Source organism: Acinetobacter sp. WCHAc060006, from assembly GCF_004209135.1.
GTDB lineage: Bacteria > Pseudomonadota > Gammaproteobacteria > Pseudomonadales > Moraxellaceae > Acinetobacter > Acinetobacter cumulans.
On sequence record NZ_SGSS01000004.1, the window covers coordinates 115,344 to 157,608 of the forward strand.

At 39.6% G+C, this 42,265-nt stretch carries 46 protein-coding genes and 1 pseudogene (1 of these 47 running past the window's edge); 25 read left to right on the top strand and 22 right to left on the bottom strand.

Annotation, left to right across the window (positions count from 1 at the left end; genetic code table 11):
* Positions 1–504 carry the 5' portion of a PadR family transcriptional regulator gene (locus EXE29_RS04085; protein WP_120363951.1) on the bottom strand. It extends 63 nt beyond the left edge of the window, so only the first 504 of its 567 coding nucleotides appear in the window; the start codon lies at positions 502–504; its stop codon lies off the left edge, out of view.
* Positions 505–686: 182 nt separating this feature from the next.
* Here EXE29_RS04085 and EXE29_RS04090 point away from each other — a divergent pair, with 182 nt between their 5' ends.
* The 3 genes and pseudogenes from EXE29_RS04090 to EXE29_RS04100 all read left to right on the top strand — a co-directional run bounded on the left by EXE29_RS04090 (position 687) and on the right by EXE29_RS04100 (position 4,533).
* Positions 687–2,711 carry an NADPH-dependent 2,4-dienoyl-CoA reductase gene (locus tag EXE29_RS04090; RefSeq protein ID WP_120363950.1) on the top strand — a complete coding sequence of 675 codons (2,025 nt, stop codon included), beginning with the start codon at positions 687–689 and terminating at the stop codon, positions 2,709–2,711.
* A gap of 122 nt (positions 2,712–2,833) precedes the next feature.
* Positions 2,834–3,238: a nuclear transport factor 2 family protein gene (locus EXE29_RS04095; RefSeq protein ID WP_117006765.1), complete on the top strand. Its 405-nt coding sequence runs from the start codon at positions 2,834–2,836 to the stop codon at positions 3,236–3,238.
* A gap of 203 nt (positions 3,239–3,441) precedes the next feature.
* Positions 3,442–4,533, top strand: a pseudogene (locus tag EXE29_RS04100) (YheT family hydrolase).
* Between the two features lie 42 nt (positions 4,534–4,575).
* On the opposite strand, the gene EXE29_RS04105 reads toward EXE29_RS04100, so the two are convergent.
* A complete protein-coding gene (locus EXE29_RS04105) occupies positions 4,576–5,751 on the bottom strand; it encodes an MFS transporter (protein ID WP_120363949.1) in 1,176 nt (391 codons plus the stop codon).
* A gap of 1 nt (position 5,752) precedes the next feature.
* Positions 5,753–6,559: a 2,5-didehydrogluconate reductase DkgB gene (gene dkgB / locus EXE29_RS04110; protein ID WP_213072625.1), complete on the bottom strand. Its 807-nt coding sequence runs from the start codon at positions 6,557–6,559 to the stop codon at positions 5,753–5,755.
* Positions 6,560–6,669: 110 nt separating this feature from the next.
* Between dkgB and EXE29_RS04115 the strand changes: the two genes are divergently transcribed.
* Positions 6,670–7,560, top strand: a complete 891-nt coding sequence (locus EXE29_RS04115; protein ID WP_117006766.1) for a LysR family transcriptional regulator — start codon at positions 6,670–6,672, stop codon at positions 7,558–7,560.
* Positions 7,561–7,660: 100 nt separating this feature from the next.
* Here the strand turns inward: EXE29_RS04115 and EXE29_RS04120 are convergent, their stop codons facing one another.
* Entirely contained in the window at positions 7,661–8,083 is a 423-nt protein-coding gene (locus tag EXE29_RS04120) for an internalin (RefSeq protein ID WP_117006746.1), read from the bottom strand.
* A gap of 225 nt (positions 8,084–8,308) precedes the next feature.
* On the opposite strand from EXE29_RS04120, the gene pyrG reads away from it, so the two are divergent.
* The 6 genes from pyrG to rodA all read left to right on the top strand — a co-directional run bounded on the left by pyrG (position 8,309) and on the right by rodA (position 14,522).
* Positions 8,309–9,949, top strand: coding sequence for a CTP synthase (gene pyrG / locus EXE29_RS04125; protein ID WP_106985007.1), 1,641 nt, complete (start codon positions 8,309–8,311; stop codon positions 9,947–9,949).
* Positions 9,950–9,980: 31 nt separating this feature from the next.
* Positions 9,981–10,838 (top strand): 3-deoxy-8-phosphooctulonate synthase, encoded by an 858-nt coding sequence (gene kdsA / locus EXE29_RS04130; protein WP_117006747.1) that lies wholly within the window; start codon positions 9,981–9,983, stop codon positions 10,836–10,838.
* A 65-nt stretch (positions 10,839–10,903) separates the two neighbouring features.
* Complete coding sequence (eno, locus tag EXE29_RS04135) at positions 10,904–12,193, top strand: phosphopyruvate hydratase (RefSeq protein WP_106985009.1); 1,290 nt, start codon at positions 10,904–10,906, stop codon at positions 12,191–12,193.
* Positions 12,194–12,208: 15 nt separating this feature from the next.
* Positions 12,209–12,604 (top strand): septum formation initiator family protein, encoded by a 396-nt coding sequence (locus tag EXE29_RS04140; RefSeq protein ID WP_106985010.1) that lies wholly within the window; start codon positions 12,209–12,211, stop codon positions 12,602–12,604.
* On the top strand, positions 12,564–13,298 hold the full coding sequence (gene ispD, locus EXE29_RS04145) for a 2-C-methyl-D-erythritol 4-phosphate cytidylyltransferase (RefSeq protein ID WP_120363947.1): 735 nt from the start codon (positions 12,564–12,566) through the stop codon (positions 13,296–13,298). Before EXE29_RS04140 ends, ispD begins: the two co-directional genes overlap by 41 nt.
* A gap of 87 nt (positions 13,299–13,385) precedes the next feature.
* Positions 13,386–14,522, top strand: a complete 1,137-nt coding sequence (gene rodA, locus EXE29_RS04150) for a rod shape-determining protein RodA (RefSeq protein WP_106985012.1) — start codon at positions 13,386–13,388, stop codon at positions 14,520–14,522.
* 306 nt (positions 14,523–14,828) lie between these two features.
* On the opposite strand, the gene EXE29_RS04155 is transcribed toward rodA, so the two are convergent.
* From EXE29_RS04155 to EXE29_RS04210, 12 genes are all read right to left on the bottom strand, one after another.
* Positions 14,829–15,680 carry a hypothetical protein gene (locus tag EXE29_RS04155; protein ID WP_120363946.1) on the bottom strand — a complete coding sequence of 284 codons (852 nt, stop codon included), beginning with the start codon at positions 15,678–15,680 and terminating at the stop codon, positions 14,829–14,831.
* 26 nt (positions 15,681–15,706) lie between these two features.
* Positions 15,707–16,195: a hypothetical protein gene (locus tag EXE29_RS04160; protein ID WP_106985014.1), complete on the bottom strand. Its 489-nt coding sequence runs from the start codon at positions 16,193–16,195 to the stop codon at positions 15,707–15,709.
* Between the two features lie 205 nt (positions 16,196–16,400).
* The gene (locus EXE29_RS04165; RefSeq protein WP_106985015.1) at positions 16,401–16,703 is read right to left on the bottom strand and encodes a cyd operon YbgE family protein; all 303 of its coding nucleotides are present in this window, start codon (positions 16,701–16,703) and stop codon (positions 16,401–16,403) included.
* Between the two features lie 3 nt (positions 16,704–16,706).
* On the bottom strand, positions 16,707–16,808 hold the full coding sequence (cydX, locus tag EXE29_RS04170; RefSeq protein ID WP_004653762.1) for a cytochrome bd-I oxidase subunit CydX: 102 nt from the start codon (positions 16,806–16,808) through the stop codon (positions 16,707–16,709).
* Between the two features lie 23 nt (positions 16,809–16,831).
* Positions 16,832–17,977, bottom strand: a complete 1,146-nt coding sequence (gene cydB, locus EXE29_RS04175) for a cytochrome d ubiquinol oxidase subunit II (protein WP_106985016.1) — start codon at positions 17,975–17,977, stop codon at positions 16,832–16,834.
* On the bottom strand, positions 17,974–19,560 hold the full coding sequence (locus EXE29_RS04180; RefSeq protein WP_120363945.1) for a cytochrome ubiquinol oxidase subunit I: 1,587 nt from the start codon (positions 19,558–19,560) through the stop codon (positions 17,974–17,976). Before EXE29_RS04180 ends, cydB begins: the two co-directional genes overlap by 4 nt.
* Positions 19,560–19,751, bottom strand: a complete 192-nt coding sequence (gene cydP / locus EXE29_RS04185) for a cytochrome oxidase putative small subunit CydP (protein ID WP_120363944.1) — start codon at positions 19,749–19,751, stop codon at positions 19,560–19,562. Before cydP ends, EXE29_RS04180 begins: the two co-directional genes overlap by 1 nt.
* A gap of 413 nt (positions 19,752–20,164) precedes the next feature.
* Positions 20,165–21,244, bottom strand: coding sequence for a porin (locus tag EXE29_RS04190; protein ID WP_120363943.1), 1,080 nt, complete (start codon positions 21,242–21,244; stop codon positions 20,165–20,167).
* Positions 21,245–21,568: 324 nt separating this feature from the next.
* Positions 21,569–21,982, bottom strand: coding sequence for an HIT family protein (locus EXE29_RS04195; protein ID WP_117006750.1), 414 nt, complete (start codon positions 21,980–21,982; stop codon positions 21,569–21,571).
* 33 nt (positions 21,983–22,015) lie between these two features.
* Complete coding sequence (locus EXE29_RS04200) at positions 22,016–22,285, bottom strand: YARHG domain-containing protein (protein ID WP_106985021.1); 270 nt, start codon at positions 22,283–22,285, stop codon at positions 22,016–22,018.
* Positions 22,286–22,370: 85 nt separating this feature from the next.
* The gene (locus EXE29_RS04205) at positions 22,371–23,243 is read right to left on the bottom strand and encodes an NAD(P)-dependent oxidoreductase (protein WP_120363942.1); all 873 of its coding nucleotides are present in this window, start codon (positions 23,241–23,243) and stop codon (positions 22,371–22,373) included.
* 14 nt (positions 23,244–23,257) lie between these two features.
* Entirely contained in the window at positions 23,258–24,355 is a 1,098-nt protein-coding gene (locus EXE29_RS04210) for an alpha/beta fold hydrolase (RefSeq protein ID WP_120363941.1), read from the bottom strand.
* Positions 24,356–24,496: 141 nt separating this feature from the next.
* Here EXE29_RS04210 and EXE29_RS04215 point away from each other — a divergent pair, with 141 nt between their 5' ends.
* The 9 genes from EXE29_RS04215 (at position 24,497) to trpB (ending at position 32,510) form a co-directional block, all read left to right on the top strand.
* Positions 24,497–25,684 carry an O-succinylhomoserine sulfhydrylase gene (locus tag EXE29_RS04215; protein WP_106985033.1) on the top strand — a complete coding sequence of 396 codons (1,188 nt, stop codon included), beginning with the start codon at positions 24,497–24,499 and terminating at the stop codon, positions 25,682–25,684.
* A 33-nt stretch (positions 25,685–25,717) separates the two neighbouring features.
* Positions 25,718–26,047 carry a YbaB/EbfC family nucleoid-associated protein gene (locus EXE29_RS04220; protein WP_106985024.1) on the top strand — a complete coding sequence of 110 codons (330 nt, stop codon included), beginning with the start codon at positions 25,718–25,720 and terminating at the stop codon, positions 26,045–26,047.
* A gap of 13 nt (positions 26,048–26,060) precedes the next feature.
* Positions 26,061–26,657 (top strand): recombination mediator RecR, encoded by a 597-nt coding sequence (gene recR, locus EXE29_RS04225; RefSeq protein ID WP_106985025.1) that lies wholly within the window; start codon positions 26,061–26,063, stop codon positions 26,655–26,657.
* A 192-nt stretch (positions 26,658–26,849) separates the two neighbouring features.
* The gene (locus EXE29_RS04230) at positions 26,850–27,992 is read left to right on the top strand and encodes a ribonuclease D (protein ID WP_117006753.1); all 1,143 of its coding nucleotides are present in this window, start codon (positions 26,850–26,852) and stop codon (positions 27,990–27,992) included.
* 128 nt (positions 27,993–28,120) lie between these two features.
* Complete coding sequence (locus EXE29_RS04235) at positions 28,121–28,426, top strand: YcgL domain-containing protein (RefSeq protein WP_106986676.1); 306 nt, start codon at positions 28,121–28,123, stop codon at positions 28,424–28,426.
* A gap of 21 nt (positions 28,427–28,447) precedes the next feature.
* Positions 28,448–28,831: a hypothetical protein gene (locus EXE29_RS04240; protein WP_106986677.1), complete on the top strand. Its 384-nt coding sequence runs from the start codon at positions 28,448–28,450 to the stop codon at positions 28,829–28,831.
* A gap of 23 nt (positions 28,832–28,854) precedes the next feature.
* A complete protein-coding gene (locus EXE29_RS04245) occupies positions 28,855–29,706 on the top strand; it encodes an AAA family ATPase (protein ID WP_106986678.1) in 852 nt (283 codons plus the stop codon).
* Between the two features lie 263 nt (positions 29,707–29,969).
* Positions 29,970–31,157 carry a vWA domain-containing protein gene (locus tag EXE29_RS04250; protein ID WP_120363940.1) on the top strand — a complete coding sequence of 396 codons (1,188 nt, stop codon included), beginning with the start codon at positions 29,970–29,972 and terminating at the stop codon, positions 31,155–31,157.
* A gap of 144 nt (positions 31,158–31,301) precedes the next feature.
* Positions 31,302–32,510, top strand: coding sequence for a tryptophan synthase subunit beta (trpB, locus tag EXE29_RS04255; protein ID WP_120363939.1), 1,209 nt, complete (start codon positions 31,302–31,304; stop codon positions 32,508–32,510).
* Here the strand turns inward: trpB and EXE29_RS04260 are convergent.
* The 4 genes from EXE29_RS04260 to EXE29_RS04275 form a co-directional block, all read right to left on the bottom strand.
* Entirely contained in the window at positions 32,507–32,866 is a 360-nt protein-coding gene (locus EXE29_RS04260) for a hypothetical protein (RefSeq protein ID WP_120363938.1), read from the bottom strand. The genes trpB and EXE29_RS04260 overlap by 4 nt on opposite strands.
* A gap of 122 nt (positions 32,867–32,988) precedes the next feature.
* On the bottom strand, positions 32,989–33,423 hold the full coding sequence (locus EXE29_RS04265; protein WP_106986682.1) for a CBS domain-containing protein: 435 nt from the start codon (positions 33,421–33,423) through the stop codon (positions 32,989–32,991).
* Positions 33,424–33,531: 108 nt separating this feature from the next.
* Entirely contained in the window at positions 33,532–33,894 is a 363-nt protein-coding gene (locus tag EXE29_RS04270) for a DUF2750 domain-containing protein (RefSeq protein WP_106986683.1), read from the bottom strand.
* Positions 33,895–34,041: 147 nt separating this feature from the next.
* The gene (locus EXE29_RS04275; RefSeq protein WP_106986684.1) at positions 34,042–34,275 is read right to left on the bottom strand and encodes a hypothetical protein; all 234 of its coding nucleotides are present in this window, start codon (positions 34,273–34,275) and stop codon (positions 34,042–34,044) included.
* A gap of 233 nt (positions 34,276–34,508) precedes the next feature.
* On the opposite strand from EXE29_RS04275, the gene EXE29_RS04280 reads away from it, so the two are divergent.
* Together EXE29_RS04280 and EXE29_RS04285 are read left to right on the top strand one after the other, a co-directional pair.
* Positions 34,509–34,865: a hypothetical protein gene (locus tag EXE29_RS04280; protein ID WP_106986685.1), complete on the top strand. Its 357-nt coding sequence runs from the start codon at positions 34,509–34,511 to the stop codon at positions 34,863–34,865.
* 121 nt (positions 34,866–34,986) lie between these two features.
* On the top strand, positions 34,987–35,319 hold the full coding sequence (locus tag EXE29_RS04285) for a hypothetical protein (RefSeq protein ID WP_106986686.1): 333 nt from the start codon (positions 34,987–34,989) through the stop codon (positions 35,317–35,319).
* Here the strand turns inward: EXE29_RS04285 and EXE29_RS04290 are convergent.
* Positions 35,316–36,839: a M16 family metallopeptidase gene (locus EXE29_RS04290; RefSeq protein WP_120363937.1), complete on the bottom strand. Its 1,524-nt coding sequence runs from the start codon at positions 36,837–36,839 to the stop codon at positions 35,316–35,318. The genes EXE29_RS04285 and EXE29_RS04290 overlap by 4 nt on opposite strands.
* Positions 36,840–36,850: 11 nt before the next feature.
* The gene (locus EXE29_RS04295) at positions 36,851–38,158 is read right to left on the bottom strand and encodes a M16 family metallopeptidase (RefSeq protein ID WP_106986692.1); all 1,308 of its coding nucleotides are present in this window, start codon (positions 38,156–38,158) and stop codon (positions 36,851–36,853) included.
* Positions 38,159–38,418: 260 nt separating this feature from the next.
* Here EXE29_RS04295 and ftsY point away from each other — a divergent pair, with 260 nt between their 5' ends.
* The 4 genes from ftsY to EXE29_RS04315 all read left to right on the top strand — a co-directional run bounded on the left by ftsY (position 38,419) and on the right by EXE29_RS04315 (position 41,953).
* A complete protein-coding gene (ftsY, locus tag EXE29_RS04300; RefSeq protein WP_120363936.1) occupies positions 38,419–39,525 on the top strand; it encodes a signal recognition particle-docking protein FtsY in 1,107 nt (368 codons plus the stop codon).
* Positions 39,526–39,743: 218 nt separating this feature from the next.
* Positions 39,744–40,322, top strand: a complete 579-nt coding sequence (locus EXE29_RS04305) for a nitroreductase family protein (protein WP_120363935.1) — start codon at positions 39,744–39,746, stop codon at positions 40,320–40,322.
* A 215-nt stretch (positions 40,323–40,537) separates the two neighbouring features.
* Positions 40,538–41,131: a nitroreductase family protein gene (locus EXE29_RS04310; protein ID WP_106986690.1), complete on the top strand. Its 594-nt coding sequence runs from the start codon at positions 40,538–40,540 to the stop codon at positions 41,129–41,131.
* A 189-nt stretch (positions 41,132–41,320) separates the two neighbouring features.
* Positions 41,321–41,953, top strand: coding sequence for a DUF2057 family protein (locus EXE29_RS04315; RefSeq protein ID WP_120363934.1), 633 nt, complete (start codon positions 41,321–41,323; stop codon positions 41,951–41,953).
* The last annotated feature ends 312 nt before the right edge of the window (positions 41,954–42,265 follow it).

Here is a 42,265-nt window from a genome sequence, read left to right on the forward strand (position 1 = left end):
ATCTTCCAGCCAACGAATCCAGCCTCGCTCTAAATCAATACCGAGCTGTAAAATCATCTTATGAATAAATAATTTACGGTCATGAGGCACTGTGTTTGGAAAATCCTTCGCAAAGATACTTTCGTATAATTTTAAATTTTCTTGATGTAACTGCAAGTGACGTTCTAATTCGGGCAACATGGTATTGCAACCAAATTGTGCTTCGGCACGTAAGCGTACCATAAGGTCTTCTCGCAATTGGCCTGGTGGGCTTTGTTTGACCATCCAGTCAGCCAACTCAGCACGACCAAGTAGTTCAACTTGATAGGTTTTTTTACGACTGTGGTCGTCATCTTCTAAAGTCGAGATCCAGCCTTTTTGCATCATGACATTTAATTCACGATATATCTGCTGATGGGTCGAATTCCAAAAGAATCCCATAGAACGGTCAAAGCGACGTGCCAAATTTATCCCCGTACTTGGTTTTTCAATCAGACTGGTTAGCAAAACATGAGCTAAAGACATAGTTGGGACCGCATTAAAATTTTTAACAACTTTATTATGCAACAAGTTGCATAAAAAACAAATCTCGAATATAAATATATGCAATAAGTTGCATAAACCACAGATTCGGGCAGCTAACTACATGCTCAATCTGGAGTTTAAATAAAAATAGCCAGCACAAATAAGCACGCTAAGGAGAGATTATGTCTAACTACCCACATTTATTGGCACCATTGGATTTGGGCTTTACTACATTAAAAAACCGAGTCCTCATGGGATCTATGCATGTTGGTTTGGAGGAAGCCCCAGGTGGCTATGAGCGTATGGCTGCATTTTATGCAGAACGTGCACAAGGTGGTGTTGGGTTGATTGTCACTGGTGGTATTGCACCCAATGAAGCAGGTCTAACTTTTGCTGGTGGAAATAAGCTCGATAGCAAAGAAGAAGCAGATAAGCATAAAGTTGTAACTCAAGCCGTTCATGAGGCTGGTGGTAAAATTGCTTTACAAATATTACATACAGGCCGTTATTCATATCAGGCAGACAATGTTGCGCCATCGGCTATTCAAGCCCCAATCAATCCAGTAAAACCACATGCGCTTAGTTCTGCGGAAGTTAGTCAAACGATTGCGGACTTTGTAAACTGCGCGAGCCTTGCACAATATGCTGGCTATGACGGCGTAGAGATTATGGGCTCTGAGGGGTATTTGATTAACGAATTTATTGCTAAACGTACCAACCATCGTGATGATGAATGGGGTGGTAGCTATGAAAACCGTATTCGTTTTCCTTTAGAAATTGTACGCCGTACACGTGAAGCGGTTGGTGAAAACTTTATCATCATCTATCGTTTATCAATGCTGGATTTGGTTGAGGGTGGCTCGACATTTGAAGAAGTTGTGCAACTGGCTAAAGCAATCGAGCAAGCTGGCGCGACGATTATTAACACAGGCATTGGTTGGCATGAGGCTCGCATTCCTACAATTGCCACCAAAGTACCACGCGCTGCTTTTACTTGGGTCACTGAAAAATTAAAAGGCCAAGTCAAAGTCCCATTAATAACGTCTAACCGTATTAATACCCCAGAAATGGCTGAGCATGTATTGGCTTCTGGTCATGCAGATATGATTTCTATGGCACGTCCAATGTTGGCAGATGCATTTTTTGTAGAAAAAGCATCTGAGGGTCGTAGTGATGAAATCAATACCTGTATTGGTTGTAACCAAGCCTGCCTAGATCATATTTTCTCAATGAAAATTGCATCGTGTTTAGTGAATCCACGTGCATGCCATGAAACAGAATTGCTGTTTAAGTCGACTTCACAAGTGAAAAAGCTTGCCGTCGTTGGTGCAGGCCCTGCTGGTTTAAGCTTTGCAACCTATGCGGCAGAACGAGGTCATCAAGTAACCGTATTTGAGGCGGCGAATCAAATTGGTGGTCAGTTTAATATTGCTAAAACCATTCCAGGTAAAGAAGAGTTTTACGAAACACTACGTTATTTCAAACGTAAAATTGAACTCGCACCCAACATAGAATTAAAACTTAATCACAAAGCGACATTTGAAGAGCTTGAAGCAGGTGATTTTGATGACATCGTAATTGCTACGGGGGTTACACCACGTGAACTGCAGATTGATGGTATTGAGCATGCAAAAGTACTGAGTTATTTAGATGTATTAAAAGACCGTAAAGCTGTAGGACAACGCGTTGCAATTATTGGTGCAGGTGGTATTGGTTTTGATACGGCTGAATTTTTAAGTCATGAAGGGGAAAGCGGTAGCCTTAACCCAGAAAAATTTTACGATGAGTGGGGTATTGATACGACCTATGCGCATGTAGGTGGTTTAAAAGCACCGCAAGTAGAGCAACCTAAACGTGAAATTTACCTATTACAACGTAAGGCAAGTTCAGTGGGCGGCGGTCTAGGTAAAACGACCGGCTGGATTCATCGTACAGGCTTAAAGCACCGCAATGTAAAAATGATCGGTGGCGCAAGCTATGAAAAAATTGATGATCAAGGATTACATATTGTAGTCAATGATCAGCCTGCTGTACTTGATGTTGACAATGTCATTATTTGTGCAGGTCAAGAGCCTTTTACAGCAATGTATGAGCAATTAAAAACTGCGGGTAAATCTGTACATTTAATTGGTGGTGCGAAAGAAGCAGGAGAGCTAGATGCTAAACGTGCAATTCGTCAAGGTGCTGACTTGGCAGCGGTGATTTAATCAACCTCATACTAAACCATGATGACTATATTCAAGTAGATGTGCAGTTGTGGGACGTCCTCTCCCTTTGGGGGAGGATTGAGGAGAGGGAAATGATTCATCAACAAAAAAAGGACACAAAAATGGCCATTGAAACAACAAAAAAATCTGTTGCACGTTGGCACGAAATGCTCGACACACGGGATATGAATATTTTAAATGAACTCTTGGCAGACGATGTAGTGTTTCGTTCACCTGTCGCGTTTAACCCATATCCGGGTAAGCCTGTGGTGACTTTTATTTTGACCAATGTGATTCAAATTTTTGAAAATTTCACTTATCACCGTGAGTTTTACTCAGAAGATGGTTTAAATGTGGTGCTTGAGTTTTCTGCCAATGTTGGCGAGAAAAAATTAAAAGGGATCGACATGATTCAGTTTAATGAACAAGGACAGATGATTGATTTTGAAGTCATGCTCCGTCCGAAAAGTGGATTGGAAGCTTTGGCTGCACAAATGGGTGAGCGCATTGCGCAATATAAGCCTTAAATCTACTGATTTTTAAATACTCATCTCAGAATAATAAAAAGCATGATGGGTATCGTCATGCTTTTTGCTTATGTGGCTTTAGTAAACAAATATTGCTAGCGAGATACGGTCTTGTAGATGCATTTTTTTAATGGGCATTGTTTGCCAAAGTGAAAAGATTGAAATGATTTGCTGTAATTCGAAGCGAGGTGAAGGTCGGGTCAATGAATAATTTAATTCATAAAGGGCGTCAGGCCCTTTTAAACTTTGTAGATCATGCAATTGGTGCAGAATTACCGCAACTTTATTATCATCCTGCAGGGCAAATGAAGCATGTGTTGCCGAAGTTAAAGCAACTACATGAAAAATATCGTCCTACGCCTTGGCTGTCGAATACCCACGCACATTTACTATATTTTGATGTCATTAAAAAGCGTCAAGTGAAGCTTAAATATGATGCCATAGAGTAGCTGACAATGGCTGATGGTGGAATCACAGCCATTGCATGGTTGGGCTTAGATTTGCCTGCAGATGTACCAACCGTGGTGCTCATGCATACGATTACGGGAACGCCTGAAAGTATGCGAGAAGTGGTGAGAGATCTTAATCTATATACTGGTTGGCGAATTGCACTGTGTTTAAGGCGCGGTCATGCCAATTTACCGATGCCTGTTGCCAAAATAAACTTATTTGGTTCAACAGATGACTTACGTGAACAGATTGCCTTTATTCAGCAGAAATTTCCAGAATCGAATTTGTTTGGCGTAGGTTCATCTGCAGGAACTGGATTATTGGTTCGCTATTTAGGCGAACAAGGGGAGGAAACACCATTTAAAGCTGCATTTGCTTTATGTCCGGGCTATGACACTGAGCTTGGCTTTAAAAATGTTCATCCTTTTTACAGTAAAATGATGACCAAGAAGCTCTTTCAGAAGTTTGTAGAACCCTATTCTGCAACATGGTCAGCAACACCCTCTTTAATTGATGTATTGAAAAGTAAAAATCTGGCACAGTTTGAACGTGCATATTTTCAAATGGCGGGTTTTGCCGATTATGAAAGTTATGCCAAATCCACCAACCCAATTTATGTATTTGATAATGTCAAAATTCCATTGATGATTTTGAACGCAGAAGACGACCCTGTCTGCCACATTAAGAATTTAGAACCCTATAAGGCAGTGATTGAAAATATGCCGAATGTTGTGGTGGTGACCACCAAAAAAGGCAGTCACTGTGGTTATTATGAGGGTTTAGTCGACACCCATTCATGGGCAACCAAATTGATGGCTGATTTTTTAAAGTTATATGCGCGCTAAAACAAAATATAGCCTACTTTTAGTAGGCTATATTTTGTGAAGTTATTCAGCTTGTGCGCAACATGCAGTTGTTTGAGGTTTAAGCTTCATCTGTATCAATACTAAAATCAACGCTATAGCACTTAGGGTGGCGCCTGCATAAGACACTGCAGCATAGCTTAGGTTTAGATTTAGCACTGCGGCACCAGCAACAGCGCCCAAAGCATTTCCAAGATTAAATGCACCAATATTCACTGAAGAAGCGAGGCCTGGTGCATCGTGAGCGACTGTCATAACACGCATTTGTAAAGGTGGCACAACTGCAAAGGCGGCTGCTCCCCAAATAATTAATGCAATCGCCGCGCCAATGGTGGTTGTAGCTAAAATTGGAAATAACAGCATCATCAGCATCAGTAAGACTAAAAAGCCAATCAAGGTTTTATCTAAGGATTGATCTGCAAACTTACCACCGAAATGGTTACCGATTGAAAATCCGATCCCGATTAAAACCAACATGAAAGTGATAAGCTCAGGACTTGCGTGGGTAAAGACTTTTAAACTCGGTGCGATATAGGTATAGAGCGCGAACATAGCTCCAGCACTCATGACCGTGGTTAGCAGTGCTAAAACAACAGGCATGCGTGTTAATACTTTTAATTCTGCTCGCACATCAGGTTTTTCGGTTTGTTGCTGATGGGGTAGCGCTTTCCATAATGCTAACATGGTAATGATCCCCAGTAAGGTAATGGCCGCAAAAGACATACGCCAACCAATATTTTGACCCACCCAGGTTGCGAGGGGCACACCGCCAATATTAGCAATGGTCAAGCCCATAAACATCATAGCAACCGCACTGGCTTGTTTATCTTTCGGCACAACACTTGCTGCAACTACAGAACCTAAGCCAAAAAATGCACCATGATTTAAGCTGGTGACTAAGCGTGCAGCCATTAAACCGAGATAGTTAGGTGCGATCGTTGCCAAAATATTGCCGACCGTAAAGATTACCATCAATAAAATGAGGGCAGTACGTTTTGGAAAACGTGCTAACCATAATGTCATTAATGGAGCACCAATCATGACACCAACGGCATAGGCACTAATCAGTAAGCCCGCTTGAGGAATAGACACCGATAAATCTGCTGCGATTTCAGGCAAAAAACCCATGGGTGAAAATTCTGTTGTGCCAATTGCAAAAGCACCCACAGCTAAGGCAATTAATGGAAAATTGAATTTCATATTAAATATCCCAAACTGGAGCAAGTTCAGGTGGATTCACTTCACGTGAATTTCTGTCCAGTGTTGCAATGGCTTGCATCTGTGCTGGTGTTAAATGAATGTCTTGAGCTTTTAAATTACTGATTAAATGTTCAGGTTTGGTTGATGATGGAATAACGGCATAGCCTTTTTGTAATGCCCAAGCCAGCGCAATTTGAGCTGAAGTAGCTTGGTGTTCGGCTGCGATATTTAAAAGGATTGGATCTTGCAAAACTTTGCCATAGGCCAAAGTCATATAGGATGTGACATCTATATTGTTGGCTTGTAGATAATTAGCCAAGTTTTGATTTTGCAAATATGGACTCAGTTCAATTTGATTGGTTGCAATGTTTTCCAGCCCGATATGATCGATTGTTTGTTGAGTGAGCTCAATATTAAAATTGGATATACCAATATGCTCAGTCAATCCTTGTTTTTTCGCCTCAAGTAAATGTTCCATTAATTCAGGAATATCAACCCCCAGTGCAGGTGCTGGCCAATGAATAAGTGTGAGATTGACTGCATCAGTTCGCAATTTAATTAAACTTTCTTTTAAGCTGGGTATCAGTCTATCTGCAGCATAATTTTCAGTCCAAATTTTCGTGGTTAAGAAAATATCCGCGCTATTCACATGACTTTCATGGATTGCTTGCCCAACTTCTGCTTCATTGTTGTAAATCTGCGCCGTATCAATTGCTCGATATCCTGCATTTAGTGCATTTTTAATCGAGTCTATAACGGTTTGACCGCCTAGGCGGAATGTGCCAACACCCATTTGAGGAACAATCATCAGAAATTCTCTTTTTTTAAATTGTTGGTATTGTGCTGCCTATTTTAGTGAAGAAAAATGCATGAGTTTGGAATATATTATTGATTAAAAATCACGAATTCGAATATGCAATGAAATCAACTATTGAGGAGCTACAGGTTTTTACTGTTATTGTAGATAGTGGCTCTATTGTGAAAGCAGCAGAAAGGCTGGATCAAACAGCATCTGGCATAAGCCGTGCATTACAGCGTTTGGAATCTAAATTAAATGTAACACTGTTGGAACGAACAACCCGCAAAATTAAACTGACGCAAGAAGGGCAATTATTTTTAGCTAAAACCCGACGAATACTGAATGATTTGACCGAGGCGGAAGATTCCCTGCTGAAATTAGATGCCGACACTTCTGGTCTTGTACGAGTCGATTCAGCGATTTCTTTTATTCTGCATGTCATTGTGCCTTTAATTCCTGAATTTAATGCACGTTATCCGCATATACAGATTGAATTGGTGAATCATGATCAAGTGATTGACTTATTAGAGCATAAAGCGGATGTCGCGATTCGCTTTGGTAAATTAAACGACTCAAGTTTGCATGCAAAATTTATATATAAGAGTCGATTGTGTTTGGTGGCGAGTCCTGACTATCTTCAGCAGCATGGGCATCCGAAAAATGCGGAGGAGCTTTTAGCACATGCTTTACTTGGATTTAGTCAAATTACACACATGAATACGTGGCCGATCCAAGTCGGTGGAAAACCACTGACGATACGACCAAATATCAAGGCATCAAACGGTGAAACGATACGCGAGCTTGCAATTCATGGCATGGGTATCGCCTGTCTTTCGATTTTTATGTTAGAAAAAGATATTGCTGAAGGGCGCTTGGTACAACTTTTAGATGATCAAATCGAACCGCATGAACAGCTGATTCATGCCGTATATTATCAACAAGAGCATTTACCCAAACGTGTTCGTTTATTTATTGAGTATTTAGCTGAAAAACTACAAGAGCGATTGTGAGCAAAAGTAAGTCATTTGCTACAGATATATATTTATGTACAAGCAATAAAAAGCCCAGTCAAAACTGGGCTTTTTATTGAATTGTTTAGAGAATAAACAATTAGTTGTCTAAAGCTGGAGTTGCAGCGGCAATTGCAGCAGCGACAGCATCATCTTCAGATTGGCTTGCACTTGTGTTTTTAGGTGTAACAGCTTGTGTTGGCTTGTCTTCTGCACGTGGCGCTTCAGCTTTTTGAACTGGAGCTGGCGCTGGTTTTGGCGCCTCAGCAGCTGGTGCTACTTCACGACGAACTTCAGTAACGGTGTTAGGCGTTTCTTCACGAATAACTTCAGTATGTGGAGGCGTTGGTGGAATTTCTTGTTCGTCAGTTGCGTCTAACTTTTGAAATTCTGCTGGCGCTGCTTCAGATGCTGCAGTTTCAACGTGTTCTTGCTCATCTTCCTTTGGTGCTTCTTTTTTCACACATGCAGTTAAGAGTAGGCCAGCTGCAAGTGCACCACAGATCAAAAATTTTTTATTCATAATGCAAAAAATAGGGTGTGAAAGGGATGTTGTCATTATAACAGCAATTCACAAGATAGAAATCCTATGAACTTACACTAATTTTTTATCGGAAATGCTGATACAATAGCCAATTGTTTATTCTTCTAATAATTGATGCGGATTGACTTTGCTTTATAGGTACAGAGTAAAGTAAAATTGCGCAACATTGCAGGCCGATTTAGGCTCGATTGTACGAGAAACCCAATGACCCATTTTATTTTCGTTACTGGTGGTGTAGTTTCATCACTAGGTAAAGGTATTTCAGCTGCTTCTGTTGCTGCACTTTTAGAAGCTCGTGGTTTAAAAGTGACCATGGTAAAAATGGATCCATACATTAATGTCGATCCAGGGACAATGAGCCCATTCCAACATGGTGAAGTTTTCGTAACTGAAGACGGTGCTGAAACTGACTTAGACTTGGGTTACTACGAACGTTTCCTACGTCGTGCGAAAATGACCAAACTGAATAACTTCACTTCAGGTCGTGTTTACCAAGATGTTCTTAACAAAGAACGCCGTGGTGATTACCTAGGTGGTACAGTTCAAGTTATTCCACACATTACTGATAATATTAAAGAACGTGTACTTCGCGCAGGCGAAGGCTATGACGTTGCGATCGTTGAGATCGGCGGTACAGTAGGTGACATCGAATCTCTCCCATTCATGGAATCTGTACGTCAGTTAATGGTTGAGCTTGGTCATAAACGCACGATGCTTATGCACTTAACGTTACTCCCATACATTAAGTCAGCAGCAGAGTTAAAGACTAAACCGACACAACACTCTGTAAAAGAGTTGTTATCAATTGGTATTCAACCAGACATCTTAATTTGTCGTACTGAACACGATGTTGATGCAGATACAACACGCAAAATTGCACTGTTCACAAACGTAGAAGCACGTGCAGTTGTTGTATGTAAAGATGCACGCAGCATTTACCAAATTCCACGTACGTTCTATGAACAAAATGTTGATGATTTAATCTGTGAACGTTTTGGTTATAACGATCTTCCTGAAGCTGACTTAACAGATTGGGACAATGTGGTAGAAGCATTGCTTAACCCAGAATACACAGTACGTGTTGCTATGGTTGGTAAGTATGTTGAACTTCCAGATGCGTATAAATCTGTAAACGAAGCACTTTTACATGCGGGTATTCAAAACCGTGTGAAAGTTCAGATTGATTATGTCAATGCTGAAGAGCTTGAAAGCCAAGATGTCGCAGAAGTATTAAAAGATGCTGATGCAATCTTAGTGCCAGGTGGTTTTGGTGAGCGCGGTACTGAAGGTAAAATGCAAGCGATTAAATTCGCTCGTGAAAATGGCGTGCCATTCCTAGGTATTTGTTTGGGTATGCAGTTGGCTGTAATCGAATATGCGCGCAATGTTGCGGGTATTCCAGATGCAACTTCAACTGAATTTAACCGTTCTACTAAATCACCATTAATTGGCTTGATTACAGAATGGTTAGACGAACGTGGTGAAGTACAACAGCGTAATGCTGATTCTGATCTTGGTGGCACAATGCGTCTTGGTGCTCAAAAATCAGAGTTAGTTGCAGGTACTAAAACAGCTCAAGTGTATGGTTCTGAAGAAATCATCGAACGTCACCGTCACCGTTATGAAATGAACAACCGTTATATCCCAGTGCTTGAAGAAAAAGGCATGAAGATTTCTGGTTATTCACCAGTACAACGTTTAGTAGAAACTGTTGAAATTCCTGCACATCCTTGGTTTGTTGCGGTACAATTCCACCCAGAATTTACCAGCTCACCACGTGATGGTCACCCATTATTTGCTGGCTTTATTGATGCTGCTAAAAAACAGTATCAAAAAACCAAGTAATGGCATTGTAGGACTAAACTAGGAAGTTTAAATGTCACAATTAAAACCACAAGAAATTGTACGTTTAGGCGATATACAAATGGCAAATCATTTGCCATTTGTACTATTCGGCGGCATGAACGTACTTGAGTCAAAAGACCTTGCTTTTGAAATTGCTGAAACATACGTAGATATCTGTAAGCGTTTAGATATTCCATACGTATTTAAGGCAAGTTTTGATAAAGCAAACCGTTCAAGCTTAAATTCTTTCCGTGGCCCAGGCCTAGAGAAAGGCATCGAGTGGTTGGCTGACATTAAAAAACATTTCAATGTGCCTATCATCACTGATGTGCATGAGCCATACCAAGCAGCACCTGTTGCAGAGGTTGCAGACATTATCCAATTGCCGGCTTTCTTAAGCCGTCAAACGGATCTTGTTGAAGCAATGGCAAAAACAGATGCCATTATCAACATCAAAAAAGCTCAATTCCTTGCACCACATGAAATGCGTCATATCATGAATAAGTGCTTGGAAGCAGGTAACGATAAACTGATTCTATGTGAGCGCGGTTCTGCATTTGGCTACAACAACCTAGTTGTAGATATGCTGGGCTTTGACACGATGAAGCAGATGAACGTTCCAGTGTTCTTTGATGTAACACATGCGTTGCAAACGCCGGGTGGACGTGAATATTCTGCAGGCGGACGTCGCGCGCAGATTACGACCCTAGCACGTGCGGGTATGGCAACAGGATTGGCAGGCTTGTTCTTAGAAGGTCACCCAGATCCTGATAAAGCCAAATGTGATGGTCCGTGCGCATTGCGTATGTCTCAACTTGAGCCATTCTTAGCACAGTTAAAAGAGCTCGATACCTTGGTAAAAGGTTTTCAGAAGCTTGATACACACTAATAATTTTCAACATTGATGCGTCATTAATTGGCGCATCGTTTTATTAATCAACTGAGGAATTGTTCATGAGTCAAATCGTTGACATTCGTGCACGTGAAATCTTGGACTCTCGTGGTAACCCAACCATCGAAGCAGACGTTATCTTAGCATCTGGCGTAGTTGGCCGTGCATGTGCACCATCTGGTGCTTCAACTGGTTCTCGTGAAGCTTTAGAACTTCGTGACGGCGACAAAGCTCGTTACTTAGGTAAAGGCGTTAAAACTGCGGTTAACAACGTTAACACAGTAATTCGTGATGCATTGTTGGGTAAATCAGTATTCGAACAAAAAGACATTGATAACACAATGATCGCGCTTGACGGTACTGAAAACAAAGAAAAATTAGGCGCTAACGCAACTTTGGCAGTTTCTCTTGCTGCTGCGCGTGCTGCTGCTGACGAAAAGAAAATCCCACTTTTCCAATACATCGCAGACCTTCGTAATAACAGCATTTTAACAATGCCTGTTCCAATGATGAACATCCTAAACGGTGGTTCACATGCAGACAACAACGTAGACATTCAAGAATTTATGATTGAGCCAGTAGGCTTCACTTCATTCTCTGAAGCTTTACGTGCTGGTGCAGAAATTTTCCATTCTTTAAAATCAGTTTTAAAGAAACAAGGTTTAAATACTGCAGTGGGTGATGAGGGTGGTTTCGCACCTAACCTTCGTTCTAACGAAGAAGCAATTACAGTTATTCTAGAAGCGATTGAAAAAACTGGCTACAAAGCTGGTTCTGACATTATGCTTGCGCTTGACTGTGCATCTTCAGAATTCTACAAAGATGGTCAATACATCCTTGCAGGTGAAGGCAATAAAGCATTCACAAGCAACCAATTTGCTGACTACCTTGCAGGTTTTGCTAAACAATACCCAATCATCTCAATTGAAGATGGTTTGGACGAGTCTGATTGGGAAGGTTGGTCTTACCTAACTTCGATCCTTGGCGACAAAATCCAATTGGTTGGTGATGACTTGTTCGTTACGAATCCTAAGATTCTTCAACGTGGTATCAACGAAAAAGTTGGTAACTCAATTCTGATCAAGTACAACCAAATCGGTACATTGACTGAAACTTTAGATGCGATCTATCTTGCAAAAGCAAATGGTTACTCTACTGTAATTTCACACCGTTCTGGTGAAACTGAAGATTCTACAATTGCGGATCTTGCAGTTGGTACAGCAGCGGGCCAAATCAAAACTGGTTCACTTTGCCGTTCTGACCGTGTAGCAAAATATAACCAATTACTTCGTATTGAAGAATTGACTAAAGCTGCATATCGCGGTAAAGCTGAGTTCAAAGGTTTGAACTAAGCGCTCATGCTCTCTATGTTAAATGTATTCGACTCCAAAGCGAGTAAAGTACTATTGGGCCTTGCGATCATTTTGATCGCGGGGTTTCAGTATTTATACTGGTTTGGTGAAGGTGGTTATAAAGACCATCAAGAACTCACCCAAAAAATTCAGCAACAAGTTGAGCTGAATGATGAACTCAAAGAACGCAATCGTGTTTTGGCTGCAGAAGTCTTCGATTTAAAAAATGGTGTTGAAGCCATTGAAGAGCATGCACGCTTAGACTTGGGCTTGGTTAAGCCACACGAAACGTTTGTTCAAATGAGTACAATTAGTACTCAATATAAACCGATTTATATCGATCCAAATGAAAAAGTAGATTTACGTACCAATGAATCAGACGTCGCTGAGCTCCCGCCTACAGAACCTTAAGTTGTGGGCTGTTATACCTGCTGCGGGTTCGGGTAGTCGATTTTCTAAAACAGAATTAAAGCAATACCAAGTTATTCAAAATCAAACCGTATTAGAACATACTGTTCAGCGCTTAAATCAACTGCCTTTACAAGGTTATGTGCTGGCTGTAGGTGAGCAAGATGATTTTGTGCAGACACTTTCTTTTGCGCATGCCGAGCGCGCACACTTTTGTTTGGGTGGTGCTGAGCGAGTAAACTCGGTACTGAATGCCTTACAATATTTATCTACAATTGCCTCAGATGAAGACTGGGTGTTTGTACATGATGCAGCGCGTCCGTGTGTATCTGTTGCATGTTTGGACAAATTAGTGACAACTGCAATTGAGCAAAACAGTAGTGCAATTTTAGCTGTGCCTGTGCGTGATACACTCAAACATGTTGAGCAGGGCGTGCAGATTAATAAAACAGTTGATCGTGCAAATTTGTGGCAAGCCCAAACACCGCAAATTGCGCCATTGGGGTTATTAAAAAAAGCCATTGAGCAAGCATTGCAAGATCATGTGCAAATTACAGATGAAGCCAGTGCGCTTGAATATGTTGGTGTGGCAGTGAAAGTTGTACAGGGCCGTGCGGATAACATTAAAATTACCTATCCAGATGATTTAGAGTTGGCGAAGTTAATTTTGGCTTCACAGTCAGCGCTGAATACTTAATATCTTAAAATTATTTTAGCTGCAGCGGTATATTCGCTGTGGCTTTCACTTATAATTTCTGAATTCTACTTAACGCTTAATCCTAAAATGATCCCTTCACAGCAGTATCGTTTTTTGCGTCATTCCGCTCGAGATGGAATGAGCATAAAGCACGATTCTTCGCGTTGGGCTAAATTACATTTAGACCCGTGGTTATTATGTTTTTTAGTTCTAAATGCCATACTTGGATTGATGGTTGTCTATAGTGCAACTGCTGAAAATACTGGCATGGTACTACGTCAAGCAACAAGTTTTGCCGTTGGTTTTACTTTAATGTTTTTGTGTGCACAAGTGCCACCGAAAGTTTATCAAGCCATTAGTCCGTATTTTTATATTTTTGGCATAATTATGCTGATGCTAGTGTTTGTTATAGGTGAAACTCGGCTTGGTGCTAAACGTTGGATTACCATTCCTGGAATAGGTAGTATGCAACCCAGCGAAGTGATGAAATTTGCGATGCCGCTGATGATGGCATGGTATTTTTCCAATCGCGCATTTCCACCTAAATTTGTACATATCATCATCGCGCTGATTATTATGATGGTGCCTTTTGTGCTTGTGGCTTTACAGCCAGACTTAAATATTGGTCTGATTATCCCGGGTATTTTTATTTTATTTTTAAGTGGGATGTCTTGGAAATTAATTGTAGGGGCAATGGGGGCTTTGGCTATTGCCGCACCACTGCTGTGGATGTTTCTGCTACAGGAATATCAAAAGAAACGTATTTTAACGCTTTTTGACCCAGAATCAGACGCTTTAGGTGCGGGTTGGAATATTATCCAGTCTAAAATTGCGATTGGTTCAGGTGGTATGACAGGTAAGGGTTTTACTGAAGGGACGCAGTCACATTTAGGTTATTTGCCTGAACATCATACTGACTTTATTATGTCGACTTATGCAGAAGAGTTTGGCTTTATTGGTGTTTTCTTATTATTTAGTCTGTTTTTTGCCATTATTATTCGTTGCTTAATGATTGGGATGAACAGCTTTCATAATTTTGGGCGTTTATATGCCAGTGCAACAGGACTTACTTTCTTTTTCTTTGTATTTTTAAACTCTGGTATGGTGAGTGGTATTTTGCCTGTTACAGGTGACCCTTTACCACTCATGAGTTATGGTGGTACGGCTGTTATTGCAATGCTTGCGGGAATGGGGATTGTGATGTCGATTCACACGCATCGCTAAGCATTATTGTAAATGGAATGATAAAGCCGGACATTGTGTCCGGTTTTTTTATGTGTTGGAAGTGCTATAGCTGAATGTATGGAGAGATTCGTCAGTCCTTAAATCAAATTTTTCTGTGCAGATGCAAAAGCTAATCTAATGTCTTGGGTATAGAGATTTAAAACAGCTGTTCAGTAGCTATTTCTGCTGTTTAGGCTAAGGGGCATGTCCAGCCAGCGCTTATAAGCGCCAGTAAGATAATCTGTTGGTATCTATGCTGGCGCTGGGGAAGCGGATAAAATAACCAGTATGATGCTGGCTTTTGGGTTAGTTAAACAGCTGATTGATTTTTCTCGTTATTTCTTTGTTGTATATTCGATAGTCACTGATAGCATAGGGGCTGAACAGGGCATATTTGCAGCTGGTGCTGGAACCATTTTTTGTAGCAGCGGTGCGACAGTTTAGGATGGAAAAGACCTTTGCGTCAGCGGATTTAAGCTCAAATGAACTTAAGTAAATTTTTTCATTGGCAATATCCTGAGTGGTAATAGTATAGCCATTTTTTACTAGAACATTGCGGAGACTGGAAATCGTACGTTTGCTGCTGACAGTCAGCGCATCTTCATAGCCGAATGTTTTAATTAAGGTTGCAGTGTTCAGTTGCTCGGCATTTTTAAATAATTCTGGTGCTGCATTTTTTATAAAGAAGCCGAAGTCTTCTGTACTGATATCGGCCGTAATAGGCTTGAAAGTCAGGCGCACGCCATCACTCAACTTGTCGTATGCGACGCGCATTTGTATATCTGCACAGGAGCTGGAGTCGTTGGCACTACGCCGATGATCAGCACTAACTGTATTGCAGACTTTAATTTTTACTCGGTCTTGCGCTAGGCGACGGAATTGCGCGTCATAAATATGATGTACACTCCAGTAACGGTCTTGTTTTAACTGGTTAAAGAAAGGAGCATTGCTGATTAGCCCTTTGTTTAAATCCAATTCATTATAAGCCGAGAGTGGTACTGTCAGAGAAAAACTGTTCAGTTCTGGATTGAGTTGGATATGCTGAGTTTTAGGCCCGAAGCCACCCAGTACATTTTGGTAGAGGCTGCCGCGTTCCCCTGTAACTTGGCAACCAGATAGTCCGGCTGCCGCGGCAAGAAACAATAATGTTTTTTGCATATTTTGATTTTTTCTATATATAACAATTATTCGAAATTGAAGCTCACGTCAGAAGCAGTGTTTGGAGACGGGTGCTGGAAAATACGTTCGTTCTGATGGTCAAAGTAAACTTTCCAGCTATTTTTGATATTTTTACACTGGAATAAGCCGTAGTATTTTTGCAGATTCGGCGTAGATAGCACCTCAGAGCCTTTATAGGGAATTAGTGGTGATGGATGGCTTTTAATTTGAACAAATTCACCGCCATCACGTGCGCAATAGGTATTTGCGCGTTCCCACATAATAGTACCTGCACCGTAAGATACGTTATTCATGGTGATGGTGCGCGGATTTTTATACTTGGCTTGGAAAAACTCTTGCACCGTCGGATACTGTTCAAAATCCTTATCTGTTAGTTGCCCCAAGGTATTCCATTTATCAATGGCTTTTGACAGCCATCCTTTTTTTGTTTCTTCAGCAGATGCGCAAGTACTGGCAATAATGCATGCTACGGCTAAAAAGGTTTTAATTTTCATTATATAACTCCAATTCAGGTGCAGAGCATGCTAAAGGCCATGCAGCGGAGATGCAACTTTGCGGGTACTAAAATTTATAATTAAATGTTAGAAAATATTTAATTTTTAATAAAAATTTATAATGCTTTATTTTATTAATCTGAATTTAAAAATCAGAATTTTAAGACAAACATAAAAAAAGCCCTTCAATCAGGGCTTTTTTTAATCAGGCAAGGAACCAGGTATAGTATCCCCAGAGCATTAGTGGCCAAGCAATGTACGGACTAAATAACCATTTCCAAAACCAATGCTTTGGAACAAAGCCTACGCCATGAACAAAACCACCTGAAATGCCAATCATCACCATCATAAGGGCACGATGACTATATCCACCATTGTCATCCAGCATAGCTGCTGGATGAACAAGGAGGACTGCTGCCAAAGGAAAAGCCAAAAGGCAGGAAATTAGCATTGCAAATTTATTCGGCTTTTTTTCTACGACTGGTTTTTCTATAGCAACATCGGTCATGTGTTATTCCTCATCTAAATCTTGATGATGTTCAATGTACAGGGCACTAAGTACACCTGCAAAACATGCCATCAACACACCGAGAATCCAAGCAAAGTACCACATCATTTTTCTCCCATACATAGCTTTTAGTAAAGGCTATGTGAATTCTCTTGAATATGTTTCTTAGTAATCACGCCCCACATTTTGTAGTAACACCAAGTGGTATAACACAAGATGATTGGAACGAAGATGCAGGCAGCAACAGTCATAACAGTTAAAGTATTTTTACTTGATACGGCATCCCACATTGTAAGACTTACTGTTGGGTTGATGCTTGAAGGCATAAGGAACGGGAATAATGCAAATCCAGCAGTTAAGATTGCACCAATCACCGCTAAGCTTGAACCTAGGAAGCTCACACCTGCTTTATTTTTACCTGCTGCTAATACAACAATCAAGCCACCAAGTAGACCCATAATTGGAGCAATCATGGTAATTGGGTAAGTTGAGTAGTTGTTCATCCAACCTGGGTTAGCATTGGTAATCACTTCTTTTGCTAGTGGGTTTGCTACGCCATTAGTGTCAAATGGTTGCGCAAGTGTATAACCTTGAATACCGCCAAAGTATAGCCATGCGCCAGCAGCCAAGAAAGTCACTAAATATACAATACCCATGATTTGAGTTGCTTTCGCAGAGCGTTGACGTAAATCACCATCTGTACGGATCATGAGCCAAGCACCACCGTGCGCTGCTAGCATAGAAAGGCTGACTAAACCACAAACCAATGCAAATGGATTGAGTAGTGCAAAGAAGCTACCCGTGTAAGTAGAACGTACAGTTTCATCTAAAGTAAACGGCACACCTAAGAACATGTTGCCAAAAGCTACACCAAATACTAAAGCAGGTACGGCGCCACCAATACATAAGCCCCAGTCCCAAGATGTACGCCATTTTGTGTTCTCAAGTTTTGAGCGGTAGTCGAAGCCGACAGGTCGCAAAAATAGTGCAAAGAGAACCAGGAGCAGTGCCCAGTACATGCCTGAGAATGCAGTTGCATATACCATTGGCCAGGCAGCAAATAGTGCACCACCAGCCGTAATAAACCAAACTTGGTTGCCGTCCCAGTGCGGTGCAATCGTATTGATTGCAGCGCGACGTTCGTCATCTGTTTTACCTACAAATGGCATGAGTGCCATGGAACCCATATCGAAGCCATCGGTGAGGGCAAAGCCAATGAGTAGTACGCCTACAAGTACCCACCAAATGATTTTGAGCAGTTCATATTCGATCATGCTTTAGACTCCTCATTTGCTTTATTCGCCGCTTCAAGTTTTTCAAAGTGGTATTTACCAGTATGAAGTGAGCTTGGGCCAAGACGTGAGAATTTGATCATGAGATACATTTCGATAATCAAAAGTACGGTATAGAACGATGCAAGTGCGATGATAGATCCCCATACATCACCTGTACTTAAGCTAGAAGCTGAAAGGTGTGTTGGTAAAACTTCACCGATAGTCCAAGGTTGACGGCCAACTTCGGCAACATACCAACCAGTTTGCGCAGCAATCCAAGGAAGTGGTAAGCCAAACAAGGCAAATTTTAGTAACCAAGGTTTATTTTCTGCATTACGTTTTGCAACAGCAAAGGCAGCAAGAGCAAACAATAGAAGCATAAGGAAACCAGATGCAACCATTAAACGGAATGCCCAGAATAAGCTTGGTACGTGTGGAATTGTGTCTTTAGCAGCAGCTTTAATTTGTGCTTCAGATGCATCAACTACGTTTGGAGTGTATTTTTTCAAAAGTAAGCCATAGCCCAAGTCTTTTTGAGACTCAGCAAAAGCTGCTTTTAATTCTGCAGATTGGTCGCCTGCACGTAGTTTTTCAAGTTGTGAATAAGCCACCATACCATTACGAATACGTTCTTCGTGTTGGATGACTAAATCTTTAATGCCTGTCACTTCTTTTGTAGTTGAGCGTGTTGCGATAATCCCCATTACATACGGAATTTTAATAGCGTAGTCCGTAGTCATGGTTTCTTTATTTGGGATACCAAATAAAGTAAACGGTGCTGGCGCTGGGTGAGTATCCCACTCGGCCTCAATTGCAGCCAATTTAGTTTTTTGCACATCGCCAATTTCGTAACCAGATTCATCACCCAGTAAAATCACTGAAAGTGTAGAAGCTAAACCAAAGATGGCAGCAATGGCAAAAGAACGGCGCGCAAATGGCAAGTCACGTTTTTTCAACATGTAGTAGCTAGAAATAGCCAATACGAAAATTGCACCAGTAACATAGCCTGCAGATACAGTATGTACGAATTTCACCTGTGCAACAGGGTTGAAGATGAGTGCGCCAAAATCGACCATTTCCATACGCATGGTTTCATAGTTAAATGCTGAACCGACTGGGTTTTGCATCCAGCCGTTGGCCACTAAAATCCACAGTGCAGACATATTAGAGCCAAGTGCAACTAACCATGTAACAGCTAAGTGCTGTACTTTTGAGAGGCGATCCCAACCAAAGAAGAATAAACCAATAAATGTCGATTCAAGGAAGAACGCCATTAAGCCTTCGATTGCGAGTGGAGCACCAAAGATATCGCCCACGTAGTGTGAGTAATATGCCCAGTTTGTACCAAACTGAAATTCCATGGTTAAACCAGTAGTAACCCCTAGCGCGAAGTTAATACCGAATAATTTGCCCCAGAATTTAGTCATGTCTTTATAAATTTCTTTACCAGAAATCACATACGTGGTTTCCATAATGGCAAGAAGAAAAGCCATACCTAAAGTGAGTGGAACAAAAATAAAGTGATACATCGCGGTCATCGCAAATTGGAACCGCGAAAGATCGACCACGCTTTCAGAAATCATCAACGTGTCTCCTTGATTTGGGAAGGACTGCCAGCGATATGCTCGGCAACTTGATTGTCAAAATTTTTAGGAATCGTTGGTGCGTCAAACCAGATATGTTTAATAGTCAATAAAATCACCACTTTAATTATTAATATAATGGCGATTTCACGACTTACCTTTCGGTTGATATTTTTTGGAACTAAGCTCATGGTTAAGCCTGTTTTTAAAAACTATATTTACATTATTAAACAAAAAAAATATAAAATAAATAGGTGGAACAGTTAAAATAATAATATATTAAAAAAAATAATTATAAAACAAATAATTATTGATATTTTTATTTAAAAAATATACTAATTTTATGTTGTTTTAAAGTTGATCTATTTACTTGTGTTTAAATAAATTAATTCCGACTTTTTTACTTATAATTATATTTTAAATCCGAGTAAAACACTTGTATTTACTAAATATTACAAATGATAATTAATACCAATAAAACCAACTAAAATACTTATATTTAAAATGCAAAGTCTACAGCATGCTTATGCTGAGTGGGAAAGCGCAAAAAAATGATGAAAAAAAAGAACATGCAAGCATGTTCTTTTTTTTGCGAGGGGGGATGTTAGAAGTCGTAACGTAGACCTAAAGATAGGGCGATTGAGTTTTCGTCTGCTACACCGCTAATACCATTACCAAAACTGCGACCTTCTTTCCAAGGGTTGAGTTTAGAGTTCTTGTCGTTAATGACTGTTGCAAGGTTGCCATATACGCGAAGTGTACTGTCAAGTTTATGTTCAACACCGACTGCAACTAAGCTTGCATTTGCATCATTTGTATCTACATCACGGTAGAAATATTCACCGCGTACAGAGGTTTTAGGTGTAAGTTTATATTCACCCGCTAAACCAAACACTTGTACATCTGGATTTACTTTGTCATTGTCATGTTGAGACAATTGATACATTGCACCTAAGTTAAACTCTTCGGTAATTTTGTATGCACCAGCAAGGCGGAAAGCATCACGGCTTGCGCCATCGCTTACGTTTGCCGCATTTTTTTCATATTTTTCGTATGCAGCTGCAAAATCAATCGGGCCTTCTTTATATGTCAAAGCAAGATCATAAGCTTGGTCTTTCTTTTTGCCTTCGCCATTTGCATCTTTGGTTGACTCTGTGCCTGCATTCATTGATACAGCACCCAGCACATTAAAACCGCCACCAAATTTTGGTGATTTATATTCGATGGTGTTTTCGTTGCGCTCATCAAACTTTAAGTTGCCAACACGTGTGACGTTACGTACATCACCCACCATATCGCCAAAGAAGTTTACAGGGCTACGTGCAACTTTAAATGGGCTATCAAAACGGCCAACACGAACTTGACCATAATTCGCGCTTTTTACACCAACGAATGTGTCACGAGTTGAGAAATTCACGCCATTCGCATCTTTAGAGCCACTTGCAAAGTTAACTTCTTGCTCAATTTGAGCAAAAACATTTAAGTCGTCATTAATTTTTTGATCAACTTTAAAACCTAAGCGAGATGCATTAGAAGACAAGCCTACTTCGTTATAATCTTTACCATCATCAAGGTAGTCTAAAGAAACGTGTGCACGGCCATAGATTTTTACATCTGCTGCAGACGCCATCATAGGTGTTACAACAGTTGCCCCGATTGCTAATGCACATAGTGTTTTTTTCATTTGAAGCTCCAGAAGACTTTTCTAGTCATATCAATACGTTTTATCAGTAGCTTGGCTAAAAATAATTTCGCTATCTAATGGCGCTAAGTATTGATTACAAATAAGACAGTTCTATTAAGGAAATATTGCAAAGATATGAAATATGATTGGTGTATTCCTTGAGGAAAATTGTGTTTTTTATGGTTTAAGTATTTGTATTTATTTTATTAAATATAGTTGGTGGGATTGTTGCTGGCTTTTTTATTTTGCATATTGAAAAGCGCCATATATAAAAAATGGAGCCGAAGCTCCATTTTAAGATATTCAAAATATGACATTCATATTTCAAAGTGCTGCTTTAATCTTTTCAGCCAAGGCTTTAATTTTGTCCTGATCACCCATTTGTGCTGCATGTTTCCCTAGCTCATGTACAGAGCTAGGAATAAGGTGGAAGTGCACATGTGGCACTGTTTGACCAGCAGCTACGCCAGAAAGTTGCATTAAAACGATGCCTTCAACTTGAAGAGCTGTTTCAATCGCTTTGGCAACCTTCTGTACAATTTGAATTGTGTAGGCTGCTTCTTCTGGTGCGAGGTCAAGTAGGGTGACTGCAGGTGACTTTGGGATAACCAAAGTATGGCCCTCTGCTTGAGGCATAATATCCATAAATGCAAGAACACGTTCATCTTCATAAACTTTAATCGCAGGTAATTCACCGCGTAAAATTCTTGCAAAAATGTTTTGGTCATCATAAGCCATGACAGATTTCCTTAAGCTGTTTTTCAACTGTAATTATTTACAGTTCAATTCTTTCTGACGATCTTTGATCGCGTCAAGACGTTGTTGCTCTTTTTCTGAAAATTTTGGTTTGGTTGTATAGCAATTGTCATTACCATACTTTGCTTTAGCATCAGGGTCTTTAAAACAAAAGCCTTTTGATGCATAGATGACATCATGATCATTCTTGAGTTTTTGACATTCTTGCTCAGACGCCATAGCTACTGTAGATGCCCCTAATAGCGAAACAAAGCCAACCAATGCCGCAACTTTGAAATTGTTCATACGAGTTTCCTCTGTGTTTGTAACAATGTGTGTGATCACACCATCACAGTATTCGAATTAATTATGTATTTTCAATGGCGAGATCTTACTCAATTGTAATATTACTCCATGATTCGTACATTTTTGCGACAGTTGAAAAGTCACTATTTTCTTCAGCAGTGTCGCTGGCAACTTGAACTAAGTTTTGCGCAAGGGAAATGACAGGTGCAGAAAGTTTGGCTGTGCGAACTAAATCTACAGCAATTCCTGTATCTTTTGCTAATAATGGCAAGGCAAAGGTTAATGGGAAACTACGATTGAGTACCCGTTGCGGTAAAATGGTTTCTGTCGCATTACTTTTACCGCTTGATGCATTAATACAATCTAAAGCGGCGTGTAAATCTACGCCATGTGCTTTAAGCACAGTCAGGCCTTCAGAAGCGGCACACAAATTGACAGCCATGAGCATATTGTTGACTGCTTTTACAGCAAAACCTGCACCTGATTCACCCACATGTTGAATAAGCTTGCCGAGCACTTGGATAGCAGGCAAGGCTTGCTTAAATGCGTGTTGATCACCCCCAATCATAAAGGTGAGGCTTGCATTTTCTGCGCCTATTGTTTGCCCAGATACTGGAGCATCTAAGTAAAATGCATTCTGCTGTAGAAATAGTGGTGCTAAGCGCTTAGCTGAACTCGGTACACCACTGGTGCAATCCACCCAAATACTGCCTGCTCGGATATTAATGCCAGCAATTAAAGCTTCAATATCTGCACTGGTCGGTAAGCAGGAAAAAATAATGTCAGCTTGTACTGCTTGTTGTAGATCTACAGCAAGGGTGCCAAACTCATTTGCATGTTGTTTGGCTTTGTCAAAATTACGATTCCATACATAAACGGTATCAAAGTGCTTGGGTAAGTGTGCTGCCATGCGGTAGCCCATTGCGCCTAAACCAATGAATGCAACTGATTGAATCATAATAAAACCCTAATTTAATTTTTAATAACTGTCGATCTTTGTTCAAGCCATGTGGTTAATTTAGGCCAAAATTCATTTGCGCTTTTTTGGCTCGACATGAGGCCTAAGTGCCCACCGGGGATAAGAGTAAACGTGACATCTTGGCTACTTGTCAATTCACCTAAGGGCTGAGCTGCTGCTGCGGTAACAATCTGATCGCTAGAACCCGCGCCAATAAACAGGGGAGCGTGAATATCTTTTAATTTTATAATCTTATCTTTCAACTGAATAACACCGCCTTTTAGGGGGTTTTGTAGCCATAGATGCAAAACCATGTCCTGATTAATACCGCCAGGATAATCAATCATGTGGTTGAGAAAGTTGCCCATAGTGGCATGTTCATACAGTGCTTGAGGGTCTGCTAGATTAAACAAAAATTGTTTTTGACTGTAATACCAGCCCTTAGGATCTAATATTTTAAAGCCGACTGCATTTAGCAAACCAGGTGTATGAATCATTCTTTTAGGAATTTTACCGCTGTAAATCGTATTTTTGAGTGATTGACTACGTGAAATCAATTGATTGATATTTTGAAAGAGTCGACCAACGCGGCCAGAGGCATAGCTATCAATAGGGCTACCCATCACCATGAGGTTTTTGACACGGTTGGATGTGCTTAAGGCAGTGTATAGCGTGACAAAAATACCAGCCATACTCCAACCATGCAAAGAAATTTGTGGGCTGTTGGCATGTGTACAGATTTTGTCGACACAGTGAGGGATGGCATCATCAATAAATGATAAAAAATCGAGGAAACGATCTTGATAACTGAGCTTATTCCATTCAATTAAATAAACTTCAAAACCACTGTGTTGAAAGTGTTTGACTAGTGAACGATAAGGGTAAAGGTCGTAGATTGCCATATTGATGGCTAAGGGTGCGACAAAGACTAAGGGTTCTTGGTATTTACGGTTGGGTGATGCGTAATGGCGAACCTGACAAAATTTATATTCTTCAATGACCTCGTAAGGATTGGTTTGTGATAACACCAATGATTTTGCATTAAAAAAACGTGTAGAGAGGTGCTTTAGTTTTTTTTGCTGTGTTAAAAGGCTTTTTTTCAATGGGTTCATGGTGATTGTTGGCCTATATCCTTGTAGGTTTGATCGAAGTCTAAGCGATATTTGCTTATTATACCTTGACCTTAAATAGCTTAGGCGCTCAAAATATTGGCAATAATTAACAAAAGGCAGTCATTGGACTGAGTAATGCTAATGAACCAACAAGACGACATCGAATATCAACTAGATACCTTGGCTATTCGTACAGGTCACAATCGTACTTCTGAGGGAGAGCATAGTGAGCCGATCTTCTTAACTTCGTCTTTTGTGTGTGAAAGTGCAGCCGACGCTGCTGCAAAATTTTCAGGGCAAATTGAAGGCAATACCTATTCACGTTATACCAACCCAACAGTTCAAACATTTGAAAAGCGTCTAGCTGTTTTAGATGGTGCTGAAGCTGCTGTAGCAACGAGTTCTGGTATGGCGGGTGTGCATGCGGTGACATTAGCTTACTTGAAGGCGGGTGACCATGTTGTATGTTCACGTGCTGTGTTTGGTTCGATTATTTCATTGTTTGAAAAATATGTAATCAAGTTTGGTGTAGATGTCACTTTTGTTGATTTAGAAGATATAGATGCATGGAAACAAGCCATTCGTCCAAATACGCGTTTACTTTTCATTGAAACTCCATCTAACCCATTGGCTCAAGTGGGTGATCTGCAGGCAATTGCGGATATTGCACATGCACAAGGCGCTTTATTTGCAGTAGATAATACGTTCTGTACGCCAGTATTACAGCAACCACTTAAGTTTGGTGCAGACCTTGTTATTTATTCATCGACTAAATATATCGATGGTCAAGGTCGTGCTTTAGGTGGTGCGGTGGTCGGTAGTGCTAAACTGATGGAAGAAATTACCGGTGTGATTCGTACATTGGGTAATTCTATGAGTCCATTTAATGCATGGGTGTTCTTAAAAGGGTTAGAAACTTTAAGTTTACGTATGAAAGCACACTGTGCAAGCGCGCAAATTTTAGCTGAATGGTTAGATGCTCATCCAAAAGTTGAAAAAGTTTATTATGCAGGTTTGCCAAATCATGAAGGCCATGAACTTGCGAAGAAACAACAATCAGGTTTTGGTGGTGTAGTATCGTTTGTTGCTAAAGGTGAGCGTGAAGGCGCTTGGACTGTCATTGATAATACGCGTTTCTTATCAATTACCAGTAACTTGGGTGATGTAAAAACGACAATTACACATCCAGCAACTACTTCTCACGGTAGAATGTCGGCAGAAGCTAAACAAGCAGCAGGAATTAGTGAAGGTTTAATTCGAGTTTCTGTTGGTTTGGAAGATATTAATGATATCATTCGCGATATTTCTCGTGGTTTAGATTTAATTTAAGCCAATTAAAAAGTTTATTGTTCGGAGTATTTTATGAACATTAACATGTTGATGCAGCAAGCTCAGCGTATGCAAAAAGATATGGAAAGCAACGTTAAGAAGGCTAAAGAAGAGCTTGCACAAACGGAAGTTCATGCAGAAGCTGGTGGTGGTCTAGTTAAAGTGACTATGACTTGCCGTAATGTTGTTAAACGTATCGAAATTAATCCTGAATTACTTCAAGATGATGCAGATATGATTGAAGACCTTATTGCAGCGGCAATGAATGATGCTGCGCGTCAAGCTGAAGTCATCACTGAAGAAAAAATGAAATCTGCAAATTCAGGTATGGGTTTACCACCTGGTTTGTCTGGATTGTTCTAAGGAAGCGTCTTGCATGTTTAGTGGACGTTTTGATCAACTCGTTCAAGCATTACGCATTTTACCAAGTGTTGGGCCGAAATCGGCTCAACGCATGGCTTTGCATTTAATCATGAAAAATAAAGAAGGTGCTTTAGGTTTGGCGCATGCGTTAAATGAGGCAACCAGTTATATTCATGAGTGTGCAGTGTGTCATTCACTGACAGAAAATGAAGTTTGTGATATTTGTTTATCAAACGACCGTGATGAGCAACTGCTTTGTGTGGTTGAGTCTCCTGCTGACGTGATGGCAATTGAGCAAAGTGGTAGTTTTAAAGGTAAATATCATGTGCTCGGTGGTCATTTGTCGCCATTAGATGGTATCGGCCCTGAAGAAATTGGTATACCTTACTTAATTCAACGTCTATCGGATGGTCTGGTGACGGAGGTTATTTTGGCAACCAATGCGACGGTTGAAGGGCAAGCAACAGCACATTATTTAGTTGAAGCTGCTAAACATTTGCCAGTCAATATGACGCGTATAGCACAAGGTGTACCACAAGGTGGTGAGCTGGAGTATGTAGACAGTCATACACTCAGTCAGGCAGTACACAACCGAATGAGAATGAAATAAGTGGAGTAGATGCTACACTTATTTTAATCTATCTTAATAATACAAAAAAACGATAATAATTTATCTGAAAAAGCAATAAACTACCAATATATTTAAAAAAATATAACCAATATACAAAAATTAGTTATATAAATATCTTATATATCGGTTAAAATAGGCGAAAACAGTTTTTGCTATAGATTCCGCAGTCTTATGTATCAATTTATTCAACAACAGCAAGATTTACAAAAAGTGATTAACTTAATGGATTCGTATCCCATTTATGGATTAGATACTGAATTTATTAAGGTAGATACGCTGTGGCCGAAACTTGGTGTATTTCAAATCAATGTCAATGGTGAAGTGTTCTTATTAGATGGTGCTGCACTGGATTTGAGTGAATTTTGGATAAAGTTGTTTGGTGCAGAGCAAAACGTTTTTCATGCGTGTAGTGAAGATATTGATCTTATTTATCACTATGCCTCACATAAATCTTTAGACAATGTGTTTGATACTCAAGTTGGTATGTCATTTTTAGGTCATGGCTTACAAGTTAGTTATCAAAATGCATTAAAACTCATGTTAGATGTTGATATTGAAAAGGATCAAACCCGTTCAGATTGGCTTGCTCGTCCATTAAGCTTGGATCAATTAAAATATGCAGCCAATGATGTCGAATACATCATGTTGCTTTCTGAAAAAGTAAAAAATGAATTAGAGCAAAAGCAATTATTGGACTGTGTACTTGAAGATTGTCGTAATTTGACCTATGAAATTGGCGTAGAAACCCCTGTACACCAGTTGTACTCAGATGTTGGTAACTTCCGTAATAGTCGTAAACAACTGATGCAGCTACAGCAACTGGCTGTTTGGCGTGAGCAAATGGTGAAGGCCTTAAATCAGCCACGTAGTTTCATTTTAAAATCAGCCACTATGCAAGATTTGGTGGAGAAAAATCCGCGCAATCATTTCCAGCTAAGCAGTATTAAGGGAATCCGTCCAAACATTATACGCGAGCATGGGAAAACAATTTTAGACTTGCTCAAGTATTTGCCAGAGCAAGCGGAATGGCCATTGCGTATGGCACGTCCAATTCGTCATTCATCACAAGACATTAGTCAGCGTGTAGAATTGACAATTCAAAAAGTCGTGGATGAAACCACAGTGCCGAAAGAAGTATTGATGCGTAAAAAATGGCTGAATGCTTTATATCAACACGTGGTATTTCGTAATGATGAGCAAGATTTACCTAATTATTTATTAGGCTGGCGCTATGACATACTCACCAAACCTTTGATTGAAGTATTGCGTGCAGATGAAACTTATTTGTCGACACAAATGAAAGTGAGTGATTAATTGCGCCGAATTGATTAAAGATTTGGCAATTGTACAAATTCACGACTGATGCGTTAATAAACATTAATGTATCAGTCTTTTTTTTGATGTATCCTTTGCCTTGCATTTTAGGAGTGTTGTTTCAAATTATGTTCTGTTCAATTTACAAATCGAGCAAAAAAGACGAAATGTATATTTACATTGCTCGTCAGGAAATCAAAGAAAACCAAGAGCCAGCAAATCCGCTCGAAGTTTTGCCTGAAGCAGTGCGTACCGCATTTGGCCGTGCAACTTTTGTTATGGATTTGGAGTTGAGTGAATCACGTAAATTGGCACGTGTAAATGTGCTTCATGTGATGGATTCAATTGTTACGAAAGGGTTTTTCCTACAAATGCCTCCAGAAGGCTTAATTGACCCTAATGCAGTTGCGCCAGAAGGCCTACGCGGTGCTTAATTAAAATTCAGGAGTTGTGAAATGGATAGTTTATGGGCTGTATTAGACTCAATTCCTGAAGATAGCATAGCTGTCACGGTATATTTGCTCGGTAGCTTTATTGCGCTACTGTGCTGGTATGGCGTGGCGAAACGCTTGCCGAAGCTCTTGGGTGGCATGACATGGATTATCATGTTTGCCATTCTATTGACGCCAACGGTATCTGAAGGAAACAATGCCTCGATTGCGCCAGCAATTTTTGGTTTGCTTTTTGGTGTGTTAACCAAAGACCAAGCTTTAGTGTGGGCAAATTTATCGCTTATTCTCTTTGTATTGGGTATTTGTATGGTACTTGGCTACTTATGGTCAAAATATACCGCCAACAAAGCCTCAAATGTTGTTCACAATAAAACTTCACCGCTTTAAAGTAAAAAAATAAAGGTTATGACATGTCTGTTGAAAATCAGCAATTTAATGGCACGGCTCAATATATCGCTACGGATAGCTTAAAACTTGCAGTGAAAGCTGCGCGTTCTCTTCAAAAACCATTGCTTGTAAAAGGCGAGCCTGGCACAGGTAAAACGCTACTCGCAGAACAGGTTGCTGAAAGTTTAGGTCTTAAGCTGATCACATGGCATATCAAATCAACCACAAAGGCACAGCAAGGCTTGTATGAGTATGATGCTGTTTCACGTTTACGTGATAGTCAGTTGGGCGATGACCGTGTGTACGATATTAAAAACTATATTAAGCCAGGTAAATTGTGGGAAGCATTTACCAGTGAAGAGCGCTGTGTTTTATTGATTGATGAAATTGATAAAGCAGACATCGAGTTTCCGAATGACTTATTACATGAACTCGATAAAATGTCGTTTTATGTCTATGAAACGGGTGAAACCATTACAGCGACCCAACGTCCGATCGTAATCATTACTTCAAATAATGAAAAAGAACTACCAGATGCATTCTTGCGTCGTTGTTTCTTTCATTATATTGAATTCCCAGATGAAACCACGATGCGTGAAATTATCGATGTACACTTCGAAAATATTTCTGCAACATTGGTCAATGAAGCTTTACAGGTATTCTTTAAATTACGTCAAATTCCGGGCTTAAAGAAACCACCTTCAACCTCTGAATTGATTGATTGGTTGAGCTTGTTGATGGCAGATGATATGCCTGAAGATATTTTGCGAAATACAGATAAATCAAAATCAATACCGCCACTTTATGGGGCGCTGATTAAAAATGAGCAAGATGTACAGTTGCTAGAACGTTTGGCATTTATGTCACGTCGTTAAGCGATGAAATAAAAAACAAAAGCTGGAATGTCCAGCTTTTGTTTTTTAATAGATGACTGATGAGAAGCCTGTTGTATTGTTTAAAATATGCTGAATGGTGAGTTACAGCTTGCCACTTTACTTATAAAAGTGATTTTGAATAATATTGAAGAAAAGGCTACCGTTCAAAAGATATGTACTTCACAAAATTGACCCAAAAGAGCTTGGGTGTGATTGTATGATCTGTTTAGATTCACTATAAATTTAATGGATTTTATTCGCCTATGTTTGTGCGATTGTTTTATACCCTTCGAAAATACGGCGTTCCTGTTTCTACACGTGAGCTGATTGATCTAAATGAAGCTGTGGCAGAAGGTTTGGTATTTGCAGACCAAGATGAGTTCTATCAGCTTGCAAAAACTGTCATGGTGAAAGACGAACGCTTCTTTGATAAATTTGACCGTGCAATGAAAGACTATTTTGATGGTATATCGACCTTTGATTTAGATGAATTGCTCAATCAGGTGCACAAATTACCCAAAGAATGGTTTGATTTGGAGTTGCTTGAAAAGCACCTCACACCAGAACAACGTGAAGAACTCAAAAAAGCAGGTTCGCTCGAAGAACTGATGAAAATGTTGGAAGAACGCTTGCGTGAACAACATAAAAAGCATCAGGGCGGTAATAAGATGATTGGTACGGGAGGCACATCACCTTTTGGTGCTTTTGGTGATCATCCTGAAGGTGTACGCATTGGTGGTCCTGGGCGAAAACGTTCCGCGGTTAAAGTGTGGGAGCAACGCCAATACCGTAATTTGGATGATGACCAAATTTTAGGTAGCCGTCAGATGCAAATGGCGCTGCGCCGTTTACGTAAATTTGCCCGTCAAGGTGCTGCTGAAGAGCTCGATATTGATGGCACGATTCGTGAAACTGCCAAACAGGGTATTTTAGATGTGCAATTGGTGCCTGAGCGCCGTAACCGTATTAAAGTGCTGATGCTGTTTGATGTGGGTGGCTCGATGGATGCTCACATTGCCCAATGTGAAAAACTCTTTTCAGCAGCCAAAACCGAATTTAAAACCCTTGAATATTTTTATTTCCATAACTGTTTGTATGACTATGTTTGGAAAGACAATATCCGTCGTTCAAATACGCGTATGAATACATGGGATTTGTTTAATACCTATGGGCGTGACTATCGTGTGATTGTGGTTGGTGATGCCAGCATGGCGCCGTATGAGTTGAACTCTGCGGGTGGTTCAGTCGAATATATGAATGATGAAGCTGGTAATGTATGGTTGCACCGCCTGCGTAAGCATTTTGATAAAACGGCTTGGCTAAATCCAGAAGAAGATAATTATTGGCATTACACACAAACCATTGGTCAAATCAAACAAATCTTTGAGGATCACATGTATCCAATGACCTTAAAGGGTGTTGAGGATATGACTAAGTATTTAGCACGCTAGGTATAAGTTGGTCATTTGCTTGTAAGATGTTGCAAGTTTTGTGAACTACTTTGAATAATATATAGATTTTGACTTGTTGTGTTTGGTCGAAATTCGTTAGTATCAGGTCAGTATTTTTTCGCTCTTTATGCTCAGGGGTTTTTTATGAATCATCAAATTAATGGCATTGCCTTACCAAATGAAGAGGGCTTCTTTGGTAATTATGGTGGTCAGTTTATTCCACCTGATTTAAAGCAAGCGATGGATGATATTAATGTTGCTTATCAGGAGATCCGCCAAAATGCGGAATTTCAAGATGAATTAAAAGAGCTATTCGCTCACTATGTAGGTCGTCCGAGTCCGTTATTTCATGCAAAATGCTTGTCTGAGAAGTTAGGTGGTGCACAAATTTATTTGAAGCGTGAAGACCTCAACCATACAGGTGCACACAAAATTAACCATTGTTTAGGCGAAGCATTGCTTGCTAAATATATGGGTAAAACTAAAGTGATTGCAGAAACAGGCGCTGGCCAGCATGGTGTAGCACTTGCAACTGCATGTGCTCTTGTGGGTATTCCTTGCGAAATTCACATGGGGCAAGTAGATATTGAAAAAGAACATCCAAACGTGGTGAAAATGAAAATTTTAGGTGCAAACCTAATTTCAGTCACACGTGGTACTGCAACACTTAAAGATGCAGTGGACAGTGCTTTTGAAGAATATCTAAAAGATCCGAAAAACTTCATTTATGCAATTGGTTCTGTGGTTGGTCCGCATCCATTTCCAATGATGGTGCGTGATTTTCAGTCGATTATTGGTGAAGAAATTAAGGTTCAAACCAATGAGCGTTTTGGTGCAAATCCTGACTATGTGGTTGCATGTGTGGGTGGTGGTTCAAATGCAGTGGGTGCATTTACGGCATTCTTAAATGAGCCAAATGTAAAATTGGTGGGTGTGGAGCCCGCAGGCCATGGTCTAGATACAGACATGCACTCTGCTACTTTAACTTTAGGTAAGCCAAGTCAAATTCACGGTATGGCGTGCTATGTACTAGAAGATGAAAAGGGTGAGCCCTTACCTGTGCATTCGATTGCATCTGGTTTGGATTATCCGGGTGTAGGGCCACAGCATAGCTTATTAAAAGATTTAGGCCGTGTTGAATATACGACTGCAACAGATCAAGAATGTTTAGATGCATTTATGACACTATCACGTGTTGAAGGTATTGTTCCAGCATTGGAAAGTTCACACGCAGTAGCTTGGGCTTTACGTGAAGCACCAAAACTAGCTAAAGATATCAAAATCGTTGTAAACGTTTCAGGTCGTGGTGATAAAGATGCTGATTATGTTGCAGCAAAATTAGGCTTAAATTAATCTATATTCCTAAATAGACTTAGCTGAGCATCTTCTTTGGAGGGTGTGTAAAGTGTTAATAGTGTATTTAAATTATCCCAGTTTTTGACTGGGATATTTTTTTGCACATATTTTTTATAAAAATCATGGTTAAAAGTAGAAGGAGAGTCTTGTGGGATCAAATTTGGATATAGCGCAAAAATAACGGCTTTTGTATCTAAGAGTTCGGCAATAGCACTGGCAATTTCTAGATTAATTGTGCGCCTATAAGTATGCAGTAAATCATCATTCTTCATGTCAACCATAAGTTGTTCGAGCTCAGCAATTAAACGATTGAGCTGAGTGACTTTAAGTTGGGTACTTTTGAGTGTATTCATAATAGGTATATTTCTAGTTATGTTCTTTTAATGTCTATTGAATGTAATCTATTTGTCATTACAAAAACGGTTCATTTAAATAAAATCTCTGAAAAGTCAGAGATTTTTGGCGAATAGACTTTTTAACCTGAAATATATTGCTGAAGTTGTTCGATCAATTTGTGTTGATCATCCATGGCAGCTTTCACTAAATCTCCAATAGAAATTAGACCAAGGAGTTGATCATTTTCAACCACTGGTAAGTGACGCAGATGTTTATCTGTCATCAGTTCTAGGCAGTCTTCTACAGTTGCATTTCGAGTTACGGTAAGTACTTTTGCAGTCATAATTTCACTGACGGTGGTATCAAAAGATTTACGGTGCATAAGGGCAATTTTGCGTGTGTAATCACGTTCAGAGAGAATGCCTGCAACTTGGCCATTTGTTTCAGTTACTACAATGGCACCAATGCCTTTTTCGGCCATTAAACTAATGGCATCAAGTACAGTTGCATCTGGATGTATGGTGTAAACAGTTTGAAAAGCTTTCTCTTGAAGTACTTGAGCTACATTCGTCATGATCTTTGTATTCCATATTTAACGTTATTATTAGTTTTAAAGTATCGTGGATTGCATAAAAATCCAATACCAAGATATGCATAAAATTATTGTGTGATATCTCTATCTTTAAGCTATCACAAATTGGCGTGGCGTAAAGAAAAAATGTCGCATTTGTGCTGTGGTCAGCTTAAATTTTTTATTTGCTGTATACAGTGCTGGTGTGGCATGTATACGCGTGAGTGTAGGGAGTAAAGCCACTTCAAAATCTTGAGGGGTTATTCTTTTAGGTGTGTAATGTGGCCAATGTTTTTTAGCATAGCGATGTGCTTGTAAGCCGTTAAGCCAAAATGGGAAGATATAATCTTCTCCATCATTGCTCATTGCCCATCCGTCTCGATAAAGTCCCCAAAGCACGCCACAATACATCATGGTTTTTAAAATCGTAATTTTAAAAAATAACTCTTTAGAAATTGGGTGAAAGGTGTGCATCTGAAATCTGTCTAACTGTAGTTGGAACATCGGATTATTTTAATGGTCAGAGATGAAACTAGTGTTTAAGCTTAGCCAAAAAAGCGTAAGTAAATGTGTATTTATGAAATTTCAAGATAAAAAAAACGCCACCTAGGTGACGTTTTATTAAGCCTGCATGGTGGCCATCTTTTCCCAATATTGGGCTTTGTAGGAATCACGTTCTACACGAAAACCTTGATAATAAAGTTCTGCTAAAAACATCGCTGCTTTACCGTGGCCCGCGCGTGCTGCTTGCTCTAGTTCTGTTACCGCGTCAATGAAATTCATTTGTGATTGAATTGTATTTACCGCATTTGCATAAACATGTTCTAGTTCATGTTGAGAGATTTGTTGAATCATATAAAACTCCTTATTGTAATTATGATCACATCTTATATAGGTCGATTGATCCTACTTGATGCATACTCAATATAACTAAGTATTGTTAAACTAATATTACAAAATATGGTAATTGTCAAATAAAAATAAAAACCTATCTTGCTGAGTTTGAGTTTACATGATTAAACAATGATCAGTTTGATTATTTATTAATATAATTAGTGAAAATAATTAAATAACAAGGAGAACAGCACATGAGTCGTACTTTAGACGGTTTAAGTTTTGATATGCCTCCGTCAGCGGAGCAAGTGATCGCACTCGCTCACTTGCATCGTACAAAATTGGATGAAGCAATTTTTCATAATGAAATTCATTTGGGAGAATTTGGGTTAGCACAGCGTAAGCGTGTATATGACTTTACACGTGAACTTGATGTACCTCAACGAGAGGCTTTTTATCAAGTTTACAATGGTGAGTTATTAAGCATTGCAGATGACGATGATCTTCATCCTGCCGAAGCAGAAGGCGGGTTGAGTATATTTGCGATGGTTGTGGTCTTGGTGATCATTGCTGCAATTTTATATTTCGCGGTTATTCGCGCCGTTGTTTAACAAAATAGTGGCTAAATTTAGTCTTGTTGGTGTCAAAGTCTACAGCTTGTACAAGAAAACAGCAGTGTGACTTGAACTTCATCTAACTCCTCCATACACTACTTTTAACTCGAGGTAGTGTATGACTATTGATTTAGAAAAAATTCTTCAATTTAAAACCAATCTATCGAAAATAAAGTTAGAGCAAATTTATAATTATTCGATTGCTACGATTGTTGCGCTCATTTTGTGTGTATCTAGTTTTGCCTTAACTCGTCCCATCTCAGTTCAAAAATTTCATAATGTGGTGTTGTTATCAGAGCAACATAGTTATCCGCTCACTCAGGAAATGGCTGAAAATCTTAAGCAACAGCGCCAAATTAGTATGCGTCAGTACCTTCGCTTAATGCATGCCTATCAACAGGAGTCAGTGCGTGCGCACCAACTCCCTGATGCTTTAGAGGAAAGTCTTTAGGATTTTGGTTTGATGCGAGTATTGTCACTCGCTGTCGATGTAAGGTTTTCGTCTAATATGCCTTGTAACTCATCTTGATCAAGCGTTGGAGAAACAATAACAATTGTCATATTGTCTGCGTGTAAGTGTTTACGTAGTGCGTTTTCAATGTCTTTGACAGTTAAACTGGCCAGTAATTTCGGATATTGACTGAGATAGTCTGCTGGTTGTCCATAAAATCCCAACAAGCCAAGCTGGGCATTAATGGAAGCATTACTGCTGTAGTTGTTGGGATAAGCACGTAACATACCCGCTTTGGTATCTTCTAATTGCTTACGGTCTATAGGCTGTCGAATAAATTCTGCAAAGGCTTTATGGGCAACTTTTATGCTGTCCATGAGTTGATCTTGGCGTGTAGAGTAACTGAAGCTAAATACACCGGGTGCTTGACTGAAACTAAAACTACTATAGGCACCGTATGTATAGCCTCGTTTCACACGAAGTTCTTGCATTAAAATTGAGTTAAAGCCTCCGCCACCAAACATTCGATTGGCAACTTCTAGGGCCAATCGATCTGGATCGTTTCGTGTGGTACCAATATGACCGAAAGTGATGTGGGCTTGAGTTGACTGGAATGGTATATGCTTAATCACAAACTTATCGGTGATTAGTGGCTGTGCTAATTCACCCGCTTTTGTACCTTGTGGTACGTGGCTAGAAATATACTCTGCAAGTTTCTGTGCTTCTTTCGTGTCCAGTTTTCCTGTAATCGCAATATTCATATTCTGTGCGACTAAGAATTTATCGCGGAACTGTTTTAAGCGTTCTGGATTAATACGTTTAATACTACCGTTGGTGCCTGTAATGGGCTCAGCATAGGGGTGAGTTCCATAAACACTTCGATAAAACTGAATGCCCATTAAGCGACTTGGGTTTTCTTTAAGTTGTTGCTGGCCAGCTTGATTATTACTTACAGCTAAGCTGAGACTGTTATTTTTAAAGGTCGCATTATTTAAAATTTCAAGCAACATGTTGAGTGCAGGTTCGCGTTTTTTAGGGTCTGAAAGTACACGTAGGTGCACCACGAACATATCTCTATATGCTTGAATGCTGAATCTGGCACCTGTTTGTTCAAATACACTGGCAATTTGAGTCGCATTATATTTCTCAGTGCCTTCACTCATGAGTCTTGCGGTCATACTGGCTAAGCCGCCAAGCCCATTGGCAATTTCCGTATCGCGTGCAGCGCCCGCATTAAAGGTAAGTTGTATGTCCACCATTGGTAGGTCTTGAGACTCTACGAATAAACTGCGTACCCCATAACGATTTTTGAGCTCATGTACATAAGGTGCTTGATATTCAGTTGCGGTATTTAAGTTTTTTAAGCTTTGTAAAAGTGGAATAGACTGTAACTGATTTGGTGAGAGGTCAAGATTCTCTTCGTTATTTAGAAAATCTTCTTCTGAAGAAGCGTATACAGCATGATTGAGTCCTGCGCTAAACACGAGAGCCAATAACAAGCAAGATGTTTTATTGAACATATTGGCATCCATTATTTAGAAGGTTGTTCTGGAGTGAGGTACATGGTGGTTAAGTTGTCACGAACGAAATATGTGTTGGCAACCTTTTGCACATCTTGTGGGCTGACATTTTCGTAGTAGCGAGGTAGCTCATCCATCAAGCGAAAGCTCAAATCATTGACTTCAAGATTACCAATCATTTTGGCTTGACCGACAATATCGTCTTGGTTGTAAATCATATTGGCAATAAATTTGGTACGTATACGATCCATTTCAGTGGCATCAATTAATTCATTTTTGAGTGAATCTATTTCAGCTTGTATGGCTTTTTGTGCATTTTCTAGCGATACCCCTGAGGCAGGCATAGCAGAAATACTAAATAAGCTATCACCGCGGTTATAGGGGTCATAAGAAACACTTAAAGTAGTTAAAACTTTCTTATCACGGATGAGGCGTTCTTGTAGGCGAGATGAAATACCGCTATCAAGTAAATTGCGGATGATGTTGAGCACATAAGCATCTTGTGGATTTTTAGCTGAGCTTAAAGAGTGTACATTCCATGCCATATATAAATTAGGAATTTGCACATTATTGCTTAATTCTAAATGTCGATAACCTGGACGTTCAAATTCTAAGACATCATTTCGGGGTGGTTGCTTTTGTGCAGGAATATCACCAAAGTATTTTTGGACTTGTAGTAATGCCTGTTCTGCATTGACATCCCCAACAATAACTAAAATTGCATTATTAGGCGCATACCAAGTCTTGTACCATTGCTTTAAATCATCCAGTTGGATGTTTTGCAGGTTTTTCATATAGCCAATCACAGGTTGGCGATAGTGACTGGTCGGATAAGCCAACCATTTAAAACGTTCAAAAGCCCATGAACGCGGATTATCATCTGTACGCTGGCGACGTTCTTCCATTACGACCTTAATTTCAGGTTCAAAGTCAGATTGCTTAAGTTTTAAGTTACTCATGCGATCAGCTTCAAGCTCTAAAGCCATTGGAAAATAGGTTTTAGGGTAAAGTTGGTAGTAATTGGTGTAATTGGTAAATGTCGCAGCATTAATACTACCGCCGTATAAACGGCTTAAGCGGGTAAATTCATCATTGGGTACTTTATTTGTACCTTTGAACATCATGTGCTCAAGTACGTGGGAAATTCCTAAAAGATTACCTGATTCATCTGTACTGCCGACTTTGTACCAGATATGCGTCATGACCATAGGAGAGCGATGGTCTTCACGAATAATCACTTTCAAGCCATTTTTGAGCGTTGTTTCAAAAGTTGTGCGGCTGAGCTGACTACGAGAATCAGCATGTGTTATTGAGCACATTAAACCCGTGCCCAATAAACTGGTCAAAAGAAGAGCTCGCGAAGCGCGATTTAAAAAAGATTGAAAATAAAGAGTGCGCACAAGCGATTCCAAATAAGCATGTGTGGTAGAGCACTATTTTTAATAAACCTAAGAAGAAACACAAGGATAGCCCTGTTGTTTTTTAGCATGCAGTGGAATGCAAGCAGACGAATGGCTAAAAAACTGGGAACTTATGTTAGAATCGTTGTTTTTAACGCAGTGCTTTTCAAGGATTCGGCATGCAACAGCAATCTAATGGGCAAAATAAATTTTTGATTGATGCTGATTTTGGGGATGATGATGTCACATTACCGAGTTTAGCATCTGTTAATGTGCCAATTGTAGAAACTCCGAAAGCGCCAGCTCCTGTTTCTGAGCCTGCAGCACCAGAAGTTGCAGAAGTAGAAAAAGAAGCACCACAAGGCGGATTCTTCAGTCGTATGAAAGAGGGTTTAACCAAAACCCGTAAAAACCTTGCAGATGGAATGGTTAACATTCTGATCGGTGGTAAAGAAATTGACGACGAATTATTGGAAGAGGTTGAAGAACAACTTCTCGTTGCAGATATTGGTGTAGACGCAACAAAAACGATTATTGCAAACCTGACTGAACGTACAGCACGCGGTGATTTGATTTATTCTCATTCATTGTATAAAGCACTTCAGGAAGAGCTAGTTGCATTACTTGCACCACGTGTAAAACCATTACATATAGATCTAAATAAAAATCCGTATGTAATTTTGGTTGTGGGTGTCAATGGTGTAGGTAAAACCACCACAATTGGTAAGTTAGCAAAACGCTTACAGGGCGAAGGTAAAAAAGTCATGTTGGCGGCGGGTGATACCTTCCGTGCCGCGGCAACTGAACAGCTTCAAATTTGGGGTGAGCGCAATAATATTGCAGTCGTTGCGCAAGGCCATGGTGCAGATAGTGCATCGGTGATTTATGATGCTTTTGAAAGTGCTCGTGCTAAAGGTGTAGATGTCTTAATTGCAGATACTGCGGGACGTTTACATAATAAAAGCAACCTCATGCAAGAATTGACTAAAGTTAAGCGTGTAATGCAAAAAATTGATGCAACAGCACCACACGAGGTGATGTTGGTGGTTGATGCGGGTACAGGTCAAAATGCCATTAATCAAGTTGAAATGTTTGATGAGGCAGTAGGTCTTACAGGTTTAACCATTACCAAACTTGATGGTACTGCAAAAGGTGGCGTGTTGTTTAATATTGCAAGCCGTACACATGTGCCTATTCGTTTTATTGGTGTTGGTGAAAAAATTGATGATTTACGTCCATTCTCGGCAAAATCATTTGTAGCTGCACTTTTTGAAACTGATAAATAAGCATCAAACATTTGAAACAGGCTTGAAAACCATAAAATTCAAAATGTGTGATATTTCACACAAACTCCGCCTAGTGCGGAGTTTGTTGTTTTTAAGGGTGCTAAGCGATGGAAAAACAAACGGATTAGTAAAAAGCAACTCAGTTCTAAAGGTCAAAATTTATTACACTAAGCTGATCAATACATTGTTGTTGTGATTTTATTTTTGGGGGATTCACTATGGCACTGTTGAGCAAGATTAGTCATGTACTAACAGCAGATATCACAAAAGATTTTAAGCTTAAGAAAAAAGATGTAGAAGTGTCAGAAGAGCAGACATTTGTAGATCAGCTAAAAAAACGTCGTAGTATTTATGATCTAGGTAAACGAGTTCACTTTAGTCAAGCATACATTGCAGAACTTATTCAAGAATCTGTACGCAGTTGCCCATCGGCCTATAATTCGCAAAGTACGCGTATCGTTGTGCTTTTTGGTGAGTCACATCAGCAGTTTTGGGACATCGTACGAGAAGTTGAGCGCCGTAATGTGCCCATCAGCGTATTTGAGGGTGTTGAAATGAAAATCGCAAAGTGTGCTAAGGGTATGGCTCAATTCGCAGTTTGGACTGCATTGGCCGATTTAGGTATAGGTGCATCTTTACAGCACTATAATCCAATGATTGATCAAGCTGTTAATCAGCATTTTGATATTCATTCAGATTGGCTCATGCGTGCGCAACTGGTTTTCGGTTCTATTGAGGGCTCCATTCCAGAAAAAGAAGATCGAGAAGATCACGAAAGTTTCCGTATCTATGCATGAGTTTTTTTTATTCGAGCGGTATGTCTATACCGCTTTATCTGTTAAAAATATTTATTAAATAAAAATAAAGCTTTAACCGTGCTTACTTTTACTAAAGTAACTTGGGTGTTCTAAAAATGATACGTAATGTCATAAATTTGGTCATTTCGAATTCATATAAATCCTCTATGATGAGCATATCTAATATTTGCGATACAAAAACAAGAGGGTTCAAAATGTCTTTTCTAGATAAAATTAAACAACGCCGTACTATTTATGCGATTGGTAAAAACCTGTCGGTTGATCAAAAGGCTATTGAAGAGACAATTCAAGAAGCAGTACGCCATAGTCCTTCATCTTTTAACTCACAAACTTCTCGCGTTGTGACCTTATTTGGTGAATCACATACGCAATTTTGGAATATTGTACGCGAGACTTTACGTCAAATCGTTCCAGCTGAAGCATTTGCAGGAACTGATGCAAAAATTAGTAGTTTTGCTGCTGGGTTTGGTACAGCATTATTTTATGAAGATCAAGCGACGGTAAAAGCACTACAAGAGCAATTTGCTTTATATGCGGATAATTTCCCAGTATGGTCAGAGCATTCAACAGCAATAGCACAGTTTGCTGTATGGACAGCATTAGCAGAACAAAACATTGGTGCATCTTTACAACATTACAATCCAATTGTAGATGCAGAGGTTGCTGCTAAATTCAATATTCCTGAATCGTGGAAGCTACGAGCACAATTGGTATTTGGTTCAATTGAAGCACCTGCTGGTGACAAAACATTTATTGATGATTCTGAACGCTTTAAGACATTTAATTAATATTCACAAATCAGATGAATAAAAGTTCAAAGTAGAAAGTTAAATCAATACATTTGCTTTGAATGCTTAACATCATAAAAAGGAGTGCTTATGCACTCTTTTTTATGCGTAGAAAATCATTGTCATAAAGTTGTCATTTATACATTGCATAGTGCATCTAAAATTGAATAGAACAGCAAGAGTATAGACATGGTTTTTAAAATTGTGGCAGGTATTGGCGCATTCGCAATAAGTAGTATCGCTTTTTCAGCAGTCACACTTTCAGTTCCTGAAGAAATTAAGATAGTTGCTATCAATGATCAAGAAATTGGCACTAATTTTTTGCGATCGAATAATAAAATAAAATTAAATGCTGGAACGAATGTAATCAGTGTTCGTTATAGTGGTTACTATCAACATCCAGACAATTCACATGACATTTTAAAATCAGGCGTCGTCACAGTAAAAACACCAGCTTTAACAGATGGTAATAATTACAGCTTGGCATTAATTAATCCTCCACAAGATTTTGACCAAGCAGAAAAATATAAAGATGAACCAATCATTGGTTTATATGACCAAAACAAACAATTATTGGTTCAGCAAGCCGGTGCTAAAGCTAGTAAATCATGGCTGAGTTCGGTATTTTCAGATTCAGATACACTGGATGCAACACAAATACCGCCTCAAGCACATCAACCAGCACCAATTTATACTTCTCAGACTACCCAAGCCACTCTAAATTCAAACGTATCAACACAGACACTTATTCAGAGTTGGCAACATGCAACAAAGCAAGAAAGACAAGCTTTTATGACTTGGCTGGCAGAACAGAGTAATTAAGCGCTATTTCTCGTGGCTTAAAGATAAACAAAGTGATTGAAAGTCGGACTCTTCCGACTTTTTTATTACATGACTGAATAATGAAGATGCCAAGATACAAATAATGTGTTTAATTGTGCTTTAAAAATAGGCATAATTTTTGAAATATACAGTTTTAGATTAAAAAATAATCGAACAATTCAGTATTTCTAATTAATTTAGAAATAGGGGTTGCGCTTGTTTTAAATCCGTATAGAATACACCACATCAACACGATGAACGAAACGAAATGTTGCGCTAAGTTGTTGAATTTGTTGCTGATGAGGCACAAAT

Bases quoted from the DNA above. Each gene is read 5' to 3' on its own strand.
- EXE29_RS04090 (WP_120363950.1), top strand. From the start codon at position 687: ATGTCTAACTACCCACATTTATTGGCACCATTGGATTTGGGCTTTACT.
- EXE29_RS04095 (WP_117006765.1), top strand. From the start codon at position 2,834: ATGGCCATTGAAACAACAAAAAAATCTGTTGCACGTTGGCACGAAATG.
- EXE29_RS04105 (WP_120363949.1), bottom strand. From the start codon at position 5,751: ATGAAATTCAATTTTCCATTAATTGCCTTAGCTGTGGGTGCTTTTGCA.
- dkgB (WP_213072625.1), bottom strand. From the start codon at position 6,559: ATGATTGTTCCTCAAATGGGTGTTGGCACATTCCGCCTAGGCGGTCAA.
- EXE29_RS04115 (WP_117006766.1), top strand. From the start codon at position 6,670: ATGAAATCAACTATTGAGGAGCTACAGGTTTTTACTGTTATTGTAGAT.
- EXE29_RS04120 (WP_117006746.1), bottom strand. From the start codon at position 8,083: ATGAATAAAAAATTTTTGATCTGTGGTGCACTTGCAGCTGGCCTACTC.
- pyrG (WP_106985007.1), top strand. From the start codon at position 8,309: ATGACCCATTTTATTTTCGTTACTGGTGGTGTAGTTTCATCACTAGGT.
- kdsA (WP_117006747.1), top strand. From the start codon at position 9,981: ATGTCACAATTAAAACCACAAGAAATTGTACGTTTAGGCGATATACAA.
- eno (WP_106985009.1), top strand. From the start codon at position 10,904: ATGAGTCAAATCGTTGACATTCGTGCACGTGAAATCTTGGACTCTCGT.
- EXE29_RS04140 (WP_106985010.1), top strand. From the start codon at position 12,209: ATGTTAAATGTATTCGACTCCAAAGCGAGTAAAGTACTATTGGGCCTT.
- ispD (WP_120363947.1), top strand. From the start codon at position 12,564: ATGAATCAGACGTCGCTGAGCTCCCGCCTACAGAACCTTAAGTTGTGG.
- rodA (WP_106985012.1), top strand. From the start codon at position 13,386: ATGATCCCTTCACAGCAGTATCGTTTTTTGCGTCATTCCGCTCGAGAT.
- EXE29_RS04155 (WP_120363946.1), bottom strand. From the start codon at position 15,680: ATGCAAAAAACATTATTGTTTCTTGCCGCGGCAGCCGGACTATCTGGT.
- EXE29_RS04160 (WP_106985014.1), bottom strand. From the start codon at position 16,195: ATGAAAATTAAAACCTTTTTAGCCGTAGCATGCATTATTGCCAGTACT.
- EXE29_RS04165 (WP_106985015.1), bottom strand. From the start codon at position 16,703: ATGACCGATGTTGCTATAGAAAAACCAGTCGTAGAAAAAAAGCCGAAT.
- cydX (WP_004653762.1), bottom strand. From the start codon at position 16,808: ATGTGGTACTTTGCTTGGATTCTCGGTGTGTTGATGGCATGTTTTGCA.
- cydB (WP_106985016.1), bottom strand. From the start codon at position 17,977: ATGATCGAATATGAACTGCTCAAAATCATTTGGTGGGTACTTGTAGGC.
- EXE29_RS04180 (WP_120363945.1), bottom strand. From the start codon at position 19,560: ATGATTTCTGAAAGCGTGGTCGATCTTTCGCGGTTCCAATTTGCGATG.
- cydP (WP_120363944.1), bottom strand. From the start codon at position 19,751: ATGAGCTTAGTTCCAAAAAATATCAACCGAAAGGTAAGTCGTGAAATC.
- EXE29_RS04190 (WP_120363943.1), bottom strand. From the start codon at position 21,244: ATGAAAAAAACACTATGTGCATTAGCAATCGGGGCAACTGTTGTAACA.
- EXE29_RS04195 (WP_117006750.1), bottom strand. From the start codon at position 21,982: ATGGCTTATGATGACCAAAACATTTTTGCAAGAATTTTACGCGGTGAA.
- EXE29_RS04200 (WP_106985021.1), bottom strand. From the start codon at position 22,285: ATGAACAATTTCAAAGTTGCGGCATTGGTTGGCTTTGTTTCGCTATTA.
- EXE29_RS04205 (WP_120363942.1), bottom strand. From the start codon at position 23,243: ATGATTCAATCAGTTGCATTCATTGGTTTAGGCGCAATGGGCTACCGC.
- EXE29_RS04210 (WP_120363941.1), bottom strand. From the start codon at position 24,355: ATGAACCCATTGAAAAAAAGCCTTTTAACACAGCAAAAAAAACTAAAG.
- EXE29_RS04215 (WP_106985033.1), top strand. From the start codon at position 24,497: ATGAACCAACAAGACGACATCGAATATCAACTAGATACCTTGGCTATT.
- EXE29_RS04220 (WP_106985024.1), top strand. From the start codon at position 25,718: ATGAACATTAACATGTTGATGCAGCAAGCTCAGCGTATGCAAAAAGAT.
- recR (WP_106985025.1), top strand. From the start codon at position 26,061: ATGTTTAGTGGACGTTTTGATCAACTCGTTCAAGCATTACGCATTTTA.
- EXE29_RS04230 (WP_117006753.1), top strand. From the start codon at position 26,850: ATGTATCAATTTATTCAACAACAGCAAGATTTACAAAAAGTGATTAAC.
- EXE29_RS04235 (WP_106986676.1), top strand. From the start codon at position 28,121: ATGTTCTGTTCAATTTACAAATCGAGCAAAAAAGACGAAATGTATATT.
- EXE29_RS04240 (WP_106986677.1), top strand. From the start codon at position 28,448: ATGGATAGTTTATGGGCTGTATTAGACTCAATTCCTGAAGATAGCATA.
- EXE29_RS04245 (WP_106986678.1), top strand. From the start codon at position 28,855: ATGTCTGTTGAAAATCAGCAATTTAATGGCACGGCTCAATATATCGCT.
- EXE29_RS04250 (WP_120363940.1), top strand. From the start codon at position 29,970: ATGTTTGTGCGATTGTTTTATACCCTTCGAAAATACGGCGTTCCTGTT.
- trpB (WP_120363939.1), top strand. From the start codon at position 31,302: ATGAATCATCAAATTAATGGCATTGCCTTACCAAATGAAGAGGGCTTC.
- EXE29_RS04260 (WP_120363938.1), bottom strand. From the start codon at position 32,866: ATGAATACACTCAAAAGTACCCAACTTAAAGTCACTCAGCTCAATCGT.
- EXE29_RS04265 (WP_106986682.1), bottom strand. From the start codon at position 33,423: ATGACGAATGTAGCTCAAGTACTTCAAGAGAAAGCTTTTCAAACTGTT.
- EXE29_RS04270 (WP_106986683.1), bottom strand. From the start codon at position 33,894: ATGCACACCTTTCACCCAATTTCTAAAGAGTTATTTTTTAAAATTACG.
- EXE29_RS04275 (WP_106986684.1), bottom strand. From the start codon at position 34,275: ATGATTCAACAAATCTCTCAACATGAACTAGAACATGTTTATGCAAAT.
- EXE29_RS04280 (WP_106986685.1), top strand. From the start codon at position 34,509: ATGAGTCGTACTTTAGACGGTTTAAGTTTTGATATGCCTCCGTCAGCG.
- EXE29_RS04285 (WP_106986686.1), top strand. From the start codon at position 34,987: ATGACTATTGATTTAGAAAAAATTCTTCAATTTAAAACCAATCTATCG.
- EXE29_RS04290 (WP_120363937.1), bottom strand. From the start codon at position 36,839: ATGTTCAATAAAACATCTTGCTTGTTATTGGCTCTCGTGTTTAGCGCA.
- EXE29_RS04295 (WP_106986692.1), bottom strand. From the start codon at position 38,158: ATGTGCTCAATAACACATGCTGATTCTCGTAGTCAGCTCAGCCGCACA.
- ftsY (WP_120363936.1), top strand. From the start codon at position 38,419: ATGCAACAGCAATCTAATGGGCAAAATAAATTTTTGATTGATGCTGAT.
- EXE29_RS04305 (WP_120363935.1), top strand. From the start codon at position 39,744: ATGGCACTGTTGAGCAAGATTAGTCATGTACTAACAGCAGATATCACA.
- EXE29_RS04310 (WP_106986690.1), top strand. From the start codon at position 40,538: ATGTCTTTTCTAGATAAAATTAAACAACGCCGTACTATTTATGCGATT.
- EXE29_RS04315 (WP_120363934.1), top strand. From the start codon at position 41,321: ATGGTTTTTAAAATTGTGGCAGGTATTGGCGCATTCGCAATAAGTAGT.